Below are 57,671 nucleotides of genomic sequence, written 5' to 3' on the forward strand. Positions count from 1 at the left end.
ACTGCCTACCAGCATGACCCTTTTTAGCTTCCCGGCTTTAATTCTCTGCAAAATATCCCCAGCCAAGACTACCGATGAACAACCACACCCACTTGCTCCTGAGTGAGTATCCTGACTCTCGTCATAAATCATGACCCCGCAATCAGTAAAGTTCGTCCCCATATTCATACCGCTTTGCTTCAATAGTTCACAGGCTAGTGCCAAACCGACCGCGCCCAGATCTCCTGATGCAATCAGATTATAGTCAACCGGTCTAAGCTGCCTATCATGAAAGTGATTTAAGATCGTATCAGCAACCGCAGGAGCCATTGCCGCGCCCATATTATTCACATCTTTCACTGCAAAGTCTATTACTCTTCCAATTGTTGCTGAAGTAACGCGCGGACCCGCTCCGTCGCTTCCGAGAAGTACACTGCCCGCCCCTGTTACTGTCCACTGTGCACTCATAGCCCTTTGCGCACCCTGCTCGGTGGGCAACCGATATTGACGCTCAGCAGTATCGTGGTGGCTGGATACCCCCACTAGTACCTTTTGGGCAAATCCGCCATCAATTAACATACTCCCTACAGCTATACCTAAAGCCATAGTAGAGCAAGCTCCATACAAGCCGATAAAAGGTAAGGCCATTTGGCGAGCCGCAAAATTTGAAGAAATAATTTGATTCAGTAAATCTCCCGCTAACATAAAGTCAATTTGCTCCTTTGGGACTGACGCTTGATTTATGGCCCCATTCATCGCCTCTTGAAGCATTTTGCTCTCTGCAACTTCCCAGGATTTTTCGCCATTTAGGGCGTCTTTCCAAACCTTATCAAAGGTCTTTCCAAGAGGTCCTTGTCCTTCTTTAGGACCCACTATAGAATAGGACGATAAAATAACTGGCGGTTTAGCAAATACTACTGTCTGGTTTCCTACTCGTTTTAAGCTCATTTCAACCTATCCCCATTCATAAGGTGGAATATTTTATAATTAGTAAACTTGAAGTTGCTAGTCAGCATCTGTTTTGACTAGTGTAAAAGAAAGTACACAAAACCCACGACAATCGAGGTCGTGATGCCGTATACTAGTACTGGTCCTGCAACCGTGAATAATTTTGCCCCAACACCCATTACATATCCTTCACGCTTAAATTCCATGGCAGGGGCAACAATAGAATTTGCAAACCCCGTTACCGGAACAATTGAACCCGCACCTCCAAACTTCCCAATTTCATCATAAACGCCTAAACCAGTTAATAAAGCTCCCAAGAAAATCATCGTTGCAGTCGCCGCAGTCGATGCTTCGACGCGTGCTAAACCAAACGAGCTAAATAAATTGATGAAAATCTGCCCGATCGAACAGATAATCCCACCTACTATAAATGCTCGAACTACATTTTTGATAATTGTTGGCTTGGGTGTATATTGCTTAATTAAGGTTTGATATTTTTCTGCAGTTACAGATAACAAGGGTTTTTTTTGGGTTTGGTCAGCCATCCCCATTTCCTCCTTTTTTTACCAGTCAGAAAGTATAACTTTTTGTTATATACTTTCTGGAAGCATATTTTCTTTATCAGCGTCTAGCACTTTCTATTATTTGGCACAATGGGATATATTATACTTATTACCACAGTCTTTAATAATTTTTCTATTTCGACAGAGCCTTACAAGTAATTCCTAAAATTCAAGCAGGAAAATTATGGGTTATAGCGAAATCATTAGTATTGATAAATTTAGGGGGAATGGTCTTGAACCTTGAAAAAAAAATAGAACGCCTGACCCTACTTCTGCGCATAGACGGCGAACTGGACATGCACACTGCATCCGATCTTCGACAAGCCATAGACAGTGAGATTGAGAAACGAGGAATTCGTACAGTCATCCTTAATCTTCAAGATGTTCAGTTTGTCGATAGTTCCGGACTGGGTGTTATTCTGGGCAGATACAAGAAACTGCTTCCTTTAGGCGGAAAACTTAAAATCACGAATGTACCCCCTCACATTTATAAGATCATGGAATTATCCGGTTTACCAAAAATTATTAGCTTCTATATTGACGAAGCACATGCCTATGAGGAAGGAAGGGGAGCTTAATATGAAATCCAACCAAATAACCCTCACGTTTTCCAGTATCGCTGAAAATGTGAGTATTGCCCGTTTACTCATTGCTTCTATAGGAGGGCAATTGGATCTTTCACTTAATGACATCGAAGAGCTTAAAGTCGCGGTTTCCGAAGCAGTTTCTAATGCTATCATCCACGGATACCAGAGTGTCCCCAATAACATTGTTTACCTCGATCTGGAGATCGCTGACGACACCCTCATTATTGTTGTAAAGGATGAAGGATGTGGCATCTCTAATGTTGAGCAAGCAATGCAACCTGCTTACAGTACTGATCCTGAGCGAATGGGCCTAGGCTTTGTCTTCATGCAATCTTTCATGGACGAGCTTCAAGTAGAATCTAAACTTGAAGTGGGAACAACTGTTACCATGAAGAAGCGCTTCAAGCAAACACCCATCTCCTCTCATTAGGGGGGGCGAAATTATGATTCAACGACTATCAGAAATGAACCTCCCCCACTTTCCTTTGCTCTCAGATAAGGAGATGATGGAATACCTTCATGCTGCTAAAGAGGGTGATACAGCGGCCCGAGAACGTCTAATCAATTGTAACTTGAAACTAATTTTTAATTTAGTTCAACGTTTCACTCATCGAGGCTATGAGATGGAAGACCTCTTTCAGATTGGTACTATCGGGCTGATTAAAGCCATCGACAAATTCGACTTCACCTATGGCGTCAAGTTCTCAACTTATGCCGTGCCAATGATTATCGGAGAAATACGGCGTTTTCTCCGGGATGATCATCCCGTGAAAGTTCCTCGCTCCTATAAGGAACTTGTCTATAAAGTGAATCGCGCTCGTGATGAACTGTCAGCCACCTTAGGCAGAGAAGCAACAATCGGAGAAATTGCCAATAGTATCGGTATTGATCGAGATGAGATCGTCATTGCACTTGAAGCTATCCAAAGCCCTACTTCCATCTACGATACCCTATATCAGGACGACTCGGATCCCATCTACGTTCTCGATCAACTCTCTGATGAAAAGGGTCTTGAGCCTGGCTGGTTCGAAAAAATTGCCCTTAATGAGGTCTTGGACAAGTTGCCTGAGAGAGAGAAGCGTGTCCTGCTAATGCGATTTTTTGAAGATAAGACCCAGAGTCAAATCGCCAGTCAGCTTAATCTCTCTCAAGTTCAGATTTCTCGAATCGAACGTGCCGCGCTCCTTAGAATCCGCAAATTAGCCCAAATTAATGATCGTTCAGACATAGATCCAGAGTAGAATCCTTGATGGCTAGAAACCGAAAACACCCTTCATGGTACGTCCCAACTGATTGATGAGCCCAGCTTTGGCAACAGGATGATCAGCAATTAAATTAACGCTCGCTTGCAACTGGTCATTTTGATAAAGTAAAACTTCTCCTAATTTTTGACCCTTCTCAATAGGTGCACTGATTTCTGGGTTAAGCTTTGTCTCGACCCAGAAATTTTTATCTTTTCCTTTCTCCACTGTTGCTCCCAAGGATTTTTCTGTGATAGCTATTATCTCATTTTCTACCCCTTTACTAACTTTAACGACTCCCTGCTTCTCTTCAGCTGGGGCAAACTGTTTAAATTCATATTTAGCAAAACCATAGTTGTAGATTTTCATGGATTCAGCAAAATGTCCCCTAACTTGAGGTACACCCATAACGACACAAATTAACCTTAATCCATTTCTTTCAACCGTCGATGCCAGACAATATTTAGCCTCATTAGTCCAACCTGTTTTGAGACCATCCGCACCGGGGTACCACCACAGCAACTTGTTAGTATTCCAAAGCTTAAATTTGCCCTCCCGCAGGTCATATTCCTTCATGCTGGTCAGCTTACGAATAAGGGGATAATTAAGTGCTTCCTTAGAAATCATCGCCAAATCGTATGCACTCGTATAGTGCCCTTCTGCAGGCAGTCCGTAAGCATTAGCAAAATGCGTGTTTTTCAGTCCTAATTCTAGAGCCTTGCGATTCATTTCCTCTACAAAGGCCTCATGTGTCCCATTGATATGTTCAGCTACTGCGACACAGCCATCATTAGCTGATCCTACAGCAATAGCAATTAACATCTGCTCTAAGGTGAAAGTTTCTCCAGGCTCAAGGTAGATTTGAGAACCTCCAAGTTTACAGGCATTCTCACTCGCTGTTACGATATCTGTCAACTTAACTTTTTCTGAAGCCACTGCTTCTGCCGCTACCAATAATGTCATAATCTTAGTGACACTTGCCGGCGGCAATTCCTTCTGTGCTTCTTTTTCATACAGTATTCGTCCAGAAGCTGCGTCCATCAAAATAGCACTCGTTGCTTCAGTCTCGATCTCAACTCCCAATACTGGCTGCACGTGAGCAAAGCCTATGTTTCCAAGTACAACTGCCATCGCTAAAACCATTGATAAAACTTTGCGCATCTTTTGTCCCCCCTCATAAAATTAGTGAAATTAAAGGTGACTTTATTATTCCCGAAAAAGTAAATTATATTGGATTGCTCCTATAAAATAGCAAAAAGCCTTTGTAAATTGCTTAAGCAGATTACTAAAGGCCTTTTTTATATCTAATTTAACCCAGACCTTATCTTCATTGGGAACTCCACCCACGCGCTTCAATACCTGCTAAACCGCTTCATAGGTACTTTAACATCTCTAAGTCCATGCCAATAACAGGGACTCAAATAGCGCAGACTTATTTTAGAAGGATAAAGTCTGTGCCTCAGCACACACCCGCGAATAACCTCAATTCCTGCGCTGTCGCATTCTTGTTGGAGTTCCCGAGTCCAGGTTTGTTCTTGGAACCAAATCTTACTGCATCCTGCAGACACCGCATCAGGAACCAGAGACTTGAGCCTTTCTGGCAACAGACACGGTACTGCAACCGTTACCTTGTCTGTCAGTTGCGCTAAATTGGAGTAGACCTTGCTCCCATCTACGCGAGATAAACCCTCAGCAACGGGATATACAACACATCTGAAATCTTTCAATGCCCGCCAAACCTTCCAAGCATGTTTATGCTTTTGAAATTTTTGAGCATCCCCTAGCACGGCAAACGTATCCTGAGTCGATAACCCTTCGGCCAAAGGGTAAAAATTTTTCTCACGGACCATAACAAAAATCCCCCTCCCCAGTTGCACTTATAATATGCATACGTGAGGAGGGGAATATTATGAGTAAAGTGGGAGTGTTACGATAATTATAAATCGTTTACTGTATAACCTCTTCAATTAAAGAAGGCAACTCAGGAGCTTCATTTCCTACAGAAACTAAGTCTTTAGCTAAGAGCAGTCCCTCTGCTAACTTCTCTTTATCACTGCCATAGAGTTGCAATAGAGGTTCTCCGGCTTCTACCCACTCTCCAGCTTTTTTAACTAGTAAGACCCCGGTCCCTAAATCAATGGGGCTGTCCTTTGTAGTTCGACCTGCACCGAGAGTCATAGCTAAAACCCCAACTTTTTGTGCATCAAAGGGTCGTACGTACCCGGATTGATGAGCAAGGATGGGTAAATTCCATGGTGCGAGCTTAAGGCGTCGATCCATTACAGCTTGGGCATCTCCCCCCTGCTCTGTTAAAAAGGCTAAAAATTTATTCCACGCTGCACCACTTTCTATGCTATGAAGCAAGCATTTCTTGCCTGCCCCAACATTGGGTACAGAGTCTCCAGCCACAAGCATCCAAGCTCCCAATTCTAAACAGACTTTCATTAAATCATCCGGACCCTTCCCCTGCAAGGCATCCGCCACTTCAAGGACTTCCAAACTATTTCCGACAGCACGGCCCAGGGGCTGATTCATATTACTTAATACTGCAATCGTCTGTCGCCCCAGAGCTTTGCCGATGTCCACCATTGTCCTTGCTAATATTCGGGCATCTTCAACCGTCTTCATGAAGGCCCCGGAACCGTACTTTACGTCCAAGACGATCCCTTGGGCTCCTGCAGCAATCTTCTTACTCATTACAGAAGAGGCAATCAGAGGAATGGAACTGACAGTCCCAGTGACATCGCGGAGAGCATAAAGTTTTTTGTCGGCAGGTACAAGATTTCCCGTCTGGGCGATTACGGATAATCCGATCTTCTTAACTTGCGTCAGGAATTCTTCCTGTGTAAGCTCGACCCGAAATCCGGGTATCGAGCTAAGCTTATCGATCGTTCCCCCAGTATGCCCAAGCCCTCTCCCGGACATTTTTGCCACAGGCACGCCACAGGCGGCAACCATTGGACCGATCAGTAAGGTAGCTTTATCTCCCACCCCTCCTGTGCTGTGTTTATCGACAAATCGCCCGCCAATAGCGGAGAGATCCAGTTGATCTCCGCTATTGGCCATCGCCAAGGTAAGTTCGGCAGTTTCCTCAAGGGACATACCCCGAAAATAAACCGCCATAGCCCAAGCAGACATTTGGTAATCAGGGATATCTCCTTGAACATACCCTTTGATAATAAATTGAATTTCCTTCTTAGAAAGGGATTCCCCGTCTCTTTTCTTCACAATTAGATCTGTCATGCGCATATGAAATCACTCCTAAAGTACTCTCATGAGACCCTGCACAAAGTTGACGAATTTCTTTTCAACCCGTTCAGCTGTTTCCATAACTTCCGTATGACTAAGTTTTTGGGGCAAGATGCCAGCTGCCATATTAGTTACACAGGAGATCCCTAAGACCTTCATGCCACCATGATTGGCAACTATAACTTCGGGAACCGTACTCATGCCCACCATATCTGCTCCAATCACACGCAAATGGCGAATTTCGGCAGGGGTTTCATAGCTGGGGCCGCTCATGGCCGCATAAACCCCTTCATGAGGACGAATTTCATGCTCTTGAACAATAGCTAAGGCCTTTTTACGCCACTCTGAATTATATCCCTCGCTTAGGTCTGGAAAGCGAGGACCTAGATTTGAAAGATTTAACCCACGCAAAGGATTTTCACCCATCATGTTGAGATGATCTTTAATGAGTATCAGATCTCCCGGACGAAATTCCGGATTTATTCCCCCGGCTGCATTCGTAACAACAAGTCCGGTTACTCCTAAGACTTGCATTACCCGTATTGGGAAGGTCACTTCCTGCATAGTATAGCCTTCATAATAGTGAAAGCGGCCTTGCATGACTACAACTGAGCGATCCTCAACTTTTCCAAAAACTAGTTTGCCCGCATGCCCCTCAACCGTCGAAACAGGGAAATGCGGAATATCTTTGTAGCTAATTGTTACCTTCTCCTTAACCAGATCAGCAAAAGCCCCTAACCCAGAGCCTAGAATAATACCAAGCTCAGGCAGTGAAGGAACTCTCTCTATAAGGTAACTGCGCGCCTCAGCTAGTTTAAAATTATATTCCTGTTCCGAAATCATTAAATTCCCTCCCGTTCTATATCCGAATAGAAGCTTTTTCCATTGGCCATTGGCTCAGTATTAAGGTATTCGACCACAGTTGCCCCTAAATCTGCGAAGGTAGATCTCACGCCCAGGTTGACCCCCTTGTTCAGGATTGGCCCACAAACCAATAACGGAACATATTCCCGTGTGTGATCTGTACCAGGCATGGTTGGATCACACCCATGATCCGCCGTAATGATAAGCATGTCCTCTGACCCCAGGGCTTCAAATATCTCCGGTAAACGTGCATCAAAATCCTCTAAAGCCTTAGCATACCCTTCAACATCATTTCTGTGTCCATATATCATATCGAAATCGACAAGATTGGCCATAATCAGGCCAGCTTCTACCTTGGCCATATAGGCTAAAGTTTTATCAACGCTCTCCATATTCCCTTTTGAGGGAACATAGTCAGTTACACCCCGCCCGGCATAAATATCATTTATCTTACCCACCGTACAAACTTCTAGCCCGCGTCCCTTTATATATTCTAATAGTATTTTATGAGGGGGTTCGAGTGCAAAGTCATGCCTGTTTGTGGTGCGGTAAAAATTCCCTGTCTCTCCGAGAAAGGGCCGTGCAATTACGCGTCCAACACGCAATTCACCCATCAGCATAGTACGTGCTGTCTGACATATGCGCATTAGCTCCGGCAAAGGAATAATTTCTTCATGGGCAGCCACTTGAAAAACGGAGTCAGCTGAAGTATAGACAATAGGTTTCCCTGTCCGTACATGCTCTTCACCAAGACGCTGAATGATCTCGGTCCCGGATGCAACTTCATTACCGATCACCTTTCTCCCTATCTCTAGCTCATAGCGTTTGATAAAATCCCTTGGAAAACCTTGGGGAAAGGTTGGAAGTGCTCTCTCCAGTATTACTCCCGCCATCTCCCAATGCCCGGTTGTTGTATCCTTGCCTAGAGATCGTTCTGCCATTTTTCCAAAATTGCCCTCAGGAGCAGGAGCCGGGGGTACTCCCGTGATAGAATTAATATTTCCCAAACCAAGTTTTTGAAGATGAGGGACATTAAGTCCTCCACGCTGACGAGCAACATTACCTAACGTATAGCTCCCCAAGTCCCCGTATTTCTCAGCATCGGGCATTTCACCTATTCCAACGCTGTCTAATACAATAATTATAACTCGCCTTGGCATGTCTTTCTTCACTCCCTAATCTTATAATCCGCTCGTGGATGAGCTTTCTGAAAAACATCTAACAAGCGCCTCCGTGTCAGATGGGTGTAGATCTGAGTGGTGGAGATGTCTGCATGTCCTAACATTTCTTGAACCGAACGCAAATCCGCCCCATGATCCAAAAGATGAGTTGCAAAACTGTGGCGAAACATGTGAGGAGAAATCGATTGCTCAAGATTATGATCTTTTCCCCATTTTTTTAGAATATACACGACTCCTTGACGAGTTAGAGGACGTCCATGAGAATTCAAAAAAAGAATATCGCTTTTTTGCTTACCGCATAAGCGCCCGCGCGGCCCGTTTAAGTAACGCTCCAAACCTCGAATTGCAGGCTCGCCTAAGGGTACAATCCGCTCCTTATTCCCTTTGCCGATACAGCGTACATACCCCACATCCAATGAAACATCCGACAAGTGCAGCCCAATCAGTTCAGAAACTCGAAGCCCGCTGCTATAGAGAACTTCCAGCATCGTTAAATTTCTCAGAGTAAGATCCGTTTTCTCCTCTGATTTTAATAGTTTGTCCATTGTAACTTCCGACAACACCTTCGGAAGTGGTTGATTCAGCTTTGGAGTCACTAAATATGTACTTGGATTATCGCCACGTTGCCCTTCATCCAGCAAAAACGCAAAAAATCCTCGGAGTGTTGCATTACATCGTGCAATAGTTCGAGGGGATTTTCCAGCTTCCTTGCATTTTAGCAGAAACAGAAACAAATCATTGCCCTCACAGCCGGAAATGTCCGTACCACGCTGTTCAAGGTAGCTCATCAACTGACGCAAGTCACGTTCATACGCCTGCCTAGTGTTCTCAGAAAGCCCCCGCTCAACATGCAAGTAGGTCAAGTACTTCTTCAAACTCTTCTCTTCGGAGGTCAATTCCCCCCCCCCTTTCTTACTAAGTTCTACACTGGCAGGGGATTTTCCTTGTACTAGCGGAAAGTATAAATTCAACTAAAGTACATCCTGTGTTAAATATTTATCTCTCTGGAAAGATTTATTTCTACCCGCAAAGGATTGCCATGTGGATTTTTCTCATTATGTAACATAGAAGACATTAAGCTATTGCACACAGCAACTAATTTTGGCAGAAGAACGGCAAGTATTATTAAAAGCACAAATACCCTGCCAAGATAAAGGAAAAAATCCACCCAGCTTTTTTTTGGCCGCATCACGCCCCCCCCTATCCCTAAAACCTATGCACCTCCTGATTGTCCTTATCCTAGAAAAAAGAAAGGGACCGTAACCTTATCTTCATAACCCTCCCACCAGCGGGCTCGTAGCCACCATTGCTGCAATAAGAAAGAGTGGTCTCCGAATTAACGGATTCCACTCGATGATAAACAACCATGCTCTGCAATTCATTCGTATTTGAACATTCCTAATTAAATCTGTGCACTCTGCTTAGAGCAGAGCTTCTTCTAATGGAGTATACATAATGTTCAAGGATTGAGCGACGGCCTTATGGGTCAACTTGCCGTTTATGACGTTAACCCCTTTACGCAGGGATCTATTTTCTTGAATCGCCTTAAAATAACCCTTATTTACGATTTCAAGGGCATACCCAAGTGTAACGTTAGTCAAGGCAAAGGTTGATGTACGGGCAACTGCTCCGGCAATATTTGGAACTGCGTAATGAACAACCCCATATTTAATAAAGGTGGGATCATCATGAGTTGTAACCCGATCAATAGTAGCAATACTGCCGCCTTGGTCGATTGCAACATCGACAATAACACTTCCGGGAGACATTGCTTGCACCATGTCCTCAGTTACCAGGTGGGGTGCACGGGCACCAGGAATAAGAACCGCTCCAACTAATAAATCCGCTTTAGCCACACTATTGGCTATATTAAAGGGATTTGAAGCCAAAGTTCTGACTCGGCCATTAAACATTTCATCAATGTCCCTAAGCCGCTGAGTGCTTTTTTCCACTATCGTAACTCCTGCTCCCAGGCCAATGGCCATTCTGGCAGCATTTGTTCCAACAATTCCGCCTCCAATGATGGTTACGTTTGCAGGAGTAACTCCTGGAACACCACCAAGCAGAATGCCTTTTCCACCGTTAGGTTTTTCGAGTAATTCAGCTCCTATTTGAATTGACATGCGTCCAGCTACTTCACTCATTGGAATAAGCAATGGCAATGAGCCATTATCCAATTGAATGGTTTCGTAGGCTATTGCCACTACTTGTTTCTCCATCAGTGCTTTGGTTAATTCGGGTTCTTTTGCCAGATGCAAATAAGTGAATAGAATTTGTCCCTTTTTGAAATAGGCATATTCATCGGCTACCGGTTCTTTAACCTTAATAATCATTTCGGCTTGCCATACTTCTTCGGATGAATCAACGATCTGAGCACCAGCATCAATATACTGTTGATCGGTGATACCACTTCCTTCTCCAGCAGCCATCTCCACAAGAACTTTATGCCCAGTCAAAGTAAAAGCGTGGACTCCGGCTGGGGTGATAGCCACACGACTCTCATTATTTTTTGTCTCTTTCGGTACTCCAATCAGCATGATTAAACCTCCATCTCAATCATTAGCACTATTATAGTTTTATTATAATGCAACCATTGTACGGATAGCAAGCCTTGAAATCTCAGTCTTACTCACAATTGCACTTTTATTAGGATCCGTGGCATCTAACAACAACCTGCTAAAGGGTTAATAAGCGCAAACCAAGGATCGAAAAGTAACCTTGGGCGACACCTACTGCAACTGCACCAATAGAAACAAAGGCAGCCGCTGCTGTATAGTAAAGAAATTCTCTTCGCAATGACTCTCCTCTAGCTTTCCCACGAAGTAACAGAAATGAAAAGATTGTTGCCAGTCCTGCTCCAAGGAGCAGTAAAGGAATTGCAAATATTGTCGGCACGAAGACGGTCGTTAATACCAAGGCAATTCCCAGTGTTCCTTTCGCTCCAATAATAAAGCTGATGGTAAAGCCAAGAATAAATCCTCGTGTAAAGACAATTAAATAGATTAAGGGAGCACCGATAATGGTAAGCCCTAAGATCCATATTCCAGCCATCATGATAAACATATCCCTGGCAAGTTGTCCAAGAAAAGCAGGTTCGAAAGAAGTCGGTTGATTTTTTAAAAGTGTGTCTAAAAAATTTACTAATTGGGAGGTTTCAGAAAGTCCTAAAGCGTTAACCCCCACTCCCCCAAACACCACACCTGCAAGATAAACACTTGAAAGCGTGAGATAAATAACCCAATATTGACGAATGTGTTCGCCGAGTTGTTTCCACATCCTTTGCACCCCTTCCCATAGTCCTCTATGGGATTTTATTCCACTTCAGGCGAAAGTATGTCCACAACTCTGCCAAATACTCCCCCTCCGCCGGCTTCTATTATTAATTCACCATAACGATCTTTGATAATCCAAGCAGCGACCTTTTCTCCAGCGACGGCCCGCAGCTCTTCCATGTTAACCTGATGAAGTATGGTCATTTCTGTGCCAAAAGCACTTAAAAGTCGTTCATACATTTTAGGCCCGATTCCCGGAAGTTGTCGCAGGGGGACCTGATGAACATAGGTTGAAACATCGTGTTTTCCCAACGGACGATCCGCTATACTGACCAAACGATCCAAGACACCCATGACAACCTGCTTGCTCCCACAATCAGGGCACATCAATTGTGGAGCGGGGCTCTTGATTACCTTTTCACAGCTCAGACAATACGTACGATGATATTTGCCAACTCTTGGGGGCAAGCCATAATTTCGAACAGCCTGTTTGCTTTTCCCTATAATTAAATCCAATAATCCACCGAAGGAAGGGTCTGTTCTAGCTAAAGAGTTATACTCTCGGGCAATGTTTGGCAGAGAGTGGGCATCTGAGTTACTAAACATGACCATAGAATCCAGTTCACTGATGCTCTTCGCCATTGCCCTGTCGGCACTGAGCCCAATTTCTACTGCTTTGGGCAAGATTGGCAGAACATCTCTCAACCTCCGGCAACAAGCGCCGTAAATTCCCTTATGAGGAGTAAAGGCATGAGCAGGAAACCATAGTCCCTCTGCCTTAGTAACAGCCTCAAGCCATAGATCAATGGGGAGAAATCCCCTCTGAGTACTTAATTGCCAGTTTTTAATACCATTCTTTATAGACCGAACATACTGTTCTACTTGTTCGAGATAAGGAAAATAAGCCAAGAAATGAGCATTTCCTTCACCGACTTGCAGTTCAATCTCATGTCCGGGAATCACCGCTAACCCATTGGCAGCATACCCTCCGGTTGATAGAGGTTTTAAAACTCCTGAAGCAAGTAAAGTCTTAAAATCCCCTTGGACTCCCGGTGAATGTGAATCAACAATCCCAACCAGAGAAAGTCCTTTTACTTCCCTTGCAACTTGAAGAATATTGGGTAAGGTTAAGGTCTTCGCCCCAGTGATCTTTACATATTTGCCGTCTAAGCTTTGCCCAATATGTATATGCAAATCTGCAAAAATCATCCCATTCGGCCTTGAACAAGTAATATCCCCAGTATAGTTTTAGCGTCAATGAACTCATTCTGTTTCGCCCTTTGCACTGCTTCATCCCATGCGATTTTTTCTACCTCTATAAATTCGTCATCATCTGGAGTGAGGGGATCCCAGACCAAATCTCGAGCCAGAAAGAGATGCATCACCTCATCCGTAAAACCCGGGGTGGTATAAAATGTGCCGATATGTTCCATGCTCCCTCGATAACCTGTTTCTTCGCGAAGCTCTCGTACAGCACAATCAAGGGGAGGCTCCTGAGGATCGAGTTTTCCTGCAGGGATTTCTAAGGTTTCCTGGGCAATGGCATATCTGTATTGACGAACTAGAAGCACCTGCTGATCCAAAATAGCAATAATCCCTACTGCTCCCGGATGCCTCACGACTTCACGCGTTGACTCATGTCCGTTAGGCAAACGAACCCTATCCCGATCCAAACGGAGCATTCTCCCCTCAAAAAGCACTTCTCCATCGAGACGTTCTTCTTGTCGATTTTGCTTTTCCAATGAATTCCCCTCTTTCCTTAACTTGACTCCTTTACTTATTTTACCCTATGTACTGTCCATAATGCCAAGAAAAATAAAGAAAACAAAAAAGCAGTTAGTTGAAAAGACAACCAACTGCTTTCACCCCTTGATCAACCGCAAGATCTAAAATGGAGGAACTCTCTTCCTTTAGCCAACTCTATCCCTGTCTCAAGGGCCTTACGGTTCAGGGGAATAAGATTATGTCTGTACTCCGGCAGGACTTTCTTCAAAGCCCCAATTACGGATTCCAGGCTCACAGCACGGGTCATCTCGACAAAAGCGCCGAGAATAATCATATTTGAAACTCGATTATTTCCTAATATTTCACGACCCAGTTCAGTTACAGGGATTTTCGAAACCTGAAGATCTTGGCGCTTGGGCTCAATGTCGATCAGTGACGAGTTAATGAGTAATCGTCCTCCGGGTTTGACATTCTGTTCAAACTTTTCAAGGGAGGGACGATTCAGAACTATCAGCGTATCCGGTTCGGTAATGATGGGAGAACTTACCTCTTCATCTGAGATGGTGACAGAACAGTTGGCCGTTCCGCCGCGCATTTCCGGGCCGTAGGAGGGAATCCAACTTACGTGTTTTCCTTCGACGAGGCCCGCATAAGCAAGAAGCTGTCCCATGGACATAACCCCTTGCCCTCCAAAGCCTGCCAAGATAATTTCTTGCAACATCAGACATTCACCCCTTCTGCCATTTTTTTGACCCCGAGCGGGTAAACAGGAATCATATTATCGACTAACCATCTTAAGGATTCTTTAGGTGTGCACCCCCAGTTCGTAGGACAGGTAGATAAGATTTCAACTAAAGTGAACCCGATACCAGCCATCTGAAATTTAAAGGCAGTCTTAATTGCTTTTTTTGCTTCGGACACTTCTTGGGGGGTGTGCACAGACACCCTGGCAATATAAGCCGGCCCATCCAGAGTCGCTAACATTTCCGATACTCTGATAGGATACCCTTGGGGAGCGGCATCTCTGCCTTGAGGAGAAGTCATGCTTACTTGCTTCAGCAGAGTTGTAGGGGCCATTTGCCCACCGGTCATACCATAAATGGCATTATTCACGAAAATCGTTGTGATTTTCTCACCCCGGGCAGCGGCATGCACAATTTCTGCAGTACCAATGGCAGCCAGATCCCCATCACCCTGATACGTAAAAACTATTTTTTGGGGATGAACTCGTTTTATTCCCGTAGCAACAGCCGGTGCCCTGCCATGAGCCGCTTGTTGCATATCTAGATTAAAGTAGTTATAGGCCAAGACAGAGCACCCTACGGGAGATACGCCAATGGTTTCTTCCCTGACTCCCAGTTCATCAATCACTTCAGCCACCAGGCGGTGAATAATGCCGTGCGTACAGCCTGGGCAATAGTGAGTCTTGGCTGAGGTTAATGCTTCCGGTCGATCAAAAACTGTTATCATGGGTTTTTACCTGCCTTTCCGCTATTGACCAAACGTTTAACTTCCTCAAGAACTGCGCGAGTGCCAGGAACCATGCCCCCGACACGCCCATACAAGTGGACCGGAACTTTAAACTCAAGGTTATAGCGAATGTCTTCTACAAGTTGCCCCATGCTCATCTCGACAGTGAGGACACATTCAGCTTTTTTACAGGCCTCCTGCAGAGCGACTTTCGGGAAAGGAAATAAGGAAATGGGTCGGAACAACCCTGCCTTGATTCCTTGGGCCCTTGCTTGATCTACAACCGCTTTAGCTATCCTGGCCGAAGTGCCGTAACCCACCAAGATCAGTTCAGCATCATTCGTCTGATAGCTTTCCCAGAGCACTTCTTTGCTCATTCGGTCATACTTTTGCTGCAAATGATGGTTGTGCTTTTCAAGTTCTGCTGGATCAAGAAATAATGAGTTAATTATATTGGGGTTTCGCCCCTTGGCACCGGTCGTTGCCCAGGGTTTCTCCTGTCTGAGAGTTTCTTTTTCTTCCGAGAATTCAACGGGCTCCATCATTTGTCCGAGAATGCCATCCCCTAAAATCATAACGGGATTACGGTATTCATCGGCAAGGTCAAAGGCTTTCTCCATCAGATCGACCATTTCCTGAACGGTGGCCGGGGCGAGGACCAGCAATCTATAGTCCCCATGCCCACCCCCTTTGACTGCTTGGAAATAGTCGGATTGGGCAGGCTGAATGCCGCCAAGTCCCGGTCCCCCTCGTTGGATATTTACAATGACACAAGGGAGCTCTGCCCCCGCCATATAAGTGATTCCCTCCTGTTTAAGGCTGATTCCCGGGCCGGATGAGGACGTCATTACTCGTGCCCCGGCACCCGCAGCACCGTAGACCATATTAATGGCTGCAATCTCAGACTCTGCTTGAACAAATACTCCTCCGACTTCCGGAAGACGTTTCGCGAGATACTGGGGAATTTCATTTTGCGGAGTGATGGGATACCCGAAAAAATAACGGCAACCGGCGTCAATCGCCGCCTCTGCTAAAGCCTCATTACCCTTCATTAGTACCTTCGCCATTATTCTTCTCCTCCTTTCGTACTGTGATTGCGACATCCGGACACATTCTGGCACAAAAGCCACAAGAAATGCACTTTTCTTGATCTGCCACGGTGGCCGGGTGAAAGCCCATGGCATTCAAATGATCGACCATAATTACAATATGTTTCGGACAAGCCTCCACACAAAGCTCACACCCTTTACAGCGGTCTTCATCAAACTCAACTCTCAGCATAAAAGCTCCTCCTTGTCTGATTAAATTCCGACCAATCAACGTTGACGAGTGCTTAGCTTAAGTAATTCGAGCGAATTCGTCCGATCCTCTCAATGCGCTGTTCAGCCATACGATCTGCAGCAATAGAGGTCGGTATTTTAAACTCTTTGGCGATTTTAAGGACTTTAGCAACATTGTCATAGACCTTTTCAACTTTTTTCAGGGCACGATCATAATTGTACCCGTCCAATTCATCTGCAACATTGATAACACCGCCACAATTAATAACATAGTCAGGCGCATAGAGAATTCCAAGTTCATGCAACTTGTCTCCGTGGTGTTCTTCTTTTAGCACATTATTGGCAGCACCCGCGATAATTTGGAACTTAAATTGTGAAATCGTTTGATCATTAACCACTGCCCCCATGGCACAGGGTGCGAAGATATCTGCTTTAACGCCAAAGATTTCATCAGGCCGGACAGCGATGGCTCCGATTTCATCAAGGACACGTTTTATAAGGTCATCATGAATATCCGTGACAATGAGTTTGGCACCCTCTTCGTGCAAGTGTTTTGCCAAATAATAGCCCACATGCCCCAGTCCCTGAATCGCAATTGTTTTTCCACTCAAGGAGTCACTGCCATAGGCTTCCATGGCAGTAGCTTTCATCCCACGCCATACTCCACGAGCTGTCATCGGGGAAGGGTCTCCGGAAGCACCGCTGGAAGATACTCCTGTCACAAAATCCGTCTCTAAATGTACCCAATCCATATCTTGAACAGTTGTCCCAACATCCTCAGCGGTAATGTACCGTCCGTTCAGTGATTGTACATACCGGCCAAAGGCTCGGAACAATTCTTCATTTTTTTGGGTGCGGGAGTCCCCAATAATCACGGTTTTTCCGCCGCCAAGATTTAAACCTGCTGCTGCATTTTTATAGGTCATCCCTCGGGCAAGCCTTAATGCGTCAAAGATTGCATCCTCTTCGCAGGCATAATCCCACATCCTTGTTCCGCCCAAGGCCGGTCCTAAAGTTGTGTCATGTATGCAAATAACGGCCTTCAGACCTGACGTCTGATCCTGACAAATAACGAGCTGTTCGTAATCGTACTTCTGTAAGTAATCAAAAATTTCCATTGTTTTTCCCCCTCAGGTCTTCAAAAATCATAATTCTCCTTATCTAATGCAATAACGCTGCCAGGACATTCCTGAAATCTAAAACCTCATATAGTAATTCACCTTAAGTAAAGAATTTTCTGAATTTATGAGGTTTTGGTTTAAGAAACCTCTTGAAAAAAAGACTGCGCCTATGAAAAATTCATAGTAATAATCTTGTCAGTAATGCAAAAGAATTCATGATTTGCAATTCTTGCATGCAATAATTTGCATGCAAGAATTGCGTACCATGAATACAATAAAAATATCACTCGAATTTCCTTCGTAAGCGCTATCATTTATTCAGCTAAGAGCATGCCGCTCTAATTTATAATAGAAATTGCGCAGTGACATTTTCAGGTCCTGCGCGGACTTTGTCTTATTGCCCCCATTTTTTTGGAGGGTAACTAAAAGTATGGCTCGTTCCCATTGTCGTTGTAACTCATCAAATCCCCCTCTTTCTTCGGTCGTTAACCCAGACTGTACCGAGTTGTCGTAACCCAGCTCCGGATAATTGACATTCGGATGGGCTAAAACCGGAAGATGTTGTAATTCCACAACTGTTTCTCCTAATCTCATATTAATAATTGCTCTCCCTAAAATGTTTTCTAACTCTCTAACGTTTCCCGGCCAGTGATAGCCCATCAAAATTTGTAACGCCTCGTCACTTACTTTTTCAACACAGCGTCCGTAGTCTTGATTGAAACTTCCAATAAGGTGGTGGACAAGTAAAGGGATATCCTCTCTTCGCTGTCTCAAGGGTGGAATAATGACCGGAATCACATTTAAACGATAATATAAATCTTCCCGAAATTTGCCGGCTCGCAATTCAGCTTCTAAATTTGCATTAGTAGCTGTAATCACTCGCACATCTATGTTAAACGGACGGTTATCTCCGACTTTTACAATTTCACGTTCTTGAAGCGCGCGCAAAAGTTTAGCTTGCAGGTTAAGACTGATTTCTCCAATCTCGTCGAGGAAAATAGTTCCCCCGTTGGCCTCTTCAAAAAGGCCCGACTTTCCACCGCGTTTGGCACCAGTAAAGGCACCTTCAACATAACCAAATAACTCGCTCTCCAAAAGGCCCTCCGCCAATGCTCCGCAATTCACTCGGATAAACTGCCCTTTTTGTCGGTCACTTGAGCGGTGGATGGCATGAGCAAACAGTTCTTTACCAGTCCCGCTTTCGCCGCGTAAGAGGACCGTAGCCGGCGTCACCGCTGCACGCCTTGCTTGTTCGATGGATGCTTTAATGACATCGCTTTCACCGATAATGTCACTAAAAGTATACTTTGCTTCCAAATGACGAATTAATCGTTTCGCTCTTTCCAACTCCTCTGACAGTTTATGGATCTCAGAGATATCGTGGAGCACGCCTACACTTCCCCTCAACTGCCCAGAAACTATGATCGGAGCGACATTGACAATCACCTCTTTGCGTTTAGGCCCCACTTTCATAAAAACGCCTTTAACAGGCTGACGAGTCTTCAAGACTTGAATGTGCATACTTTCTCCTTCAGCAATGTCTACGGTAGGAGGTTTACCAATGACATCATTCGCAGTCAGGCCTGTCAATCGAGTGTAAGCAGGGTTAATTAATAACCCAAGTCCCTTTTCATCCACCACTGAAATGGCATCCTGTGAGGAATCAATAATTGCGGAAAGCAGAATACGAACCTCCTGCAGGGTGTTTACTTTGGCTCTTAGCTCGTCAAATTCCTCCATATCAATTGCCCCTTCCAACTATCACCTTTGTTATGGATAAGTTCATTCTCTTTCTATCGGCAAAATCCTGCCAGCAATAATTCACTCAAGACTATTTGGGATTTCTCATTTTATTAAAAATAAAACACCTTTATTTGTACCCAATGCAGGTATAATAAAGGTGTTAATTAAAATTTTTACTAAAAATTTGTATTGCATTTTATATTGCTCTTAATACATTATTGACATGCGCAGTTTATCAGCCACCATTGCCACGAATTCCGAATTGGTGGGTTTACCGCGATCCACATTAATGGTGTACCCAAAAAAACGATTCATGAAATCCACATTTCCACGATCCCAAGCCAATTCAATGGCATGACGAATAGCCCGTTCAACACGACTGGGAGTTGTTTGATATTTCACAGCAATCATCGGATACAGCTCTTTGGTAACTGCTCCAAGTAGTGACACATCAGACACTACGTTTACAATAGCATCTCGTAAGTACTGGTACCCCTTGACGTGAGCAGGCACTCCCATCTGGTGAATCATCCTTGTCACTTCCACTTCAAGGTTTTTAGAGGTTGAAGGCAGTATCCCAGTGGAAATTTGTGAACTTGAACTTGAATTGGAATTAGCGTTTAAGACACTGTTTCGATTAGACACGGTACCGGAGTTTGAAGCAATATTTACGGAGCTTGAAAAATCATCTTGTAATTGGCGGATACGTTTACCTAAGATGTCTAAGTCAAAAGGTTTTAAAATGTAGTAATTTGCTCCAAGACTTACTGCTCGCTGGGTCATTGATTCCTGCCCAAAGGCAGTTAAAATAATTATTTTGGGTCTAAGAGATGTATTCTGAAGTTTTTCCAAGACACCTAACCCGTCAAGGTGGGGCATAATAATATCTAATAACACTACATGAGGTTCTTCCCGAGAAATTAATTCCAGAGCCTCATTTCCATGATATGCCACCCCAACAAGGCTCATATCTTCCTGCCGTTCAATATACTCCTTAACTACCTCGACAAATTCTCGGTTGTCATCCGCCAGTAGCACACGTATAGGCCTTTGCATTCCCAGGATCCCCCTCATTTCAGCCACATTCAATTTATATTTTCGACAATTGTTTAAATACTCCTTCTTTTCCTAAAGAATTTTACGATTTTTATTTTGAATTATTAAGAGCAGCCTTTAGAAAGGCTGCTCTTAAATATTAATTTCCAAGTTAATCTTTAAGCCGCTTCTCTTTTATCGACTTGAGAACTGTCATTCAGCATGTTTTGAATGAAGACTCCGTAACCCCGTTGACTGTCATTCACGAAAACGTGGGTTACTGCTCCGATTAGTTTCCCATCCTGAACAATCGGGCTGCCACTCATTCCTTGGATAATACCGCCTGTGACTTCCAGGAGCCTTGGATCTGTTACTCTCACAATCATATTTTTGCTGTCCGTTCGATTTTTCATGACACGATCGATATTAACAGCAAACTCCTCTATCTTTTCTCCTTGTATTACCGTGTAAATCTTAGCCGGACCAACTTTGACCTCCGATTCCCAACCAACCGGGATAGCTTCTTTAAAATAAGGATTCTCAATTCGTCCACTCATTTTACCAAAGATACCGGTCATAGTATTTTTTTCAATGGTTCCACTAAAAATAGAGTTAGGAACAAAGGAACCGATTTTTTCGCCTGGATGCCCTCGTTTCCCTTTTTCAATAGCATATATTGTTGAGGCAATGATTTTACCATCATAGACTTCAATCTTCTGATTAGTATCCGCATCGGTTATGACATGTCCTAAGGCACCATATAGATTAGTTACCGGGTCTAAAAATGACAGAGTCCCGACTCCTGCTGCTTCATCTCGAACAAATAAACCCATGCGGTATCTTCCAGTCTCAACACAAAAAATCGGATGCACTGTTTTCTCTACAACTTGGTCTTGATGCTTAAATAAAACATTGACAGATCCTTTTTGTTTTCCTGCCAGATTGATGGCATTGGATACCTCTTGATCCGTTTTAACTTCCTGATTTTCAATTTTCAAAAGGATATCCCCAACTTGGATCCCAGCTTCTTTCGCAGGGAATGAGTTCTTTCCGTTTTTGTCTACTACAGGCGCCTGTCCCACTACCATAACACCCTTAGTTTGTAAGGTTACCCCAATCGATTGCCCTCCGGGTATTAATTTTATGGGACTCATTACTTCGACTTCCCCCGAACTTAAGGGAAAAATCCCAAAAAGTTTGTAGGCTACATCCAGCTTTTCTGACATCTGAGAATGAGACACTCCTGAAGCAGTTACTGAAACTGTCTTGTGATTAGGTGAAGTTTTTTCTACTTGAATAATACTGGACCAAATACCTTTAAAGTTAGATTCCTCGTGACTAACTTGAGTTTGATGAATCTGAGGCAATTCAACTAACAGTTGAAGGAAGGTGCAAAACAAGAGACTGATTAATAATAAAACACTTCTTTTTTTCACTCTCTTATCATCCTCCACTCTATTCTCCCCATTGTATCTCCCCTTTTTCCTCGTTTTAGAGCGGTCAATATAATAAGTGAAGTGAAGGTTTTTTCGTTTGAATTCTAATGTTAAATTATCCAAATCACTTCTGTTTCATCCTGACAAAAGTGTTCCATATTCTCTAAAACAATGGCAAATTAGACAATATAAAAAGATTGCATAAAAAACTTTACGCAATCTTAAACCAAAACCCTATTTAAATTTACTTTTTTGAAGTACTTGGCTGACAGCTATAGGTTCAAATCTATCCTGAATTGTAAATTTTGTACTTCGTAAATCAGCCTCTCGCTTCGTGTATTATACCCCGAAGATTGTGGCCTCGAGCAGAGTGTTGCCGTAATTCTTGAGCATGTTTACGGGTAATTTCTATTTCCCCGCCCCCAAGCATTCGGGCAAGTTCTTCAACACGGTCAACCTCAGATAAGGAGTCAACTCGAGTTCGAGTCCTTTCCCCGTTGACTTCTTTAACTATACCATAGTGGGCCTCAGCAAAGGCTGCAACTTGTGCGGCATGTGTGATACAAAAAACTTGTTTATCCTGGGCGATTTTAGCCAACTTTTCACCGACTCTATGAATTGTTCTGCCTCCGACTCCACTGTCTACCTCATCAAAAATGAAGGTTCCAACCGACTCAACTTTCGCCAGCAGGCTTTTTAAAGCCAGCATCAAGCGTGACATTTCTCCTCCTGAAGCGACTTTTGCTAAGGGTTTAGGAGGCTCTCCCAAATTGGCGGAGAAATAAAATTCAGCTGTTTCTGCGCCACCCTTGGCAGGCTCCTCATTTGGCATAAACCGAACTTCAAATCGGCTTTTCTCTAAGGCTAAATCCGCAAGTTCAAGTGCCAATCCCTTCTCGATGCCCGTTGCTATTTCGCGCCGTTTTAAGCTTAATTCCTCAGCAACAATTTCATAGGCTTTTCGAGTTGTCTGTTTCTCGTTATGTATCTTTTCGAACTGCTCCTGAACATGAGTGATTTGATCCAATTCTTCAAGCATGCTCGCATTTTTTCCCAAAACTTCTTCAATCGTTGTCCCAAATCTCCGAAGCTTTTTGAGTAGAATAAGACGCTCTTCGATCTGGTCGAGTCTTTCCGGTTCGAACTCAAAATTATCACGATATGCCCTAATTTGTTCAGCTAAGTCTTCAGCCGAATAATAGACAGACTCGATTTGTTCATAAACATTTAATGTGCCATCTAAACGATCTAATTCTTGCAGAGCTTTGCGCGCCTGCCCTAACATATCAAAGGCTGCCGGTTTGCCCCCTGAACCTTCATAGAGTGCTCCATAGGCTTCAGAGACCAGACTGGTAATTCTCTCCGAGTTGCTTAGGCGTTTCTTTTCCTGAAGAAGTTCTTCTTCTTCGCCCGGTACCGGACTAACTCGTTCAATTTCCTCAATTTGATAACGAAGAAACTCTTCACGTTTTTGACGTTCATCCTCTGAAACGGATAATTCACGCTCTTTACGGATAATCCTCTGATAGGTTTTGGCGGCTTCATTCACCACATCCACTTCAACTTGGAGCCCCCCCAAGGCATCCAAAAGATCTTGATGGGTTTCGGGGCGAAAGAGAGAAAGATGTTCTATTTGACCGTGAATATCTACAAGCCCTACACAAAGCGAACGATAGAGGGTTAAGGGAATTGACCGGCCTTGTACACGACAGACATTTTTCCCTGTGGAGTTTATTTCACGAAAAAGAAATAATTGCCCGTCTTCCGCCGGATAACCAGCCTCTTCAAGCCTCTGTAAATACTCAGGTGCCAGATCATCGAAGACGCCTTCAATTCGTGCTCGTGATTCTCCATGCCGGATAAGATCTGTACTGGCACGTCCACCTAAAAGAACCCCTAGCGCGTCGATCAGCATTGATTTTCCCGCGCCGGTCTCTCCTGTAAACACAGTTAAACCACAACCGAAATTCAGACGAACTGTCTCCATTAGTCCAAAATTCTCTACGTGCAACTCTGCTAGCATAACAAAACCTCCTATCCGAGCAAGGCGCTTATCCGTTCCATGACCGACTGAACGGCCTCTTTTGGCTTAATAACCAAAAGAATCGTGTCATCTCCGGCGACTGTTCCAATGAGTTCCTCCCAGTTGCTATTATCCATCACAGCGGCTAAAGCATGTGCATTTCCTGGTATAGTTCGAATTACAATAAGGCTGTCAGTGTCATTAATAGAAACCATAGCCTCTCTTAATAAACGCTTAAGACGGTCTTGCAAGTTTACCGGATGATGTTCGCTGGGAACAGCATAGCGATATTCGTCTCCCTGACTGGGGACTTTAATCAATCCCATTTCCTTAATATCCCTAGAAACTGTTGCCTGTGTTACATCGAAACCTGCTAAGCGCAGTTTATCTGCAAGATCTTCCTGAGTGTGAATAATCTGCTTCGTGATGATTTCTTGAACCTTTATCTGGCGACGTGCTTTCATACACTAGCCTCCTTTCGCGATGCCCGATGCCGATGCCCGATAAGCCAAGCTCTGGCATTGTGCATAACCGCTCCTAATTCGCACCTCGCACCTTGTGCTTCTGCTTCGCACCTACTCATGCCAACGATCTCTTAGCTTTTCTCGAACGACCTGAGGGAAACTGCGCGTACCCAGCCGTATTAATAAGGCTTTTATCGGATCGGTTTTTATAATGACGGTTTGCCCTGAATAAATCACGATACTTTGACGGCCATCGAAAGTCACCATACACTTTTCTCCGTTAGCTAAGAGAATTTGGATTTCCTCCTCATCTGAGACAAGCATAGGACGAGCTGAGAGAGAGTGGGCAGCTAAGGGAGTGAGTAAGATTGCTTGGACATTAGGACTGATGATAGGCCCGCCGGCAGAAAGTGAATAGGCAGTGGAACCGGTTGGAGTAGAAACAATCAAGCCGTCCGCTGGATAGCTTACGGTAGGTTCTCCCGAAAGGTTTGCTTGCAGAGTAATGATTCCATCTCTGCCTTCTCTGGAAAACACAACATCATTTAAGACCCTGTAAGAAATTCCGTCCACAACGCCACCGTTAACAACTACATTCAACATTAAACGCTCTTGGATTTCAAAATCTTTACTCAGAATCTTTTCCAAAGCACCGTAAACTTCTTCACGTTCGATTTCACACAGAAACCCTAAGCGCCCAAAATTAACCCCCAAAACAGGGATTCCGAAGGAGGAGGCTTCACGCGCTGCTTGGAGAAGGGTCCCATCCCCTCCTAAGGATATCAGAAATTCCGCTTTATGCTTGATGATATCCTCCCACTCTGTTAAAACATCCCAGCCGCGAGCCCGAAACCACGCCTCGATCTTAGGAGCCAATGCTAAGGCTTCTGGTTTACTCATATTGCGCCACAAACCAACGATTTTTTCCATTTATTATTCCGTCTCTTTCTGAGCGTTGTGAACTACAAGTTCCAGCTCTGAATGCCAATCTATTCCCGATTCTTTTTGCAAACCCAACCAAGCCAAATATTCAATATTTCCCTCTGGGCCGCGAATTGGTGAATAATCTAACCCTAAGACCTGAAATCCTATACCCTCTGCTTGCCCAAGGACAGTCTCAATAACCTGTTTATGCACATTTTTGTCTTTAACCACGCCCTTTTTCCCGACATGCTCTCGTCCTGCTTCAAATTGAGGCTTAATTAGGGATACTACTTGTCCATCCTCTTTAAGAATAGCTATCATTGCAGGAAATATCTTCGTAATCGAGATAAAGGCTACATCGGAAACGATCCAGTCCACTTGCTCCGGCAAAGTGTCCGTTGAGAGATACCGAGCATTTACTCGCTCCATTGAGACTACCCGCGGATCAGTTCGGAGTTTCCAGTCTAACTGTCCATACCCTACATCTACGGCATAAACTCGTTTGGCTCCATTTTGCAAGGCACAATCTGTAAAGCCCCCCGTCGAAGCGCCTATATCGACTACTACTTTATCCTTAAAGGAGATTGGAAAGGCTTCCAGAGCCTTAGCTAACTTTAATCCGCCACGTGAAACAAACGGCAGGATTTCACCTTTCAATTCAATCAACGCATCTTGAGATAATTCCGACCCGGGCTTATCCACGCGTTGCCCTCCGACAAACACTATCCCTGCCATTACCATAGCTTTCGCTTTTTCACGACTGGTTGCCAACCCATTCTTGACGATTAAAACATCAATACGTTCTTTCCCTTTAGCCACTGTACCCCGTCCTTTTATCTGTGAGCAGAACTTTTTTAAGATTGCGCCACGTCACGAAACAATTTTAATCGTTCTGCTGCTTGCACGATTCCTTTTGTCGATAAGCCATGGACCGTAAACAAATGAGGAATAGATCCTTGATCGACGAACCCTGGATATCCCAAGCGTTCAACCGTTACCCCGTCAATTCCCTCTTCTTCAAGAAATTCCAAAATCGCGCTTCCCATGCCTCCTTTAAGAGAATGGTCTTCTATGGTGATTATTTTTTTTGTAAGCTGAGCGTAGTGTGATAAGAGTTTCCGATCCAAAGGATTTATATACCGCAAATTAATGACTGCAGCATCTACGCCGCGATAAGTTAATTCTTGAGCTGCAAGGAGACAAGTATTAACCATGGGACCAATTCCGATTAAGGTAACGTCCCGACCGTCTCTTAAGACTTCTGCTTTACCAATGGGGATTTGCTTTAACTTTTTATCCAGCGTCACGCCCTGTCCGACAGATCTCGGATAGCGCAGGGCAACAGGTCCGTCATGTTTTATCGCTGTATAGAGCATATGGCGCAACTCATTTTCATCTTTAGGTGCCATAAAGACTAAGTTAGGAATGATCCTAAAAAAAGATATGTCAAATACACCATGATGCGTAGGTCCATCATCCCCAACAATTCCGGCCCGGTCAATCGCTAAGACAACATTAGCCTGTTGCAAACAGACGTCATGCAAGACTTGATCATAGGCCCTTTGATAAAAGGTGGAATAGATGGCAACAACAGGCTTCAGACCCCCGAAAGCCAATCCTGCGGCAAAGGTTACGGCATGTTGTTCCGCAATTCCAACATCAAAGAAACGATCCGGTAATTCCTTGGCAAACTCATTAAGACCTGTTCCGCCTGGCATCGCCGCAGTAATTGCCACGATTTTTGGATTTTCCCTGGCAAGCTCACAAAGGGTCTCTCCGAAAACCGCCGTATAGGTGGGAGGAGCAGATTTCTTAGTCACTTTTCCGGTTTCGGGATCAAAAGGGCCTATCCCATGAAAGATATCCGGATTTTCCTCTGCAGGTTTGTATCCTTTTCCTTTACAAGTCACGACATGGACCAGAACGGGCCCTTTCTTATTCTTAGCTTGGACTAATACCTTTTCGACCAAAGCCAGATCATGTCCATCAATCGGCCCTAAGTATGTGAACCCCAATTCTTCAAAAAGTAATCCCGGTACCAGCAAATATTTTAGGCTGTCTTTGGCTTTAGCTGCTAACTTAGCAACCTGTGGTCCTATTTTGGGAATTCGTTTCAATAAGTATTCCAGATCCTCTTTACGTTTATCATATAGTGGATCTGTCCTCAATCGATTAAGATATGTAGACATTGCCCCTACGTTAGGAGAAATGGACATCTCGTTATCATTCAAGACCACGATCACATTTGTCTCACTATTTCCCGCATGATTTAAGGCCTCGTAGGCCATTCCGCCAGTCATAGCTCCATCTCCGATAACCGCTACAACATGATGACTCTCTTTGAGAACATCCCGAGCTTTAGCAAACCCTACAGCTGCCGAAATGGAGGTACTGGAGTGTCCGGTTTCAAAACTGTCGTGGGCACTTTCCCCCCGTTTGGGAAAGCCTGACAGACCTTTGTATTGGCGAATGGTCTTAAACTGTTTGAGCCGTCCGGTTATGAGCTTATGCACATAGGTCTGATGACCAACATCCCAGACAATCTTATCATGGGGGCTGTTAAATATTCGGTGTAACGCCAAGGTTAGTTCCACGACCCCAAGGTTCGGCGCTAAATGCCCTCCATTTTTGGAGACCACTTTAATCATTTCTTGCCTAATCTCCTGCGCCAGACTATTGAGGTCTGTCAGATCCAAACCGCGCAAGTCCTTCGGCTCATGAATTTTTTCGAGCAGTCCCATTCTTTTTCCCCCTCGTAATTAGGTCTAGGTCTAGGTTATATTCTAATTGCCCTTCATTTATCTAAACTAAAAGTCCAACAATGATTCCTACCATTACGCCCCCAAAAACCTCTAAAGGGGTATGTCCAATCAGTTCCTTAAGCCGTTCTTGAGCCATGTCAGGTCCATGGTATAAACGTTCGACTAACCGGTTTAGGACCTCTGCCTGTTTCCCTGCAGCCCGTCTCACTCCGGTAGCGTCATACAAGACAATCATACCGAAAACAGCCGCTACTGCGAAGATAGGCGAATCCCAGCCATAGTATTTTCCGACTCCCAAAGCTAAGGCACTCACCGTTGCAGAGTGGGAACTTGGAAAACCGCCTGAACTAAAAAAAAGTGAGAAATTTAGTTTCCTTAATAAAAACAGATTAATTGTAAATTTTAAAATTTGGGCTAAAAGCCATGCGGTTAGAGCTGAAATCAGAATTGCATTATGGTAAATCCCTGGAAATATCGGCATAATAACGACCTCATTTAATGTTTGCGTTCTTCAATATAGAATGCCAGCTCATTTAGAAAGCTTGCCCTTTTCCCCAATGGTTTTATGGCTGCCTGAGCTTTAAGCCTTTGAGCATGCAATTGGTGACCAGCGCCTTCAAGTCCCAGTAAAGAAACGTAAGTTGATTTACCCTGCCGAATATCGCTTCCGGCAGGTTTACCGAGAGTTTCGCTATCCCCAACTATATCCAAAATATCATCCTTTATCTGAAAGGCCAATCCTAAGGCTTGGGCATAATCCGTCAGTGCCTTGATTTGTTCCTCAGTACCTCCTGCTAAAATCCCTCCGAGCCGAGCAGAAACCGTCAATATGGCACCGGTTTTTGCTTTATGAATTTCCTCAATTTCATTTAAACTAAGGACTTTTCCTTCCCCAGCGACATCCGCTACCTGTCCGCCGACCATTCCATCTTTCCCTGCAGCAAGTGCAACCTCGCGAATGACGCGCAACTCTCTTTCAGGCTGACCAAGTTCTAAATTGGCCAGAATTTCAAAAGCATAGGTCAACAAGGCATCACCAGCCAGAATTGCCTGAGCCTCTCCGAAAACTTTGTGATTCGATAGTCTGCCCCTTCGATAATCGTCATTATCCATGGCTGGTAAATCATCATGAATTAAGGAGTATGTATGAATAAGCTCTATAGCCAGAGCGGCTTGTAAAACAGTTTCAGGATTACCTCCTACAGCCTCTGCTGAGGCCAAAGCTAACACAGGTCGAATTCGTTTGCCCCCTCCGATTAGGGAATAATACATACTCTCATTTAAACTGTCTTTATCCCACGGCAACTGAGCGAGAGATTGTTCAATCATTGTGAGATAACGTTGAAAGGTTTCCTTAAACACTTTTCACGTTCATCCTTCCCCATCGAAACTGGCAGGCATTATTTGTAATTGTCCATCCGGGCCTTCAAGCAAGATCTCCATTTGTTTTTCAGCTTGGTCCAACACCTTAGAACAATACTGAACGAGACCAATCCCCTCTTTAAATAAACTCAAGGCCTTTTCTAAGGGCAGATCTTTTTGTTCAAGGATTTTGACAATCATCTCCAAATGTTGAAGTCCTGTCTCCAGAGATGGTTCTTCTGTTGCATTCTCATTTATTTTATCTTGCACTTGCTCAAAAAGGTCCTCAGTCCATATATTTGTACTCATAGATCAATTTCCCTTCTCCAACACTCGGCAGTGTAAACTTCCTTCTCCTAAACGAATCCGAATTTGTTCATCGACCTCTACTTGGCTCACGGAGCGCACAAGGAGTCCTTCTGTATTATAAGTCAGTGAGTATCCCCTGCCTAAAATAGCCAATGGGCTTAGTAAATCAAGCTTAGCAGCCAATAGCTTTAGTATACCATTTTTATCAATTACAAATCTAGTCATACCCTCTTGAAGGCGTATTTGCAGGGCATCTAAACGTTGACGGCTCTGATCAATACGCCAAAATGGGTCTCTGAGAGGTCCCTTATTGGCGATTCCTTCTACATATTGACGTTTCCGCTCAATGAGAGTCCCCATAGCACCTGTTAGTCGAATGCGTAGTTGAGCCACTTGGAGCTGCAGGTCTAAGAGTATCGGCACCGCTAGTTCAGCGGCTGCAGAAGGGGTCGGCGCTCTGAGATCAGCTGCATAGTCTGAGATTGTCACATCTGTTTCGTGTCCTACCGCTGAAATAATGGGAATAACGGATGCTGAGATAGCACGGGCAACTATTTCTGTGTTAAATGCCCATAACTCCTCCAAAGAACCTCCGCCACGACCAACAATGATAACATCTACATCTCCATGTCGATTAAGTCGAGTAATTGCTTGAGCTACTTCCTGGGGAGCGGCTTCTCCTTGGACTGCAGCAGGAGCTAATATCCACGACATCCCCGGATGCCGCCGTTCAATAATATTAATGATATCTCGAATCGCAGCTCCCGTTGGACTCGTTACAATTCCAATACGCCGCGGCAAACGAGGTATACTCTTCTTGCGTAAGGGATCAAATAATCCTTCTTCAGCGAGCTTCTTTTTAAGTTGCTCAAAAGCTAAATACAGCTGTCCGAGTCCACTCGGCTCCATTTCCTCTCCGTATAGCTGAATGCTTCCATCGCGATCATACATCCGAATATTTCCACGAATCAAGACTTTTAAACCATCGGAGGGGATGAAGCGCACACGTTCCGAGCGACTTTTAAACATAACCCCTTTAAGGCTTGATGACTCATCTTTAAGAGTAAAATACCAGTGTCCGGAAGCACGATGATTTTTAAAGTTCGAAAGTTCACCACTGATCCAACAGTTTTGCAACTCCGTTCGTTCCTGCAGGACTTGACCGATTCGGCCTACCAACTCAGAAACTGTCCATATTTTCGGCACACCCTTCACCTCAATACCTATCATAACATAAAGAAATGGGGAGAGAAAATTTATTCAATGGGCGATGCGTAAGGTTCGAGGAACGAACAATAGCGGGAAATGACTCGTTCAGCTAAAAGCTGAAAATTGAGGCTGTCTCGAAAGCGACGAAGATTACTCTACTCCTGAGTTTAGTTGATATTCCTAATTATAGCAGCTCACAAGAAGTGGCGCCTGGAAAACAGATAAAACCTAGGCTTAAGAATAATACTTAGCCTAGGTTCGTTTCCATATATCCCATAAATAAACCTCAGAAATTAGTGCATCGCACTTCGAGCCTCGAACCTCGACAAACTACATACGGCTTTGAACAACAGCAACTGTCTCAGCACAAATGACTGCGGCCTGCTCAAAGAGTCTGGCTCGTTCTGCCTTAACCCGCTCTTGATACGCAACGTCTTTAATTCCAGGCAGGTTAATATCAACACTGAGCATTGCTGATTTCAGAGCACTCTCTGCTAAGTAAGCGGACACACCAACATCACTGATCGCTCCCTTGTTTCCGATGGGTGCAAGTTTCTGAGCTAATTGCAACACTCTGAAACAGTTTTGGGAAATTCCCAGTGGAGTATCCGTAGCCGACACTAAGACTTCTTGCATTTTCTCGGTGCGCAGGGCTTTTTCTTCATCAGTCCCTTTTGGCAACTTTAAGACGTCCATGAAATTCGAGAATTCAGCAATATCTTGACTTAATCCACTCTTTAACAGGCCCAAAATGGCTTCCGCTTCAGCCAAAATTTCTTTCGCTTGTGGTTCAACCTCTTTATACTTTTCCTTACCAATTGTGAGGTTAGCAACCATACAAGTCATTGAGGCTGCCAGAGCTCCGACATAAGCAGAAACGCTTCCTCCACCAGGTGTTGGAGAAGAACTGGCAGACACAGTCAGAAATTCTTCAGTGGTCCACTCCCAAATTTTGTTCGTATCCATCAGCGAACCCCTCCTTGCAATACGATTCCCTTCAGGACATTACGCATAATTAAGGCAGTGGTCAAGGAACCTACGCCACCCGGTACGGGAGAAATCAACTCAGCCACATCTTGAACAGCCTCGAAATCAACATCCCCACAAATTCCTCCCGGGATTTCATTGATCCCTGCATCAACAACAATCGCTCCTGCTTTGACCATTTCCTTTTTGATTAGCTTAGCACGACCTACGGCGGCAATCAAAATATCAGCCTGACGGGTAAAGGCTCCTAAGTCAGGAGTTTTTGAGTGGCAAATCGTAACAGTAGCATTGTGCTTGAGAATTAGGAAAACTAAAGGTTTGCCAACGGTTTCACCTCGGCCAACAATCACCACATGTTTTCCTGCAATTTCGACACCTGAGCGCAAAAGCAACTCAATACAACTTTGGGGTGTGGCTGGAAACAATCCTTCTTCACCGCTTAGAATATATCCGCGATTGATAGGATGAACTCCGTCTACATCCTTATCCGGGCGCACTGCAGCCATAACTGTTTCCTTCCGAATCCCTTTAGGAAGCGGAAGTTCAATCATGATGCCATGAACATTTTGATCATTGTTGAGTTTTTCAATCGTCGCCAAGATTTCGGCTTCAGGTGTAGCACTGGGCATGGTGAAGAGTTCAAAGGCCATACCTATACCCTCACAGACTTTCTGCTTGGACCTGGCATAAACTACCGATGCCGGGTCATCCCCGACTAGGATTACTGCTAATTTAGGCTGCACTCCTTTTTCTTTCCACTGCACAATTTCCTCACGGATTTCTTCTTTAAGAATCTTTGATACCGCTTTGCCATCTAATAATCGAGACAAAAGACACACCCCTTTCAAAATATTATGATTATTAAGCTTACAAGACTCCCACTTCTATGAAGCGGGAGTTCTGATGTTCAGTTAATGTTCAGCTTGAGCAGAACGAGTTTATTTTCCTTTGAGATATTCGTCAATACCTGCCGCAGCCTTCTTACCGGCACCCATAGCCAAAATAACCGTTGCGGCACCGGTAACGATGTCACCGCCTGCAAAAACGCCTGGTTTTGAAGTCACCAATGTTTCCGGATCTGCGACGATGTTGCCTCGCTTGTTTAGCTCCAAACCCGGGGTAGATGTCGTTACCAGAGGATTTGGACCTTGTCCGATGGCAACTACTACCGTGTCCATGGGAATTTCAAATTCTGATCCTTTTATAGCAACCGGAGCACGTCGTCCTGAAGCATCCGGCTCTCCGAGTTCGTAGCGCAAGCAGGTCAGGCTTTTTACCCATCCACGCTCGTCCCCTTCGATAGCAACAGGATTTGTTAGCAGACGGAATTGGATACCTTCTTCTTCCGCATGTTCAAGCTCTTCTTTACGGGCTGGCATCTCATCACGAGAACGACGATAGATGATATAAACATTTTCTGCACCCAAGCGCAAGGCGGTACGAGCAGAATCCATCGCCACATTCCCTGCACCTAACACAGCGACATTCTTTCCGACTTTTACAGGGGTGGCGTACTCAGGGAACTTATAACCCTTCATCAAATTTGTCCGGGTTAAAAACTCATTGGCGGAATAAACCCCATTTAAATTTTCTCCGGGGATATCCATAAAGTAGGGAAGTCCGGCACCGGTACCGATAAATACCGCATCGTATCCGTTTTCCATAAGTTCATCGACGGAGGTGATTTTACCTACCACCTGATTCGTCAGGATTTCTACGCCCATTTGCTTAAGGTTATCAATTTCTGTTTGCACAATCTCTTTTGGCAGACGGAACTGAGGAATTCCATACATCAATACGCCTCCGGCAACGTGCAATGCTTCAAAAACAGTCACAGCATGCCCCGCTTTCGCCAAGTCTCCGGCGCATGCTAATCCTGCAGGCCCTGCACCGATGATGGCGACACGCTTACCGCTCGACTGGGGTTTCACAACCTCAGATTTACCCGATTGCATGCCAAAATCAGCCGCAAAGCGCTCTAGTCGCCCAATAGCCACCGACTCCCCTTTGATTCCCAGAATACATTTACTTTCACATTGAGCTTCTTGCGGACAAACTCGACCACAAACCGCAGGCAGTGAATTTTTAACTTTCAGGACATTTCCAGCTTCCTGAAAATCTCCTTCTGCAATTTTCTTGATAAACTCCGGAATCATAACTGACACGGGACATCCTGTTACGCATTTGGGATTTTTACATTGTAAGCAACGCTTTGCTTCTTCTACAGCTGTTTCTTGTGCGTATCCCAAAGCGACTTCTTCAAAGTTATGTGCTCTTACCTGAGGCTCTTGGCAAGGCATATCATGACGAGGAATTTTTACTTTTTTTGTGCTTTCAACTTTCTCAGTCATTAGTGATGCCCCCCTTCATGGTTACATTCCAACCGTGCCTTAGCCCTGTTTTCTTCATCTTTATAAAAAGCGAGACGTTTCATAGCTAAATCAAAATCGACCAAGTGGCCATCAAACTCTGGTCCATCGACACAGGCAAATTTTGTTTCGTTACCTACACTAATTCGGCAAGCACCGCACATTCCTGTCCCATCAACCATAATTGGATTCATGCTGACAATTGTTTTAATACCCAGTGACCGAGTATAATCGACTACGGCTTTCATCATGATCATGGGGCCGATAGCCCAAATTGCCTTAACTTGATGTCCTTGAGCTAAGACCTCTGCTAATCCATCGGTAACAAATCCTTTAACTCCTTGGCTCCCGTCGTTTGTGGCAATTACAACTTCGCTGCTGGCAGCGCGCATCTCATCTTCAAGAATCAGCAAATCTGCACTCCTGGAACCTAAGACGGATATTACATGATTTCCTGCTTCTTTTAAAGCCCGAGCGATGGGATGAACGGGTGCAATACCTAAGCCGCCGCCGATGCAAACAACCGTACCATAATTTTCAATTTCAGAAGCGACCCCTAAAGGACCCACGAAATCCTGGAATTCATCCCCTTCATTCATGCCGGTAATGATAGCTGATGAATACCCTACATCTTGAATAACGATGGTGATAGTGCCTTTTTCTCGATCAAAATCCATGACAGTCAGTGGAATGCGTTCACTAAGCTCATCTAGACGAACAATTACAAACTGCCCGGGTTCAACTTTCGCGGCAACGGCCGGCGCATTGACTTCCAGCAAGGCGATACCGGTTGCCAACAATCTTTTTTTAACAACGTGGTACATTTGTCTCCTCCTCAATGTGAATAAAAATTCTCATATATTTTTTAATTCGAGATCTTTGCTCAATTTCCTTCAATTTTAAATGTACTGAAAAAATTGTAATATTCAAACTTATTCTTAGTTAGAGTTCGATGTCACTGTCGAAGAAACATCGACACTTTTCTGCTCTGCTTTCACTGCGCTCTCCACAATACGATCTAAAATCCCGTTAACGAATTTTGCAGATTCCTCTCCGCCAAAACGCTTCGCTAATTCAATTGCTTCGTTGAGACTTACTCGACCGGGTATATCCGACCGAAAGATAATCTCATAGGTAGCCAAACGCATCACATTTCGATCCACTTTGGCCATACGGTTAATAGTCCAATCCTGGGCAAATGAAGCAATGGTGTGATCAATCTGCTCTTGATGCGCTATTGTACCCTCTACAAGTTCCTGGGCAAAGTCTTTACTCGGCTCGGGGACGACAAATTCCTTAGCCCAACGTTGAACTTCTTCGGCTATAATAAATGGTTCTTTCGTCAGGTCCCTTTGAAAAAGCACCTGTAATGCCGTTTCACGGGCTAATCTTCGACTCAAAGAAAATTCCTCCCTAAGTAAGCATAATTTCTAAATCATAATGACCGTTAAAACTTGTTAAATTTTTTTTCTAACCAAGTTGAAATATCTTTGTGCTCATCTTGGCGCTTTCCTAAAACAAATCCCAGCATGACAAACAGGGCTAATACTAAGGTTCGCCAAAAGCCAAGCGTTACTAATAGCAATCCCAGTAAAAATCCTATTGATGTTCCGAAGAGTTTACCCGGATGGCTCTCCAAGGCCCAAACTAAAAACCGGGAAATCTTCTCTCCAACTTTCACCCAAAAGCCATTCATCGTACGCGTACCGATTGAACCTTTTCTAAGCGACGCACCAGCACTTTCACCTCTGCCACAATTATTCCAGTATAAAGCTCGACATCCTCTTTGACCTTGGTCAAAATCTCACCGGATATTTGAGGTATCAGAACCCCCTGTTCAAACTGACATAAAACCAAAATCTCCAGGCCTGCATCACGTTGTCTAAGGTTTGATTTCACTTGTAACACACCAGGCAACGCCATTGCACTGCGAGCAATAATCTCCTGCAACGCATCGTGTGAAATCCGAACATCTCCGCCTTTTAATGAGGTTCGAAAGGAATAGTCCGTCCTCGCAGGGGGACGCATAAACAATAACAATCCCAGCACAATTAACACTCCAGCCGCGATGATACTTTCCCAAGGGTTCCATCTCAACCAGTTAAGCCCTTGGGCAATTAAAAAATAAGGAAGCCCCCATCCTGTGGCAATTGCTAATATCCAAAGTGCCCCGAGGATCAAAAGGAGTCCTAAAGCATATGCCAACATCGTCGTCCCTTCTTTCAGAAACCCCCCCTGGTCTTTCCAGGGGGGGCCTTCTTTACACTAGTCAGAAAGTATAAGTGCAACTAGAGCTGCCGCCTGCGGCTGCAAGAAAGCTAACACGTGCGAAGACAGTGTCTACGGACGCCAGCTAAGTTTTCTTTACTTCAGACGGAAGTCTTCTTCTTTGGTATCCAATACCGGTTTAAAGTTAACCCCTTGTACATGGACATTCGCTTCTACCACTTTAAGACCGGTCATACTCTCAATGGCTTCTTTTACTGCTTCCTGAACATTAAGAGCTACGTCGGGAATTGAGACACCATACTCTACAACAATAAATAAGTCCACGGCTACTTCATGTTCACCGACTTCGACCTTAACCCCTTTGGACAGGTTTTTATTTCTCCCCAACATGTTCGCAAGGTCTCCCACGATACCCCCACTCATGCCCACGACGCCTTCTACCTCAGAAGCAGCTAATCCGGCAATAACTTCCACAACTTCATCAGCAATTCTGATAGACCCAAGGGAATTATCTGTTCCCAAATTTTCCATGCTCACACCCCCCTAATTCGAAGTTCGATGTTCGGTGTTCGTGGTTCGAATATTGAACTTCATACCTTGCATTACGTGCATATGTCGTGTTAGTACTCCAGATAAGTCAACTAAACTATAGATGGAGTTAACACTCCATCTATAGTAGTTTTCCATTATCTTCATGACGTTGATATTATACCAAATTAAGCCTGATCTAGCAAAGGTTATTCGATAAGCAGTTCGATATTCGAACATAGTTCATCGAAGATCGAATCCCAAGTTTACTCTCCCAGGATTCGGCGCTGTATAAAGTTTGTATATACTTCCCCCCGCTGATAAAAAGCATTGTCCAATACTTTTAAATGAAAGGGGATCGTTGTATGAATCCCTTCGATAACAAATTCTTCAAGGGCGCGCTTCATTCGAGCAATAGCTTCCTGCCTGGTGGCACCCCAAACAATTAATTTACCAACCATGGAGTCATAATAAGGTGAAACTGTATACCCTTGGTAGACCGCACTGTCAACTCGCACTCCCGGTCCGCCCGGAACATGGTAGATGTTGATCAACCCTGGGGAAGGCATAAAATTCTTATCCGGGTCTTCCGCATTAATTCGGCACTCAATAGCCCAACCACGCATTTGAATATCTTCTTGAGTATAGCCAAGGGGTTCACCGGCAGCTAAACGGATTTGTTCTTTCACTAAGTCAAGCCCGGTAACCATTTCGGTAACAGGATGTTCTACTTGAATGCGAGTGTTCATTTCAATAAAGTAGAATTTTCCGTGCCGATCCAACAAAAATTCGATTGTTCCGGCATTCGAATAGTTAGCAGACTTGGCGGCTTTGACCGCTACAGCACCCATTTCAGCTCTCAACGCAGGATTTATGGCACTGGAAGGAGATTCTTCAAGCAGTTTTTGATGACGCCGTTGCAAAGAACAATCTCGTTCCCCTAAATGAATAACATTGCCATAATTATCTCCTAAAATTTGAATCTCTATGTGTCTCGGTTCCTCAACATATTTCTCAAGGTAAACCTCTGAATTGCCAAAGGAAGCTTTTGCTTCGTTCTGGGCCGCCTGAATCGATTTACTCAATTCTTTAGCATTCTGGGCAACCCTCATTCCCTTGCCGCCACCGCCTGCTGAGGCTTTAATTAATACAGGATATCCAATTTCTTCAGCGACTGCTCCTGCTGTTTCTTCATCTGTGATAACATCTTTAGAGCCGGGAACTACGGGGACTCCGCCTGCAATCATTGTCTTGCGGGCCATGGCCTTATCCCCCATAGTTTCAATAACCCTAGGAGATGGTCCGATAAATGTAACATTACACGATCCACATATTTCAGAGAAGCGGGCATTTTCAGATAAGAAACCGTATCCGGGATGAATTGCATCAACCCCAGTTAATTCTGCTGCGCTGATGATATTCGGGATATTAAGATAACTCCTGGCACTTGCTACAGGGCCAATGCAGACCGCTTCGTCAGCTGCCTTTACGTGCAACGCTTCCCGATCTCCCTCAGAAAAAACAGCGACAGTCTCAATATCAAGCTCGCGACATGCTCTAATGATGCGCAAGGCAATTTCCCCACGATTAGCGATCAGGATTTTCTTAAACATTCTCTTTTCTCCTTATTTTTCAATGACGAACAACGGTTGGCCATATTCAACAGGTTGACCGTTCTCTACAAGAATTTGAATAACTTTCCCTTCGATTTCCGACTCAATTTCATTCATGAGTTTCATAGCCTCAACGATGCAAACAGGTTGACCCGCTTCGATATGCTGTCCTACTTTTACAAAAGGAGCTGCCTCAGGAGATTGTGAACTATAGAAGGTTCCTACCATAGGAGAGGTGATCGTTTCTGTATTTGCGCTGATAATAGGTGCGGTTACTTTTACTGCAGGTTCGGCGCTGTTTTGCGCAGGGACCTCAACTGAAACGGACGGGGGGTTCCCTTCTTGACGTGCAGCAGTTACCGGAACACCCATTATTGCACTTGGTCCTTTGCGAATGGCGATTTTCACACCATCACTTTCAAGATTTAATTCACTGATATCAGTCTCATCTATAATTTGGATTAATTCTTTAATTTCTTGTAAATTCAACTTCGAATCCTCCTTAGATAACAATGAAGGGCGTTCTCCCTTCGTTCCTTTAACCTCTTTGCGTTCCTCTCTTGATACAACCCCACTTTTTCGCTCTTCAAAAAACTTCTTGGCTATTTGCGGAAACAAAGCATAACTCACAACGTCTTCCGGCGATAGAGCTAACTCAAGACTGTCTTGCTTTGCTTTCGCCATGCCCGGTTCAAGTTTATCTGCCGGACGAACAGATAAGGGCTCTTCATCTCCAATAATCTTCTTCTGAATTTCAGCGTTTATTGGTGCCGGAGGACGACCGTACAACCCTCGTACATAGCCCTTAACTTCTCCCGGAACTAATTTATATCTTGCCCCCGTAAGCACATTTAATACCGCTTGAGTTCCCACAATTTGGCTGGTAGGGGTAACCAAGGGCGGATATCCCAATTCTGCACGCACCTTGGGAATCTCCTCTAAGACATCATGTATTCGCTCTAAGGCACCTTGTTCTTCCAGTTGAGAAACTAAATTGGAGATCATTCCTCCGGGAACTTGATGTTCAAATACTCTCATATCCGAGATCCGAGTGATCCCCCGCTCGAAACCGCGATTTTTTCGAAGTGCCTCAAAATACTTAGCAATACGGAACAACTTACGCAGACTTAGGCCCGTGTCAAATTCCGTTTCCTGAAAAGCCCGAACCACTGTTTCCACCGGCGGTTGACTGGCACCAAAGGCTAAAGGAACACTGGCGGTATCTATGATATCCGCGCCTGCTTCTGCTGCCTTTAAATACGTTCCGACAGCCATTCCGCCAATATAATGGCTATGTAAATGAATCATAATTCCTAATTCTTTTTTTAACAACGAAATTAGTTCATAAGCCTTGATCGGGGTGAGCAAGCCGGCCATATCTTTAATGCAGAGAGAATCTGCACCAAGCTCAGCAAGTGCCGTGGCCGTTTCCAAGTATTGTTTTGTGGTATGTACCGGGCTGATGGTATAAACAACGGACGCCTGAACATGGGCTCCTGCCTTTTTGGCTGCCTCCATGGGAACAACCATATTTCGAACATCATTCAGAGAATCGAAAATCCGTATAATATCAATTCCGTTTTTTACACTCAGGGTCACAAATTCCCTTACCACATCATCCGGATAATGTTGATACCCGACTAAGGACTGGGCTCTGAGTAACATTTGCAATGGCGTCTTTTTGACACGACTTTTAATCTGCCTTAACCGTTCCCATGGATCCTCCCCTAAGAAGCGCAAACAGACATCAAAGGTGGCTCCTCCCCATACTTCCAGCGAAAAATATCCTGCCTCATCCAATTCTGTTAGGATTGGCAGCATGTCTTCTGTACGCATCCGAGTTGCCCAAAGACTTTGGTGAGCATCTCTCAGTGTCGTATCTGTGATCTTGATTGGTTTCACTGCCGTCACCCCTCTTTGTATTATCCCCATTCCTCTGAATTCAAACAATGGGTAATTTTCTATTAATGAAAATGAAACACATATGTCTTATTATATGGGTGCAGTTTACCTTTTTCAACGAATCCAGTTAAAGTATACAATATAACTCTTATTATACATAATAATGTCCGATGTGAAATTCAACTGTCTAAGACATAAAAAGTCGCCGCCAAACATAAGGCAGCAACTTAATTATCCGTAGGTTAAAGCAGGGCTAAAGCGCAACTAGTTCAACTGTTTGAGAACCATGTACAAGAGTTCATCAGGACGGAAGGGTTTAGCAATAAAGCCTGTGGCACCCATTCGCATGGATTCTTTGACAATTTTTTCATCTGCGACGGCACTGCAAATGACTACTTTAGCTGCTGGATCAATCTCAAGAATTTCTACAAGTGCGGACAATCCATCCAGTTCAGGCATAGTAATATCCATCAGCGTAAGGTCTGGTTTATTAAACTTGTATAGTTCCACGGCCTGCCGGCCATTTTCAGCCTCCACAATGTTCGTAAGACCCTGCCGAGCAAGAATCTGACTAATCATCAAACGCATAAAGCTCGCATCATCAGCAATAAGAATTTTGCTCATTATCGGTGTCTCTCACCCTCTCACCAGGACTTTCGTCCTATCTTCATATAGTTCGCTCTGACACAGTGATTTTCCTGCACATTATTAATAGACTTCTTGTCAATTGTCCCTATTTTTTGGCAGATATTGTAATCTTATCAAGGCGAACTCCCGTTACTCTAACCGCAATTTCTTGAATAAGGCTTGTTTCATGAGGAGTTAGACTTGGTGCATACACAATTATCGTGACATGTTCTGAAAAAACATCGGCCACAACATCTTGAAACCCTTTTATCTTAAGTAAGTTCTCAATCTCATCTTCTCTTTGAATTTTCGAGCTGAGTTCCAGCCATTTTTCTTGGGCCTGAGCTTTACTTTCTTCTACCGTCGAATCTAACAGTATAGAAAGCATTTCCTTCGACTCTTGGCGTAATTGTTCTCTTTTTAAGCGATAATTAACAAAATAGTCCCCCTCAGAACTATTAGGCTTAACAGCCTCAACTTCAAACTGAATTATTGATTTCTCCATTTTTGAATTTACAGGCAAACTTGCTTGTTCCGGTATATAGGCGTGGGGTTCGGAAGCCATCAACTTCAATCCTAAGATTCCAAGGATGGCGACCAATCCTATAAAGCCAATTAACCATACCCTGGATTTGTGCCCAACAATTAAAAGAATCGGCCGATGTATGCGCTTCGTCATGATGTTCCACCCATAGGTACAACAGTAATTCTAGCGCTTGGAATATTTAAAAGAGTTTGCACTGCGGTATGAATTCCTTCTCTGACTTTTGGGTCACGTGCTCCTTCTGCGATAACTAATACTCCACCGATTTCCGGACGATCCTCCATGGCTATTACCGGCTGGGAGGAACCACTCGGCATGACCACTTGGTTATTTTCCGTAATCTCTGTGGTTTCACGAGTTCCACCAACTTTATCTGTTTCCTTATTCGTTCTTTTCGTGACATTATTATTGCGCACATACTCATTCTTAAGCCCCGTCAAAAAATTCACTGAGACTTGGACCCGCCCTACCCCCTCCATCATCAAAATATTGGTTTGCAGTTTACTCTCTAATTCCTTTTCCAGAACACCAATTTTAGTACTTGGGTTGGCGGGAGCCGTCAACGCTGATTTTGTTTGGACACTCTGTTCAGGGTCTGCCGGTCCCTTGCCAAGATAAATAAAGGACATCCCCACTGCGATTAGAGACACTAACCCCACCAACATTTTATCTGTCGAGATCTTTTTCATCCAATCCACCAGTTTACCTCCTTCCAAATCCTATTAACTCTCTCTACCCTTCTGCAACGAAAATAGTTTCTTTGGCCAGGCTCATGAAGGTGGCAATTCGCTCTTTCACCTCTTCAGATTTTGGAGTTTGTATTTCTAACGGCGTTGGCGAATTCCCGATAATCACAGGTTGTACCGATTGAATAGCTTCCTTGGTCCCTTTGAGAAAAACATTTACACGGGCAATCCTTGGTTGATCGATTAACCCTCCTGCTTCTTCTTCAAATTCAACGTCTACCTCCGCGTCCTCTACTCCTGAAGTACCTAACACCAATCCTTTAATCTGATTGATCAAGATCTGACGATATTGTTCCTGAACAGCATCGCGCCCAATTTTAGCCCCTTGCCCTTCGACGGCAATAGCCGGTAAATCTTGAGGAGTTGTGGCAGTCCATGCCGGAATCTCCATTGACAAGGGAGTATGTAATAATGCAGTAATCGGAGCGAGGACCGCCGAAATTACAAATAGCCCCATCACCATTTGAACAAACCCGCGCATTGATTTATTAGGCAGAAGCATCTCCAGAAAAGTTGCCAGCATTAATATTAGCGCCAAATTTCGCACTAGTGTTTGTAGCGTCTGCACAGTCTCTCCTCCTTAGTGCAACATCACTGAAAAGGTTCCCGTCCCAACGACGACAGCAACGGCCATAAAAAACATAATTCCGACTGACGCAACAGAAACTAAAATTAAAATTAAACTTTTTGACATTTCTTGAAGACTATCCGCAAGTGGCTTTTCACCAAGAGGCTCAATGAGAGCCGCCGAAATTCGAAATACGAGGATCATTGCTAAGATTTTGATCAAAGGTCCCAAACAAATCACAATAATTGCCAGCAAGGCAACAATCCCGACTGCGTTTTTTAAAAGTAAACCCGACGTAATTACAAGTTCAACTGCATCTTTGAAGAACTTCCCGACGACCGGGACGAGATCAGCAGAATACTTGGCTGTACGAAAAACAACGCTGTCTGCAACTCCACCCGTTACCCCCTGAACCGTCATGACTCCGATAAAAACAGTCATAATTACACCCAGAGACAGTTTACCAGCGAATTCAAAGAGTCCGGCCAGCTTACCGAGCTTAAATTGTTCAGAGATTTGGTTAAAAAGCTTAAGTACTGCGGCTAGAAAAAAGAGGGGTATAATAACCGTTTTTACAATTGTCGCCAGGACTGTCAAACTACCCATAATGAGCGGTTTGAACAAAGCTGCACTGGTCAAGTTTCCCATTGTAATTAACAATGTCAGTATCACCGGAAACATAGTTTGCATCAGACCTACCATTTGATCAATCGTTCCGGTAGCTATCTCTAAGGCCTCTCTAAATGAAGTTATGGCCAAGCTCAGGAGAACCAGATAAGTCATGACCCGAGCAGTTTTGCCGACACTTCCGCCAAAAGCTGCTTGAAGTTGTCCCAGAACAGCCCCCAGTACGGCTAAGATAAGCAGCTTACCGATTAGGGGTGCAGTCCCTAATAGTTGATGACCCAATACCGTCAACAATGTTCTACCTAAGTTTTCCGGTTTCAGACTCAGCTTTCCACTCTTAAGATCCTCAAAGGTGCGAACCAAGGAAAATCCCGGCATTGCCTTTTGAACATCACTATCCAGTTGCTCCAAAAAACCACGCATTTGGCTTAAATCAACCTCTTGCAAAAGATCGACATTTTCAAGTGGTTGAGGTGGAACCTCCTCAGCTAATACCGGAGGAGTTGCCCCACAGAAGAGTAAAACTAATAACACTAAACTCACCATAAAACGCGGCAAATATATCACCTCACGGAACAAGTCGTACCAAGGACTCTGTAATAGCAACAATAATAGGAATCGCTAAAATTATCACCCCGACTTTGGCAGCAAGTTCGATCTTAGTAGCTAAGGCACCTTCTCCGGCATCACGGCAAATTTGGGCACCGAACTCCGCGAGATAAGCCACACCGACAATTTTTAATATAATGAGTAAATAATAGGAACTAATATTTGCTTGATCCGCAAGGGTCTGCAGTAAATCAACAATTACTCGCACTTTACTTAGAATAAGAATAAAGATGGATGCACCTGCTAAGATCGAAAGTTGTAATGCAATCTCCGGGCGGATCTGTTTAAGAACTACACTGAAAACTGTAACGATCAGGGCTAATCCCACAATTTGCCATATATCCACACTTTAGCCCCCTAGTAAAGGTTAAAAACACTCTTAACCAGAGTAAATAATTCTGCTATAGACTGTACAACAATATACAGGACTACAATGACTCCCATAATTGTAACCCCCTGAGCCATTTCACTGCGGCCGGATTGATTTAATACAGATGCTAAAACTCCTACCAAAATCCCAATTCCAGCAACCGTAATGATTAAATTAAAGCTCATTCCCCCACTCCTTTCCTTGGTTAAATCAAAATGAGCACTCCCGCTAGTCCGCCCAGAAAGCCCAGATAGGACCACATCTTGGCTTGTTTACCCGACCACGCTTCCGCTTGTTCCTTCATTATAATCAGCTGACGTTGAACGAGTTCGATCTGTTTATGCTGTTCTGTCCGATCAGACCGTCCTAAGCCTTTCCCGACATCCCCGATCACTTGCCAGTCTTCCGGTTTGAGACAAAATTGAGCATTTCGAGTTATCATAGTTTCTCTCCAAGCTGTGCTTGCCGACTCACCCTGTTGCAATCGCTCTTGAAGTTCGGCAAAAAAATCTTGCCAGGGTGAATCTGTTCGTTCTTTTAGAATACAGAATGCCTCAGGCAAGGGAGTTGCTCCCCAAAGGATTTCAGTGTCTAACAGTGCCAAAGCCATTGAACATTCTCGTAACTCCATGGGTCGCCGCCGAATCCGATAAGCAAGCCACAGTCCCAAACACCCACATCCGGTAATCAGTGCAATACATCCCAGTACAAGCATCACAGGATCCTCCCTGTTCTCAGATCGTAAACTCCTTCTATGGTTCCCGGTCCATGTTGCCTGCTTAACACAACCAAACGTTCAAAAACTCCCTGATCCAACAAATGACTTATAACCGGTCTGTTTCGTGCTTCTTCTATAGAACTGGCATGGGCCGTACTCAAAATCCGAACCCCAGTCCGCAAGGCATCCGCTATGGCGATAACATCGTCAGTATGGCCAATCTCGTCCATAGCCAGCACTTGAGGAGACATGGAGCGAACCATCATGCTCATCCCATTGGCTTTCGGGCAACCATCTAAAACATCCGTGCGAAATCCCAAGTCGTAGGTCGGCACACCTTGCCACATCCCGGCAAGTTCCCCCCGTTCATCTACAACCCCAACCGTCTGACCCTTTAATCCTTCTTGAGGAACCCCATTACTAATTGAACGGATAAGATCCCTTAAGAGAGTCGTCTTACCGGCACGAGGAGGAGAAATTATAAGTGTATGACAAATGCTGCAATCTGAACTTAATAACAAGGGCAGGACCTTTAAACTAAGTCCCCGAATATCCCTGGCAATACGAAGATTTAAGGATGAAATGTGTTTTATTGTTTGTATTTGACCATGCAGGAGCACCGCCTCACCCGTTACACCCACTCGATTCCCTCCCGGAAGGGTTATGAACCCCTGCTTGAGATCCTCTTCTACAGCATAAACCGAGCTATGAGTCATTCGTTCTATGGCCGAAGCCAGATCTTCATGCTTAATGAAGTACGCCTTGTGGGGACTCGCCGTTAACCCTTCTTGGTTTATAAAAAGGTCCTTGTCTAAGGTCCGAACCAAAAGCGGTTGCCCCACTCGCAAACGCAACTCTTCGACTTCATTAAAGTCTACTCCCTTAAGGTTAAGCAAAATCGAACGTATATCATCCCCAAACCATCTGACCATGTCCCTCCATAAACCCGCACTCTTATTAAGTTTGGGAAGGCTCCCTTCTCTTTGAGGGCTCATGGTCTTCTGTAAATTTGACATTACTTTAGGTGCCTGAACGACAGATAGAGTGTAATGTAGCGACACGTCATTGCCCCCCTTGATAGAAGGTATGTCCACCTTATAAGTTTTAGACATAAATCCTTGCTAAAAAGTATTAAAGCCTGGCACTAAAATGCTCCCCTTAAGGGAAGCATTTTAGTGCCAGGCTTTAATAGAACTGTTGCAACTATATTAACTTATTTGGCGAGTCGCTCAAACAACTTTTCAGCTTCTTCCGAAGGAACCGCTTTACTGAAGAGGTATCCTTGCATTTCATCACACAACTTGTCTTTTAAGAAGGAGCATTGGTTATTTGTTTCCACTCCTTCAGCAATCACATTCAACTGAAGGTTTTTGGCAAGCTGAATTATAGCCGTTACAACTTCCTTCCCATTATCTCCACTACTAATGTCCTGAATAAAGGTCTGATCTATTTTCAACGTATCAATGGGCATGCGGCTTAAATAATTTAGGGAGGAAAATCCCGTTCCGAAATCATCAATCGAAATCCGTACTCCTAACTCTTTAAAGGCATTCAATATTTCAAGCGTAATTTCCCCTTTTTCCATGGCAATTCTCTCGGTGATTTCAAGTTCTAGCCATTGGGAATCCAATTTAGTATCCTGCAGAACTTGTTTAACTAATTTGATAAAACCTGGGTCTTGAAATTGCCGAGCAGAGATATTGACTGCTATTCTTAAAGGGATAAACCCTTGATCTTGCCAGGTTTTGTTTTGAGCACAGGCAGTTCGTAAAACCCATTCTCCAATAGGTATAATCAGACCTGTCTCTTCCGCTACAGGAATGAAGGCCGCTGGGGAAACCAGTCCCAACTCGACTGAGTTCCAGCGAAGGAGGGCTTCCAGCCCTACAATGTGTCCGGTATCCAGATTGACTTGAGGCTGATAGTGCAGGACAAATTCTCCGCGAATTAAAGCTTTGCGGAGACTATTTTCGGTGGAGAGCCTTTGATTGGCTTTAATATTAAGTCCCGGAGTGAAAAACTGGCAGTTATTCCGCCCCCTTTCCTTAGCATAGTACATGGCAGTATCTGCCTGCTTCACCAAGGTCTCTCTATCGAGGCTATCGTCCGGATAGAGGCTAATTCCAATACTGGCACTCATGTAAATTTCGTTGTCCTCTAAGATTATTGGTTTGGAGAAAACCCCTAAAATCCGTTCTGACACTGCTTTTGCTTCCATCTCATCTTTGATCTCAGGAAGTAAGACCAGAAATTCATCCCCACCCTGCCTGGCCACCGTATCTCCTTCACGCAAGGTCTGATGTATGCGCTCTGCTACGCTTTTGAGGAGTTGATCACCAAGATTGTGCCCCATAGTATCATTAATCAGTTTAAAGCGGTCTAAATCCAAGAACATAACCGCCACCTTACCCTCTTTTCGTCTCGCCCGGGCTAATGCCTGCTTTAAATGCTCATTGAACAAGAAACGGTTAGGGAGCCCAGTTAAGGCATCATGTTGGGCTTGATGGGCCAGTTCTTTCATATGATTCCGCTTATAACTGACATCACGAAACACTAAAACAGCTCCTATTATTGTATCATCCCTATCCCGTATAGGAGCTGCCGAGTCCTCAATTGAAACTGTATTCCCCAGCTTATTTTTCAAAACGATTTGATCTGCTATGCTGACAACCCGACCTTCTCTTAAACTGCGGGTAACCGGACTTTCAACCGATTCCCCTGTTTCTTCATTAATAATCTTAAACACTTTTTCTAAAGATAAACCTATTGCCTCTTTATTCGACCAACCTGTCAAGGCCTCAGCTACCGGGTTAAAATATTCAATCTTCGCTTGAACATCAGTGGTTATCACGGCATCTCCTATGGACTCTAACGTAACCTGGGCCCGTTCCTTCTCAAGCCAAATCTCAGCCTCGACCTTTTTACGTTCAGAAATATCGCGAATGAGACTTATAATAATCGGTTTTCCATTTGAGGTTGCCCCCTTAGCGCTAACGTCGATAGGAAATACACTGCCATCTTTGCAGACATGCTTCAGTTCAAATCGCATTCCTTTGGGCGCGTTTTGAAGAAAGAATGGCACTGTTAACTGATCCTCCGGCAAACGCAACTTATTAACAGGCATATTGGTCAATTCTTGACGAGTATAACCATAACGTTTCACTGCTGCTTCATTAGCATCCATAATCTGTCCCTCCGGGCTGATAAATATAATTATATCTTGAACCTCATCAGCCAAAAGCCGATAGCGTTCCAAGACGGCCCAATCTTTTTTTAGTGCTTGCTCCGATTTCTGAAGGGAGTTATATCCGGATTGAATAAGGAAGTAAAGCAAAATCGCCGTGACTAAGACAAAAAGCCCCCCTTTAAGAGTCGACAACTTGAGGAGCTCCAGTTGATCAGAGATAATTAGAGCTATTGAACCATCAGAAAAAAGAATCCATATCCAACCAGTCAGCCCATAAAGAATAACAATCCGCAAAGGAGTGATCTTGCTAAAATCCCATTTACAATTAAAATCCATAATAAGCTCACTCCTTTGTATTTGCTTTATTCTTCAATAAAATTAATATTCCTGCAATTATACTTAAGTACAGCAAATAAAGGTCAGACCACTGTGAAATCCGCTTAACTAAGTCGAACATTGAGGCCCTCTCCCTATTTGCAGGAGGGACCACATAAATAAGAGCGCTTCGGTCTATAATTACCTTCCGCAGCGCTCTATCTTAAATGAATCCTAAACGCGCTAATAATGCAGTAACACGGGCAAAATCATGGGGCGCCTCCGAGTCTTATCCCATAAGTATTTGCTTAGACTATCCCGAATGTTAGCTTTCAAAACTCCCCACTCAATTTGGTCTTTCTGAAATTGTCTTTCTAAGGTATTTACTACCTCCTTCTTTGCTCCGTCAATTAAGGTGTCAGCTTCTTTCATAAATGTGAATCCTCTTGAAATAATATCAGGCCCGGATAAGATTCTATAAGGCTTGGCCTTGGAAAGTGCGGCTACAACCACAACCACCCCATCCTGTGCCAATTGCTGACGATCCCGCAGAACAACCTGCCCCACATCTCCTACACCCAGCCCGTCAATGTAAACACTTCCCGCTTCCACACGCTCGCCAAATTCCATTCGATTTGGAGAAAGTTCAACACGTGAGCCAAGCTGGGTTATGGCGATGTCTTGGTCAGCATAGCCAAGGGAATGACCGATTTTTCGAAAGCCCACTTGATGACGAATTTCACCGTGATGCGGTATCAGAAAACGCGGCTGGACGAGACGGATCACGAGCTTAATCTCTTCTTGATTAGCGTGTCCGGACACATGAACCTGTCCCATTTCTTTGGTCACAACTTCAGCTCCGATTTGATAAAGATGATTGATTGTCTTACCGACCAACTTCTCGTTACCGGGTATCGGTGTTGCCGCCATAATCACCATGTCCCCAGCCAAAACATTGATCTGCCGATGGCTTCGAGTGGCCATCCTCGTCAAGGCGGCCAGCGGCTCTCCTTGACTGCCGGTGGTGAGCACGAGTAATTTCTCAGATGGCATATTTCCAACCTCAGCACTGGGAACTAAGATATTTTCATCCGGCAATTTCAGATATCCCAGTTCTATTGCAGTTCGAACCACATTTTCCATACTTCTTCCCACAACGCAAACCTTGCGTCCAATATCCGCAGCTGCATCAATCGCTTGCTGAATCCGGTGCACATTCGAAGCAAAGGAAGCCATGATAATCTTCCCTTCAGCCCGTTCGAACCACTCCCGCAAGGCCTTTCCAACAGCCATTTCGGACACAGTAACACCGGGCCTCTCTGCGTTTGTTGAATCGCAAAGCAGAGCCAGCACCCCTTCCTGCCCCCAAGCTGCCAGTTTTCCAAGTTCCATGTCCTGACCGTCAATCGGCGTATAGTCGACCTTAAAGTCCCCGGTATAAATCACTCTGCCCACCGGCGTAAGTAAAGAATACCCTACTGCATCAGGAATACTGTGGGTAACCCGAAAGGCTTCCACTTTAAACGCCCCCGCCTGAATGGGTACGCCTGGTTCAAGAATGTTAATCAAAGACTCTGGGTATGGAGTCCGCTCCTGAAACTTTGCCCCTACTAACCCTAAGGCTAATTTAGTTCCATAAATAGGAATGTTCAATTTAGGCAAAATGAAGGGAAGTCCTCCAATATGATCTTCATGTCCATGAGTAATAAAGAGTCCTCTAATACGGTCACGGTTTTTCTCTAAATAGGTTATATCGGGAATCACTAAATCGATGCCAAGTAATTCTTCATCCGGGAACTTTACCCCCCCATCGATGATTACAATGGAATCCTCGTATTCAAAGACAAGCAGATTTTTCCCAATTTCTCCGGTTCCTCCGAGGGGAATCACACTAAGCTTTGACGTCTTATTGGGCAACAAAAAAACACCTCCTATGGTAGCACTAAACTTACTTTGCCCCATAGAAGGTGTTTTCATGTCATATTATATACTTACAAGACCCCCACTTTTGTTCAAGTGGTTACTCCATACCAAACCCTCAGGCTTGCTAGTCTTCCATTGCAACAATTCCGACTTCCGGCATCTGATCTCTGACCCCTTGTTTTACTGAGCCCGTTGAACATAGCTTCCGGTTCTTGTATCAATGATCAAAACATCTCCCTCATTGACAAAGAACGGAACTTGCACGACAGTACCAGTTTCCAAGGTTGCAGGCTTAGTCCCTCCGGTAGCCGTGTCCCCTTTGACTCCCGGTTCAGTGGCGGCAACTGCAAGTTGAACTGTATTTGGCACATCAACTCCAATGACCTCCACGTCAAAGAAAAGCACCCCTAAAGTCATGTTTTCTTTCAACCACTTGACACCGTCTCCGATTTGAGCCTCTGTCAAAGAAGTTTGCTCATAGGTCTCCTTGTCCATGACCACAAAGTGTTCCCCATCTTTATAGAGGTAATCCATCTCTCGGCGCTCAACATGGGCCTTTTCAACCTTTTCTCCGGCATTAAACCTCCGCTCCACAACTCCGCCGGTTTTGACATTTTTCAATTTCGTACGCACAAAGGCAGCGCCTTTACCGGGCTTGACATGTTGGAATTCAACCACTGAAAATACATCACCATCTAATTCGATGGTTAAACCTGTCTTAAAATCGTTTGTAGAAATCATGTTATTTCTTCCCCCTAATAATTCTTGTATAAGTTAGTTTGTCCTCTTCTAACATCTAATACTTAGATATCCCTAAGCAATATCCCTGATTCCGGTAAGGTTCTTTCCGGTCTGAATCTTCGTGCTTCCTCGGCGGTGCTTGCGAAAGATGTTATCCAACAGTTAGCATTAGGACAAAATTTACTCGAAAATAATGAATTCTTTCGGTGCTTTAGTTAATACTTCACAGCCGTTTTCTGTCACCAAAACAATATCTTCAATCCGGACACCGCCCCAATTAGGGATATAGATACCAGGTTCGACGGTAATGACCATACCCGGCTCCAGCAAGCGTTCTTCCCTTTTATTTAGATTCGGACCTTCATGGATAGCCAGTCCAACAGAGTGTCCCAATCCATGTCCGAAGTAATCTCCATAACCGGCCTTTTCGATCATCGCGCGGGCTACAGCATCTACTTCTTTTCCGGTTCGTCCCGGAGCAACTGCTTGAATCCCTGCCCGCTGGGCAGCCAAGACAGTAGCATAAACCTGCCGATGCTTGTCCTCCGGATCGCCGATGAACACAGTTCGAGTGATATCTGAGCAGTAACCTTGATAAATCGCTCCGAAATCCATTGTCAGGAACTCTCCTAATTGAACTCTCTTTGAACTGGCTGTCCCATGAGGCATCGCTGAACGAACACCCGAAGCCACGATGAATTCGAATGACCCTCCGCTTGCACCAGCCCGGCGCATAGAAAATTCTAAGTTGAGGCCAATTTCTTCCTCCGTCTGTCCGATTTCTATGGTTTTTAATGCTTCATCAAACGCCATATCTGCAATCTTAACTGCTTGTCGAATCAACTCAATCTCAGAACTATCCTTTATCGAACGCAGGTGACTGACAAGATCAGGTAATGAGATAAGTTCTGCTTGTGAAAAGGCATCCTTTAATTTGCCAAAGTCCGCATATGTGATAAAGTCCCCTTCAAAGCCAACCCTTTGTGCCTGTTGTCCGACTTCTGACAAAGTCGTAAAGTGGTCCTGCCCCGCGTCAATAATTTCAAACTCAGGGGCCTGGGCTTTGGCTTGTTCTATGTAGCGAAAGTCGGTCAATAAAAAGGCTTTTTCTAATGTAATATACAAAGTGGTTTCTCCACCGGAAAACCCGCTTAAGTATCGTCCATTCTCCGGACGCATTACAACATATGCGTCGATATTTCCGTTGTGCATCTGTTGACGCATTTGTTGCAGACGACTCACTAAATGTCTCCCCCTTTTCGTAGTTCGTGGTTTGTAGTACGTGGTTCTAATATCCGATTCGCGCGTTATGCCCGCTGCTCTTGGTAGTCAATAGCATAACGCATGGCTAATCCATACCCCTCTGCACCAAGCCCTGAAATCTGTCCGATGCAGACCGGCGCAATAACTGAATTGGCTCGAAATGCTTCACGAGCATGGATATTGGACAGATGAACCTCAACCGCCGGAACCTTTACTCCACTAATAGCATCTCGAATGGCATAACTCGTATGCGTCCAAGCCCCAGGATTAAGGATTAAAAAATCAGCAGGTGTCAAGTCTTGAATCCAATCTATGAGAACCCCCTCATGATTGGTTTGCCGGCACTCAACGTTTATCTTGGCTTCATCAGCTAATCTTAGTATTCCCTGATTAATCTCTGCCAATGTTTGCGATCCATAATGCTCAGGCTCACGCACCCCTAATAAATTGATATTTGGACCATTAAACACCCATATCTTACCCATTTAATCACTTCCTTAACTACCTTTAAAATTTTAACACAATTTTCTATTGTAGCATAGTATTTTTAGGAGTGATCCATGCATAAGGACAATGGACAACAGTGTATTGCAATCGCCCTCAATATTATTTACATAATATCATAATCCGTGATGAAGTCAGGAAATTAATGAATTAACGATAGACACGTTGAATAATAAGGCAATTAGTGGCCAAACAGGTAATCGACTTTGACAGACGGCTTGTCCGAAAATCGAATGCGCATTCGTTTCTCGGACAAGCCCGATTTGTAAGACCGGATTTCATCTATTTCTATTCGACCAACCTCACTATGGGATCAGTTTGTAACGATAAGGTTATCCGAAAGGGGAAGAGAAGTAAGGCGACTCACGTCTACTTTTGAGGTGAACTGATTCCTCACTGCCACGACTTTTTCGACCAACTTGTTGGGGGAATATAGAAAGGCGGAAGTTATGGTAGGATTGGATGTATACTTGAGGTCAAAGCCCAGGAGTTCATCCGTCTTGGAATACATGTCTCCGGCTAGTGGTTTGGTAATACTCCCAATAAACGTGCCGCTGCCATCTTTTCGACAGTGCTGATCAGATTTCCTACCTTATCGTAATCATAGTCGAAGGTATGAAGGATTGGGCCAGTGGGTGTTTTCGAAACTGTTGCCTGCTTGCGCCGGCCTTACAGGTCATAGCTGAAACCGTAGGTTTCATTACTGGATAATCTCAGAGTCTTAAGCAAGCCTAAGGGACCGTAGTCTAAGCTGACGGTGCAGCCGTTGGCATCCAGTCCGTAGGTGGTCAGGTTTTGAGCATGAAGGGGCGTTCTGTCCCAGCTGAATCCAAGAGCACCTTTCCCCAGGTATCATTCACGAGTTGCATGTCGAGATTGGAAAACCATTTCTGTCCGAAAATACCCTGTAAAGCCCCCCGGCTGTTATAGGTTCTCGTAACGCTATTGGGTATTCCCCGGCCCGGCAGGGAGAAATCCACCACTGAGCTACATCGACATGTCTTGAATTGTGATAATTTTACGAACTATTTGTGAGGAACTTATCAAGACCTAATACTATTCGCTCCCAATCGACAATCCCTTTTTTATCATTTAATTTATTCCATTTTCTATGGTCACACATCACTCAATCTTTCTCTTTATCCATAAGTGCATTACAAGATTCTTAGTATAGATGAGTTCTTTGCGGTGTTCTGTTTTGAAATACTCTAGCATCAGCCGTATTCCCTGACTGATCATATAAATAACTTAGGTTAAAATAAGGGAAGGAGGATGTAACGAAACCTTTAGGTTTCGTTACATCCTCCTTTAAAAATCTAAGTTTTCCACATAATTTGTTATTTGTAGAAGACTTCCCTAGCTAATCCAAATTTGTTAGTATGCCGCTTGCGCTCCCTGACCGTATTGAGGGGCAAAATTGAATTGGGTTTGTTGGTTCTGATCCTGCTGTTGGGATTGAGATAGTTGAGGAGTTGTTTGCTCTTGAGTTTTTGTATGAACCGCTAGTCTGCCCTTTTCTGCGCTGTCCCCATCCCCACTCACCAAGCGCGGAGAGAGTATAACGTTTAAGTTGCTTAACATTATTTGCACTTCTGTTGGACCACATTCCCCTGCCGGCTGAATTTTGCGTATCTCTGTTCGCGGCAGCAGAAAATGAATTTCATGGGGAGTCTTAGGTTCCCCAATGCGTCGAAGACGAACATGAACTCCCTCTATTTCCATTTCAACTTCGTCAAGATATTCCCCTACAAACTCTTGCCCCTGATCTCCATCAATATTTACATACTGTTCTAACCCTTTAGACCCTTTAAATTCGGGCAGAACAATTTTCTGTCCTATTTGAAGCCTTAGTGGATCAACACTGGGATTGACCATTAAAAAATCGTCACAAGTTCCACCCCAGCGTTGTGCCAAGGCATGAAAATTATCTCCTGGTTGAATGCAGTATTCCTTGCCCACGTCACATTCCTCCTCTCCTTAAACTATGGAAGGGAAAGAATGTCTTGTTACTAATTATGGAAAATTATTTCTTTATTATCCCATTAACTTGAACTTACTCACCTGTGCAGTAATAGATTTGTAAAATAGCTTCTCCACCTGCTTCACTTAACACCGCCTCTTGAACATGAATACTGATTCCTTGCATTTTCTCAAGCGCTGCAAGGGAGGTGACGATTCCTGGCCATTGACCGAGTAAGCGCAAATTAACTAAAGCATAGTCAATCCTTGCACCTTTGCCCGCCTCTCTCCGCTCCCCAAACCGTTCAACATTTAACGAAACCACGTCCACGCCCGCATCTGCAAATGCGTTTCGACACAACTCAATCATATGGGGCAGCTGATCCATTGTGGGAATAATGGTATTAGGCTGTGTTATCCCTTTTCTTCGTACATCCTGCCAGTGAGCCTTTTCTTCCTGTAAGGTGCCCACTCTTACATAAGCTGGTTGCCAAAGAGCCAAAAATGCACCCGCAATACAGATCAAAACCCCTGCTAAGATAACCTTTAAAGTACCCAGGGATAGACGCTGCCAAAAGGGATATATCGAAAGGGTAGGAGGGTATTTAATCATAGTTGCCTCCCTGTTTTGCATTTAAAATAAACTCGACATTTTTTAGGGCTGTCAACTTATAACCGGACAAAGAGGGGTCTTCCCATCCTAAAGCCCGCAAACTGTTAATGATTTCTTGAACACTTTGGGAGTCATTTGCACTTCCGCGAACAGACAAACTCCCTTGCTTAAAGATAATCTGCTCAATCTTCAATTCTGCGCCCGCCAAGCCTTGGACTTGTGCCAATCTCTCTCCAATTTTTTCCGAGGGTATACTCACCTTATTCCAAGCCGACGCTAGAGCTTCTTGTTGTCGATTCTGCTCCTCAATCCTGGCACCTTCAGTCGATAGCTGTGTTATTTCCTCTTGCAAAGTCAATACCCTTTGACAGAGGGACAACCAAATCAAAGTTCCTGCTATTAAAAATACCGCGGCCAGAAAGACTAAACCAAGATAAGTCTTCTTAACCTTCTGCTTGGCAACAGGCTGACACCATAGGTTAAGCCCCGGACCATCTGATAAGATTCGCAGGCCATACCCCATGGTCACCTCAGCAAATCCTTTGTTATCCTCAAGCAACTTCTGCCAAGAATCAGGAATATCCTTTAGCATTGCTTCTTCAACCCTTAAGTTATGGTTTGAAGCGGCTAACGCCTGAGCGAGTTGAGCAATTTCGGGTCCTCCACTCCAGACCAAACGTTTTAAATTATAGTCTGGTTGCTGGGTCCGGTGGTATAAAAGAAAGCGTCCAACTTCGTTTTTCCATTCATCAATCCGCCCTTGTTCGCGACCCTCATTCACATTTGCATCTTTAGATAGAAGAGCAGGTAATAACCGTACACCTTTTGGAACCACTCCTCGAAATAAGGCCATGTGGATACTCCCTGAATCTCCCTGCAGGTATAGCACATCTTTGTCTGCTTCAAATCCCAAGGCTTGACCTAAGACAGAATAAGCAAAATCTGCTCCACTAACGCTAAAACCCGCTTGTCCAAAAATAAAGGCATACTGTTCCAGTATGCTTCGACGTGTTGCGCCTAATAAAACCTGCAGGCCCTTATGCTTTTCATCAGAAATAACAAGGAAATCATAGAGTAAATCTGATCTTGGAATCGATATTTCTTCATCAACTAAGAGAGGTATTGCTGATTTTCGATCGTATTTAGAAAGCCAAGGCAGGGTATATGACCCTATGAATCCTTGTTGCAGAGAAACAGCTAAGTATACCTTCTGGCAGTTGCCTGGATGTTGCAACCGATAAGTCGATAAAATGCCTATTAGAGAGTTTTCGTCCCGTACAATTCCCTGCTCAATAATCCCGGTCGGAATTGGAATGCGGTCAAATTTGACCATTGAAGAATTATGAACCAGTTTTCTAAAAGGAGGGATGGAAAAACAAAACCCTCGAATCTCTCCATCAGTCACTTCAAAGACCATGGAACTTTTTCGCATTTAAGCCCCCCCTTAAAATGAGGTTCGATTATGGTGCATAAATATTATCTTATCCAAGTCCAGTACCAGTCAAAGATTTGGGTTCCCCATAATAATGTAAATATAGCCCCTAAGGCCAGATAGGGCCCAAAGGGAATCTGCTGCCGAAAGCGCTTTTGACCTGTGATCAGGAGAAAAATTCCTGCTAATGCTCCAATAAAACTTCCGCTAAAAACTGATAAAAAAATTGCAGGAAACCCTAAGAAGGCACCCAAGGCCGCCACCAACTTGACATCTCCCAGACCCATTCCTTGCGGATAGGCCAGCGCAATCAACAGGAACACTCCCCCTGCGCCCAGAGCACTAAGCACACTCTCCCAGCCGCCAGGGCTTCCCGGTATAAGAAAAGCTCCTAAGATTCCAAACCCTAAGAGGGGAAGGGTAAGAACATCCGGCAGACGAAAGGTATCTAAATCAATAAAGGATAAAGCAATCAGCACTGCTACGAAAGCTAGGTTTAAGACCAGCCGGGCTGGGTGGACCCCCGAATCAATACTAACGTAGGCGGTCA

63 protein-coding genes (2 of these 63 cut by a window edge) are annotated in these 57,671 nt (G+C 44.3%); 3 read left to right on the forward strand and 60 right to left on the reverse strand.

What is annotated here, in order from left to right; translation table 11 throughout:
- Both spoVAD and spoVAC read right to left on the reverse strand, forming a co-directional pair.
- Positions 1-927 carry the 5' portion of a stage V sporulation protein AD gene (gene spoVAD / locus LJE72_RS13025; RefSeq protein ID WP_229248033.1) on the reverse strand. Its footprint begins 81 nt before the window's first position, so the window shows 927 of its 1,008 coding nt (coding positions 1-927); the start codon lies at positions 925-927; its stop codon lies beyond the left edge, outside the window.
- A 77-nt stretch (positions 928-1,004) separates the two neighbouring features.
- Complete coding sequence (gene spoVAC / locus LJE72_RS13030) at positions 1,005-1,472, reverse strand: stage V sporulation protein AC (protein ID WP_229248034.1); 468 nt, start codon at positions 1,470-1,472, stop codon at positions 1,005-1,007.
- Positions 1,473-1,723: 251 nt separating this feature from the next.
- Here spoVAC and spoIIAA point away from each other — a divergent pair, with 251 nt between their 5' ends.
- From spoIIAA to LJE72_RS13045, 3 genes are read left to right on the forward strand one after another with little or no spacing between them, the layout of a single operon-like run.
- Positions 1,724-2,068, forward strand: coding sequence for an anti-sigma F factor antagonist (gene spoIIAA, locus LJE72_RS13035; RefSeq protein WP_229248035.1), 345 nt, complete (start codon positions 1,724-1,726; stop codon positions 2,066-2,068).
- A gap of 1 nt (position 2,069) precedes the next feature.
- Positions 2,070-2,507, forward strand: coding sequence for an anti-sigma F factor (spoIIAB, locus tag LJE72_RS13040; protein ID WP_073030287.1), 438 nt, complete (start codon positions 2,070-2,072; stop codon positions 2,505-2,507).
- Between the two features lie 13 nt (positions 2,508-2,520).
- The gene (locus LJE72_RS13045; protein ID WP_073030288.1) at positions 2,521-3,318 is read left to right on the forward strand and encodes a SigF/SigG family RNA polymerase sporulation sigma factor; all 798 of its coding nucleotides are present in this window, start codon (positions 2,521-2,523) and stop codon (positions 3,316-3,318) included.
- Between the two features lie 12 nt (positions 3,319-3,330).
- Here LJE72_RS13045 and LJE72_RS13050 read toward each other — a convergent pair whose 3' ends face one another.
- The 58 genes from LJE72_RS13050 to LJE72_RS13325 all read right to left on the reverse strand — a co-directional run.
- Positions 3,331-4,479: a D-alanyl-D-alanine carboxypeptidase family protein gene (locus LJE72_RS13050; RefSeq protein ID WP_229248036.1), complete on the reverse strand. Its 1,149-nt coding sequence runs from the start codon at positions 4,477-4,479 to the stop codon at positions 3,331-3,333.
- 191 nt (positions 4,480-4,670) lie between these two features.
- Complete coding sequence (locus tag LJE72_RS13055) at positions 4,671-5,168, reverse strand: CoA-binding protein (protein WP_229248037.1); 498 nt, start codon at positions 5,166-5,168, stop codon at positions 4,671-4,673.
- Positions 5,169-5,265: 97 nt separating this feature from the next.
- Positions 5,266-6,567: a pyrimidine-nucleoside phosphorylase gene (locus LJE72_RS13060; RefSeq protein WP_229248038.1), complete on the reverse strand. Its 1,302-nt coding sequence runs from the start codon at positions 6,565-6,567 to the stop codon at positions 5,266-5,268.
- Between the two features lie 12 nt (positions 6,568-6,579).
- Positions 6,580-7,410 carry a purine-nucleoside phosphorylase gene (locus tag LJE72_RS13065; RefSeq protein ID WP_229248039.1) on the reverse strand — a complete coding sequence of 277 codons (831 nt, stop codon included), beginning with the start codon at positions 7,408-7,410 and terminating at the stop codon, positions 6,580-6,582.
- Positions 7,410-8,591, reverse strand: a complete 1,182-nt coding sequence (locus LJE72_RS13070) for a phosphopentomutase (RefSeq protein WP_229248040.1) — start codon at positions 8,589-8,591, stop codon at positions 7,410-7,412. The genes LJE72_RS13065 and LJE72_RS13070 overlap by 1 nt, the downstream gene beginning before the upstream one ends.
- Positions 8,592-8,599: 8 nt before the next feature.
- Positions 8,600-9,508 carry a site-specific tyrosine recombinase XerD gene (gene xerD / locus LJE72_RS13075; protein WP_229248127.1) on the reverse strand — a complete coding sequence of 303 codons (909 nt, stop codon included), beginning with the start codon at positions 9,506-9,508 and terminating at the stop codon, positions 8,600-8,602.
- Between the two features lie 92 nt (positions 9,509-9,600).
- Positions 9,601-9,801, reverse strand: coding sequence for a hypothetical protein (locus tag LJE72_RS13080; RefSeq protein WP_229248041.1), 201 nt, complete (start codon positions 9,799-9,801; stop codon positions 9,601-9,603).
- Between the two features lie 232 nt (positions 9,802-10,033).
- Positions 10,034-11,149: an alanine dehydrogenase gene (ald, locus tag LJE72_RS13085; protein ID WP_229248042.1), complete on the reverse strand. Its 1,116-nt coding sequence runs from the start codon at positions 11,147-11,149 to the stop codon at positions 10,034-10,036.
- 139 nt (positions 11,150-11,288) lie between these two features.
- Positions 11,289-11,888 (reverse strand): stage II sporulation protein M, encoded by a 600-nt coding sequence (locus LJE72_RS13090; protein ID WP_229248043.1) that lies wholly within the window; start codon positions 11,886-11,888, stop codon positions 11,289-11,291.
- A gap of 35 nt (positions 11,889-11,923) precedes the next feature.
- Positions 11,924-13,093: an endonuclease Q family protein gene (locus tag LJE72_RS13095; RefSeq protein ID WP_229248044.1), complete on the reverse strand. Its 1,170-nt coding sequence runs from the start codon at positions 13,091-13,093 to the stop codon at positions 11,924-11,926.
- A complete protein-coding gene (locus tag LJE72_RS13100; RefSeq protein ID WP_229248045.1) occupies positions 13,090-13,626 on the reverse strand; it encodes an NUDIX domain-containing protein in 537 nt (178 codons plus the stop codon). Before LJE72_RS13100 ends, LJE72_RS13095 begins: the two co-directional genes overlap by 4 nt.
- A 131-nt stretch (positions 13,627-13,757) precedes the next feature.
- Positions 13,758-14,330 carry a 2-oxoacid:acceptor oxidoreductase family protein gene (locus LJE72_RS13105; RefSeq protein WP_229248046.1) on the reverse strand — a complete coding sequence of 191 codons (573 nt, stop codon included), beginning with the start codon at positions 14,328-14,330 and terminating at the stop codon, positions 13,758-13,760.
- Positions 14,330-15,079 carry a thiamine pyrophosphate-dependent enzyme gene (locus LJE72_RS13110; RefSeq protein ID WP_229248047.1) on the reverse strand — a complete coding sequence of 250 codons (750 nt, stop codon included), beginning with the start codon at positions 15,077-15,079 and terminating at the stop codon, positions 14,330-14,332. Before LJE72_RS13110 ends, LJE72_RS13105 begins: the two co-directional genes overlap by 1 nt.
- Positions 15,076-16,146 carry a 3-methyl-2-oxobutanoate dehydrogenase subunit VorB gene (locus LJE72_RS13115; RefSeq protein WP_229248049.1) on the reverse strand — a complete coding sequence of 357 codons (1,071 nt, stop codon included), beginning with the start codon at positions 16,144-16,146 and terminating at the stop codon, positions 15,076-15,078. The genes LJE72_RS13110 and LJE72_RS13115 overlap by 4 nt, the downstream gene beginning before the upstream one ends.
- Positions 16,121-16,360, reverse strand: a complete 240-nt coding sequence (locus LJE72_RS13120) for a 4Fe-4S dicluster domain-containing protein (RefSeq protein ID WP_229248051.1) — start codon at positions 16,358-16,360, stop codon at positions 16,121-16,123. Before LJE72_RS13120 ends, LJE72_RS13115 begins: the two co-directional genes overlap by 26 nt.
- Positions 16,361-16,412: 52 nt before the next feature.
- Positions 16,413-17,477, reverse strand: a complete 1,065-nt coding sequence (locus LJE72_RS13125) for a Leu/Phe/Val dehydrogenase (RefSeq protein WP_229248052.1) — start codon at positions 17,475-17,477, stop codon at positions 16,413-16,415.
- A 321-nt stretch (positions 17,478-17,798) separates the two neighbouring features.
- Positions 17,799-19,220: a sigma-54 interaction domain-containing protein gene (locus LJE72_RS13130; RefSeq protein ID WP_229248053.1), complete on the reverse strand. Its 1,422-nt coding sequence runs from the start codon at positions 19,218-19,220 to the stop codon at positions 17,799-17,801.
- Between the two features lie 210 nt (positions 19,221-19,430).
- Entirely contained in the window at positions 19,431-20,279 is an 849-nt protein-coding gene (gene spo0A, locus LJE72_RS13135) for a sporulation transcription factor Spo0A (protein ID WP_229248054.1), read from the reverse strand.
- Between the two features lie 158 nt (positions 20,280-20,437).
- Entirely contained in the window at positions 20,438-21,694 is a 1,257-nt protein-coding gene (spoIVB, locus tag LJE72_RS13140; RefSeq protein ID WP_396391016.1) for a SpoIVB peptidase, read from the reverse strand.
- A 319-nt stretch (positions 21,695-22,013) separates the two neighbouring features.
- The gene (recN, locus tag LJE72_RS13145; protein ID WP_229248056.1) at positions 22,014-23,717 is read right to left on the reverse strand and encodes a DNA repair protein RecN; all 1,704 of its coding nucleotides are present in this window, start codon (positions 23,715-23,717) and stop codon (positions 22,014-22,016) included.
- Between the two features lie 11 nt (positions 23,718-23,728).
- On the reverse strand, positions 23,729-24,181 hold the full coding sequence (gene argR / locus LJE72_RS13150) for an arginine repressor (RefSeq protein ID WP_229248057.1): 453 nt from the start codon (positions 24,179-24,181) through the stop codon (positions 23,729-23,731).
- Entirely contained in the window at positions 24,178-24,300 is a 123-nt protein-coding gene (locus tag LJE72_RS26270; RefSeq protein WP_282437902.1) for a hypothetical protein, read from the reverse strand. The genes argR and LJE72_RS26270 overlap by 4 nt, the downstream gene beginning before the upstream one ends.
- Positions 24,293-25,111 (reverse strand): NAD(+)/NADH kinase, encoded by an 819-nt coding sequence (locus LJE72_RS13155; protein WP_229248059.1) that lies wholly within the window; start codon positions 25,109-25,111, stop codon positions 24,293-24,295. Before LJE72_RS13155 ends, LJE72_RS26270 begins: the two co-directional genes overlap by 8 nt.
- A 3-nt stretch (positions 25,112-25,114) precedes the next feature.
- The gene (locus LJE72_RS13160; RefSeq protein WP_229248060.1) at positions 25,115-25,924 is read right to left on the reverse strand and encodes a TlyA family RNA methyltransferase; all 810 of its coding nucleotides are present in this window, start codon (positions 25,922-25,924) and stop codon (positions 25,115-25,117) included.
- A gap of 35 nt (positions 25,925-25,959) precedes the next feature.
- The gene (dxs, locus tag LJE72_RS13165; protein WP_229248062.1) at positions 25,960-27,846 is read right to left on the reverse strand and encodes a 1-deoxy-D-xylulose-5-phosphate synthase; all 1,887 of its coding nucleotides are present in this window, start codon (positions 27,844-27,846) and stop codon (positions 25,960-25,962) included.
- Between the two features lie 61 nt (positions 27,847-27,907).
- On the reverse strand, positions 27,908-28,348 hold the full coding sequence (locus LJE72_RS13170) for a divergent PAP2 family protein (RefSeq protein WP_229248063.1): 441 nt from the start codon (positions 28,346-28,348) through the stop codon (positions 27,908-27,910).
- 14 nt (positions 28,349-28,362) lie between these two features.
- Positions 28,363-29,229: a polyprenyl synthetase family protein gene (locus tag LJE72_RS13175; RefSeq protein WP_229248064.1), complete on the reverse strand. Its 867-nt coding sequence runs from the start codon at positions 29,227-29,229 to the stop codon at positions 28,363-28,365.
- Positions 29,230-29,238: 9 nt separating this feature from the next.
- Complete coding sequence (gene xseB, locus LJE72_RS13180) at positions 29,239-29,538, reverse strand: exodeoxyribonuclease VII small subunit (protein ID WP_229248065.1); 300 nt, start codon at positions 29,536-29,538, stop codon at positions 29,239-29,241.
- A 3-nt stretch (positions 29,539-29,541) separates the two neighbouring features.
- Positions 29,542-30,744 (reverse strand): exodeoxyribonuclease VII large subunit, encoded by a 1,203-nt coding sequence (gene xseA, locus LJE72_RS13185; RefSeq protein WP_229248066.1) that lies wholly within the window; start codon positions 30,742-30,744, stop codon positions 29,542-29,544.
- A gap of 333 nt (positions 30,745-31,077) precedes the next feature.
- Positions 31,078-31,713 (reverse strand): cyclodeaminase/cyclohydrolase family protein, encoded by a 636-nt coding sequence (locus LJE72_RS13190; protein WP_229248067.1) that lies wholly within the window; start codon positions 31,711-31,713, stop codon positions 31,078-31,080.
- Positions 31,713-32,564, reverse strand: coding sequence for a bifunctional 5,10-methylenetetrahydrofolate dehydrogenase/5,10-methenyltetrahydrofolate cyclohydrolase (locus LJE72_RS13195; RefSeq protein WP_229248068.1), 852 nt, complete (start codon positions 32,562-32,564; stop codon positions 31,713-31,715). The genes LJE72_RS13190 and LJE72_RS13195 overlap by 1 nt, the downstream gene beginning before the upstream one ends.
- A gap of 108 nt (positions 32,565-32,672) precedes the next feature.
- Positions 32,673-34,085 carry an NADPH-dependent glutamate synthase gene (gene gltA / locus LJE72_RS13200; protein ID WP_229248069.1) on the reverse strand — a complete coding sequence of 471 codons (1,413 nt, stop codon included), beginning with the start codon at positions 34,083-34,085 and terminating at the stop codon, positions 32,673-32,675.
- Positions 34,085-34,927, reverse strand: a complete 843-nt coding sequence (locus LJE72_RS13205) for a sulfide/dihydroorotate dehydrogenase-like FAD/NAD-binding protein (protein WP_229248070.1) — start codon at positions 34,925-34,927, stop codon at positions 34,085-34,087. Before LJE72_RS13205 ends, gltA begins: the two co-directional genes overlap by 1 nt.
- A 114-nt stretch (positions 34,928-35,041) precedes the next feature.
- On the reverse strand, positions 35,042-35,503 hold the full coding sequence (nusB, locus tag LJE72_RS13210; RefSeq protein ID WP_229248071.1) for a transcription antitermination factor NusB: 462 nt from the start codon (positions 35,501-35,503) through the stop codon (positions 35,042-35,044).
- 47 nt (positions 35,504-35,550) lie between these two features.
- Positions 35,551-35,784 carry a DUF2273 domain-containing protein gene (locus tag LJE72_RS13215; protein WP_396391023.1) on the reverse strand — a complete coding sequence of 78 codons (234 nt, stop codon included), beginning with the start codon at positions 35,782-35,784 and terminating at the stop codon, positions 35,551-35,553.
- 11 nt (positions 35,785-35,795) lie between these two features.
- Positions 35,796-36,311 (reverse strand): alkaline shock response membrane anchor protein AmaP, encoded by a 516-nt coding sequence (gene amaP / locus LJE72_RS13220; RefSeq protein ID WP_229248075.1) that lies wholly within the window; start codon positions 36,309-36,311, stop codon positions 35,796-35,798.
- Between the two features lie 156 nt (positions 36,312-36,467).
- Positions 36,468-36,863, reverse strand: a complete 396-nt coding sequence (locus LJE72_RS13225) for an Asp23/Gls24 family envelope stress response protein (protein WP_229248076.1) — start codon at positions 36,861-36,863, stop codon at positions 36,468-36,470.
- A gap of 263 nt (positions 36,864-37,126) precedes the next feature.
- Positions 37,127-38,473, reverse strand: coding sequence for an acetyl-CoA carboxylase biotin carboxylase subunit (gene accC / locus LJE72_RS13230; protein ID WP_229248077.1), 1,347 nt, complete (start codon positions 38,471-38,473; stop codon positions 37,127-37,129).
- A 12-nt stretch (positions 38,474-38,485) separates the two neighbouring features.
- On the reverse strand, positions 38,486-40,375 hold the full coding sequence (accB, locus tag LJE72_RS13235) for an acetyl-CoA carboxylase biotin carboxyl carrier protein (RefSeq protein ID WP_229248078.1): 1,890 nt from the start codon (positions 40,373-40,375) through the stop codon (positions 38,486-38,488).
- Between the two features lie 264 nt (positions 40,376-40,639).
- Positions 40,640-40,999: a response regulator gene (locus LJE72_RS13240; RefSeq protein ID WP_229248079.1), complete on the reverse strand. Its 360-nt coding sequence runs from the start codon at positions 40,997-40,999 to the stop codon at positions 40,640-40,642.
- A 109-nt stretch (positions 41,000-41,108) separates the two neighbouring features.
- Positions 41,109-41,681, reverse strand: a complete 573-nt coding sequence (locus LJE72_RS13245; RefSeq protein ID WP_229248080.1) for a SpoIIIAH-like family protein — start codon at positions 41,679-41,681, stop codon at positions 41,109-41,111.
- Positions 41,678-42,244 (reverse strand): stage III sporulation protein AH, encoded by a 567-nt coding sequence (locus LJE72_RS13250; RefSeq protein ID WP_229248081.1) that lies wholly within the window; start codon positions 42,242-42,244, stop codon positions 41,678-41,680. Before LJE72_RS13250 ends, LJE72_RS13245 begins: the two co-directional genes overlap by 4 nt.
- 34 nt (positions 42,245-42,278) lie before the next feature.
- Complete coding sequence (locus LJE72_RS13255; RefSeq protein WP_229248083.1) at positions 42,279-42,860, reverse strand: stage III sporulation protein AF; 582 nt, start codon at positions 42,858-42,860, stop codon at positions 42,279-42,281.
- Between the two features lie 12 nt (positions 42,861-42,872).
- Positions 42,873-44,045 carry a stage III sporulation protein AE gene (gene spoIIIAE / locus LJE72_RS13260; RefSeq protein WP_229248084.1) on the reverse strand — a complete coding sequence of 391 codons (1,173 nt, stop codon included), beginning with the start codon at positions 44,043-44,045 and terminating at the stop codon, positions 42,873-42,875.
- A gap of 10 nt (positions 44,046-44,055) precedes the next feature.
- Entirely contained in the window at positions 44,056-44,442 is a 387-nt protein-coding gene (gene spoIIIAD, locus LJE72_RS13265) for a stage III sporulation protein AD (protein ID WP_229248085.1), read from the reverse strand.
- A gap of 11 nt (positions 44,443-44,453) precedes the next feature.
- A complete protein-coding gene (gene spoIIIAC, locus LJE72_RS13270; protein WP_007779978.1) occupies positions 44,454-44,651 on the reverse strand; it encodes a stage III sporulation protein AC in 198 nt (65 codons plus the stop codon).
- 20 nt (positions 44,652-44,671) lie between these two features.
- Entirely contained in the window at positions 44,672-45,181 is a 510-nt protein-coding gene (locus LJE72_RS13275) for a stage III sporulation protein AB (RefSeq protein ID WP_229248129.1), read from the reverse strand.
- Positions 45,181-46,245, reverse strand: a complete 1,065-nt coding sequence (gene spoIIIAA, locus LJE72_RS13280) for a stage III sporulation protein AA (protein WP_229248086.1) — start codon at positions 46,243-46,245, stop codon at positions 45,181-45,183. Before spoIIIAA ends, LJE72_RS13275 begins: the two co-directional genes overlap by 1 nt.
- Positions 46,246-46,397: 152 nt before the next feature.
- Positions 46,398-48,707 (reverse strand): sensor domain-containing protein, encoded by a 2,310-nt coding sequence (locus tag LJE72_RS13285; RefSeq protein WP_229248088.1) that lies wholly within the window; start codon positions 48,705-48,707, stop codon positions 46,398-46,400.
- Positions 48,708-48,929: 222 nt separating this feature from the next.
- Positions 48,930-50,606, reverse strand: coding sequence for a ribonuclease J (locus tag LJE72_RS13290; RefSeq protein ID WP_229248089.1), 1,677 nt, complete (start codon positions 50,604-50,606; stop codon positions 48,930-48,932).
- Between the two features lie 183 nt (positions 50,607-50,789).
- A complete protein-coding gene (gene efp, locus LJE72_RS13295) occupies positions 50,790-51,350 on the reverse strand; it encodes an elongation factor P (protein WP_073030333.1) in 561 nt (186 codons plus the stop codon).
- 180 nt (positions 51,351-51,530) lie between these two features.
- The gene (locus LJE72_RS13300) at positions 51,531-52,592 is read right to left on the reverse strand and encodes a M24 family metallopeptidase (protein WP_229248091.1); all 1,062 of its coding nucleotides are present in this window, start codon (positions 52,590-52,592) and stop codon (positions 51,531-51,533) included.
- 65 nt (positions 52,593-52,657) lie between these two features.
- Positions 52,658-53,098 carry a type II 3-dehydroquinate dehydratase gene (aroQ, locus tag LJE72_RS13305; protein WP_229248093.1) on the reverse strand — a complete coding sequence of 147 codons (441 nt, stop codon included), beginning with the start codon at positions 53,096-53,098 and terminating at the stop codon, positions 52,658-52,660.
- An 807-nt stretch (positions 53,099-53,905) separates the two neighbouring features.
- The gene (locus tag LJE72_RS26765; RefSeq protein ID WP_396391034.1) at positions 53,906-54,100 is read right to left on the reverse strand and encodes a DUF6531 domain-containing protein; all 195 of its coding nucleotides are present in this window, start codon (positions 54,098-54,100) and stop codon (positions 53,906-53,908) included.
- Between the two features lie 391 nt (positions 54,101-54,491).
- Positions 54,492-55,076 (reverse strand): LysM peptidoglycan-binding domain-containing protein, encoded by a 585-nt coding sequence (locus LJE72_RS13310; protein WP_229248095.1) that lies wholly within the window; start codon positions 55,074-55,076, stop codon positions 54,492-54,494.
- 94 nt (positions 55,077-55,170) lie between these two features.
- Positions 55,171-55,689, reverse strand: a complete 519-nt coding sequence (locus LJE72_RS13315) for a hypothetical protein (RefSeq protein WP_229248096.1) — start codon at positions 55,687-55,689, stop codon at positions 55,171-55,173.
- Positions 55,682-57,121, reverse strand: a complete 1,440-nt coding sequence (locus tag LJE72_RS13320; RefSeq protein ID WP_229248097.1) for a type IV pilus biogenesis protein PilM — start codon at positions 57,119-57,121, stop codon at positions 55,682-55,684. Before LJE72_RS13320 ends, LJE72_RS13315 begins: the two co-directional genes overlap by 8 nt.
- Positions 57,122-57,165: 44 nt before the next feature.
- Positions 57,166-57,671 carry the 3' portion of a prepilin peptidase gene (locus LJE72_RS13325; protein ID WP_229248098.1) on the reverse strand. The gene runs 283 nt beyond the window's last position, so the window shows 506 of its 789 coding nt (coding positions 284-789); the start codon falls outside the window, past its right edge — the gene reads right to left on this strand; it ends in the stop codon at positions 57,166-57,168.

It is taken from the genome of Desulfosporosinus shakirovi, from assembly GCF_020595055.1.
In the GTDB taxonomy this organism is placed as follows: domain Bacteria; phylum Bacillota; class Desulfitobacteriia; order Desulfitobacteriales; family Desulfitobacteriaceae; genus Desulfosporosinus; species Desulfosporosinus shakirovi.

Excerpts from the sequence above, each read along its gene's own strand:
- LJE72_RS13080 (WP_229248041.1), bottom strand. The coding sequence starts at position 9,801 with ATGCGGCCAAAAAAAAGCTGGGTGGATTTTTTCCTTTATCTTGGCAGG.
- LJE72_RS13170 (WP_229248063.1), bottom strand. The coding sequence starts at position 28,348 with ATGCCGATATTTCCAGGGATTTACCATAATGCAATTCTGATTTCAGCT.
- LJE72_RS13130 (WP_229248053.1), bottom strand. The coding sequence starts at position 19,220 with ATGGAGGAATTTGACGAGCTAAGAGCCAAAGTAAACACCCTGCAGGAG.
- LJE72_RS13320 (WP_229248097.1), bottom strand. The coding sequence starts at position 57,121 with ATGCGAAAAAGTTCCATGGTCTTTGAAGTGACTGATGGAGAGATTCGA.
- spoIIAB (WP_073030287.1), top strand. The coding sequence starts at position 2,070 with ATGAAATCCAACCAAATAACCCTCACGTTTTCCAGTATCGCTGAAAAT.
- LJE72_RS13090 (WP_229248043.1), bottom strand. The coding sequence starts at position 11,888 with ATGTGGAAACAACTCGGCGAACACATTCGTCAATATTGGGTTATTTAT.
- LJE72_RS26270 (WP_282437902.1), bottom strand. The coding sequence starts at position 24,300 with ATGAGTAGGTGCGAAGCAGAAGCACAAGGTGCGAGGTGCGAATTAGGA.
- LJE72_RS13050 (WP_229248036.1), bottom strand. The coding sequence starts at position 4,479 with ATGCGCAAAGTTTTATCAATGGTTTTAGCGATGGCAGTTGTACTTGGA.
- LJE72_RS13105 (WP_229248046.1), bottom strand. The coding sequence starts at position 14,330 with ATGTTGCAAGAAATTATCTTGGCAGGCTTTGGAGGGCAAGGGGTTATG.
- LJE72_RS13205 (WP_229248070.1), bottom strand. The coding sequence starts at position 34,927 with ATGTACCACGTTGTTAAAAAAAGATTGTTGGCAACCGGTATCGCCTTG.
- LJE72_RS13115 (WP_229248049.1), bottom strand. The coding sequence starts at position 16,146 with ATGGCGAAGGTACTAATGAAGGGTAATGAGGCTTTAGCAGAGGCGGCG.
- LJE72_RS13245 (WP_229248080.1), bottom strand. The coding sequence starts at position 41,681 with ATGACGAAGCGCATACATCGGCCGATTCTTTTAATTGTTGGGCACAAA.
- LJE72_RS13070 (WP_229248040.1), bottom strand. The coding sequence starts at position 8,591 with ATGCCAAGGCGAGTTATAATTATTGTATTAGACAGCGTTGGAATAGGT.
- LJE72_RS13275 (WP_229248129.1), bottom strand. The coding sequence starts at position 45,181 with ATGCTTGTACTGGGATGTATTGCACTGATTACCGGATGTGGGTGTTTG.
- spoVAC (WP_229248034.1), bottom strand. The coding sequence starts at position 1,472 with ATGGCTGACCAAACCCAAAAAAAACCCTTGTTATCTGTAACTGCAGAA.
- LJE72_RS13060 (WP_229248038.1), bottom strand. The coding sequence starts at position 6,567 with ATGCGCATGACAGATCTAATTGTGAAGAAAAGAGACGGGGAATCCCTT.
- dxs (WP_229248062.1), bottom strand. The coding sequence starts at position 27,846 with ATGGGACTGCTCGAAAAAATTCATGAGCCGAAGGACTTGCGCGGTTTG.
- efp (WP_073030333.1), bottom strand. The coding sequence starts at position 51,350 with ATGATTTCTACAAACGATTTTAAGACAGGTTTAACCATCGAATTAGAT.
- accC (WP_229248077.1), bottom strand. The coding sequence starts at position 38,473 with ATGTTTAAGAAAATCCTGATCGCTAATCGTGGGGAAATTGCCTTGCGC.
- gltA (WP_229248069.1), bottom strand. The coding sequence starts at position 34,085 with ATGACTGAGAAAGTTGAAAGCACAAAAAAAGTAAAAATTCCTCGTCAT.
- xseB (WP_229248065.1), bottom strand. The coding sequence starts at position 29,538 with ATGAGTACAAATATATGGACTGAGGACCTTTTTGAGCAAGTGCAAGAT.
- LJE72_RS13240 (WP_229248079.1), bottom strand. The coding sequence starts at position 40,999 with ATGAGCAAAATTCTTATTGCTGATGATGCGAGCTTTATGCGTTTGATG.
- LJE72_RS13225 (WP_229248076.1), bottom strand. The coding sequence starts at position 36,863 with ATGGAAAATTTGGGAACAGATAATTCCCTTGGGTCTATCAGAATTGCT.
- LJE72_RS13045 (WP_073030288.1), top strand. The coding sequence starts at position 2,521 with ATGATTCAACGACTATCAGAAATGAACCTCCCCCACTTTCCTTTGCTC.
- amaP (WP_229248075.1), bottom strand. The coding sequence starts at position 36,311 with ATGTTGGCATATGCTTTAGGACTCCTTTTGATCCTCGGGGCACTTTGG.
- LJE72_RS13125 (WP_229248052.1), bottom strand. The coding sequence starts at position 17,477 with ATGGAAATTTTTGATTACTTACAGAAGTACGATTACGAACAGCTCGTT.
- LJE72_RS13120 (WP_229248051.1), bottom strand. The coding sequence starts at position 16,360 with ATGCTGAGAGTTGAGTTTGATGAAGACCGCTGTAAAGGGTGTGAGCTT.
- recN (WP_229248056.1), bottom strand. The coding sequence starts at position 23,717 with ATGCTAGCAGAGTTGCACGTAGAGAATTTTGGACTAATGGAGACAGTT.
- spoIIIAC (WP_007779978.1), bottom strand. The coding sequence starts at position 44,651 with ATGAGCTTTAATTTAATCATTACGGTTGCTGGAATTGGGATTTTGGTA.
- LJE72_RS13110 (WP_229248047.1), bottom strand. The coding sequence starts at position 15,079 with ATGATAACAGTTTTTGATCGACCGGAAGCATTAACCTCAGCCAAGACT.
- LJE72_RS13155 (WP_229248059.1), bottom strand. The coding sequence starts at position 25,111 with ATGGAAAAAATCGTTGGTTTGTGGCGCAATATGAGTAAACCAGAAGCC.
- LJE72_RS13055 (WP_229248037.1), bottom strand. The coding sequence starts at position 5,168 with ATGGTCCGTGAGAAAAATTTTTACCCTTTGGCCGAAGGGTTATCGACT.
- LJE72_RS13095 (WP_229248044.1), bottom strand. The coding sequence starts at position 13,093 with ATGATTTTTGCAGATTTGCATATACATATTGGGCAAAGCTTAGACGGC.
- LJE72_RS13285 (WP_229248088.1), bottom strand. The coding sequence starts at position 48,707 with ATGGATTTTAATTGTAAATGGGATTTTAGCAAGATCACTCCTTTGCGG.
- aroQ (WP_229248093.1), bottom strand. The coding sequence starts at position 53,098 with ATGGGTAAGATATGGGTGTTTAATGGTCCAAATATCAATTTATTAGGG.
- LJE72_RS13190 (WP_229248067.1), bottom strand. The coding sequence starts at position 31,713 with ATGGATACGAACAAAATTTGGGAGTGGACCACTGAAGAATTTCTGACT.
- ald (WP_229248042.1), bottom strand. The coding sequence starts at position 11,149 with ATGCTGATTGGAGTACCGAAAGAGACAAAAAATAATGAGAGTCGTGTG.
- argR (WP_229248057.1), bottom strand. The coding sequence starts at position 24,181 with ATGAAAGCACGTCGCCAGATAAAGGTTCAAGAAATCATCACGAAGCAG.
- LJE72_RS13315 (WP_229248096.1), bottom strand. The coding sequence starts at position 55,689 with ATGATTAAATACCCTCCTACCCTTTCGATATATCCCTTTTGGCAGCGT.
- LJE72_RS13065 (WP_229248039.1), bottom strand. The coding sequence starts at position 7,410 with ATGATTTCGGAACAGGAATATAATTTTAAACTAGCTGAGGCGCGCAGT.
- spo0A (WP_229248054.1), bottom strand. The coding sequence starts at position 20,279 with ATGCAAAGGCCTATACGTGTGCTACTGGCGGATGACAACCGAGAATTT.